The 43876-nt window shown below is 58.8% G+C and carries 36 protein-coding genes and 4 pseudogenes (1 of these 40 running past the window's edge); 22 read left to right on the forward strand and 18 right to left on the reverse strand.

The features are described 5' to 3' along the window. The 11 genes from ACN0TS_RS15200 to ACN0TS_RS15250 all read left to right on the forward strand — a co-directional run. Positions 1-1644: the 3' portion of a type IV secretion system protein B4 gene (locus ACN0TS_RS15200; RefSeq protein ID WP_417260211.1), read on the forward strand. The gene continues 750 nt to the left of window position 1, outside the view; the window shows 1644 of its 2394 coding nt (coding positions 751-2394); its start codon lies off the left edge, out of view; its stop codon occupies positions 1642-1644. Further along, entirely contained in the window at positions 1641-1850 is a 210-nt protein-coding gene (locus ACN0TS_RS15205) for a hypothetical protein (protein ID WP_417260212.1), read from the forward strand. The genes ACN0TS_RS15200 and ACN0TS_RS15205 overlap by 4 nt, the downstream gene beginning before the upstream one ends. Beyond that, on the forward strand, positions 1847-2959 hold the full coding sequence (locus ACN0TS_RS15210; protein WP_417260213.1) for a lytic transglycosylase domain-containing protein: 1113 nt from the start codon (positions 1847-1849) through the stop codon (positions 2957-2959). Before ACN0TS_RS15205 ends, ACN0TS_RS15210 begins: the two co-directional genes overlap by 4 nt. Beyond that, a complete protein-coding gene (locus tag ACN0TS_RS15215) occupies positions 2956-3723 on the forward strand; it encodes a type IV secretion system protein (protein WP_417260214.1) in 768 nt (255 codons plus the stop codon). The genes ACN0TS_RS15210 and ACN0TS_RS15215 overlap by 4 nt, the downstream gene beginning before the upstream one ends. An 8-nt stretch (positions 3724-3731) precedes the next feature. Beyond that, positions 3732-4157, forward strand: coding sequence for a hypothetical protein (locus ACN0TS_RS15220; protein WP_417260215.1), 426 nt, complete (start codon positions 3732-3734; stop codon positions 4155-4157). Beyond that, a complete protein-coding gene (locus ACN0TS_RS15225) occupies positions 4158-5171 on the forward strand; it encodes a type IV secretion system protein (RefSeq protein WP_417260216.1) in 1014 nt (337 codons plus the stop codon). A 17-nt stretch (positions 5172-5188) separates the two neighbouring features. Further along, complete coding sequence (locus ACN0TS_RS15230; protein WP_417260217.1) at positions 5189-5869, forward strand: virB8 family protein; 681 nt, start codon at positions 5189-5191, stop codon at positions 5867-5869. Between the two features lie 5 nt (positions 5870-5874). After that, on the forward strand, positions 5875-6609 hold the full coding sequence (locus tag ACN0TS_RS15235) for a TrbG/VirB9 family P-type conjugative transfer protein (RefSeq protein WP_417260218.1): 735 nt from the start codon (positions 5875-5877) through the stop codon (positions 6607-6609). A gap of 2 nt (positions 6610-6611) precedes the next feature. Further along, the gene (locus tag ACN0TS_RS15240) at positions 6612-8036 is read left to right on the forward strand and encodes a TrbI/VirB10 family protein (protein ID WP_417260219.1); all 1425 of its coding nucleotides are present in this window, start codon (positions 6612-6614) and stop codon (positions 8034-8036) included. Then, positions 8036-9016: an ATPase, T2SS/T4P/T4SS family gene (locus ACN0TS_RS15245; protein WP_417260220.1), complete on the forward strand. Its 981-nt coding sequence runs from the start codon at positions 8036-8038 to the stop codon at positions 9014-9016. The genes ACN0TS_RS15240 and ACN0TS_RS15245 overlap by 1 nt, the downstream gene beginning before the upstream one ends. A 145-nt stretch (positions 9017-9161) precedes the next feature. After that, entirely contained in the window at positions 9162-11171 is a 2010-nt protein-coding gene (locus ACN0TS_RS15250) for an ATP-binding protein (RefSeq protein ID WP_417260221.1), read from the forward strand. Positions 11172-11190: 19 nt separating this feature from the next. Here ACN0TS_RS15250 and ACN0TS_RS15255 read toward each other — a convergent pair whose 3' ends face one another. The 11 genes from ACN0TS_RS15255 to ACN0TS_RS15305 form a co-directional block, all read right to left on the reverse strand. Next, positions 11191-11985 (reverse strand): hypothetical protein, encoded by a 795-nt coding sequence (locus tag ACN0TS_RS15255; protein ID WP_417260222.1) that lies wholly within the window; start codon positions 11983-11985, stop codon positions 11191-11193. Between the two features lie 114 nt (positions 11986-12099). Then, positions 12100-12654, reverse strand: a complete 555-nt coding sequence (locus ACN0TS_RS15260; RefSeq protein WP_417260249.1) for a hypothetical protein — start codon at positions 12652-12654, stop codon at positions 12100-12102. A gap of 345 nt (positions 12655-12999) precedes the next feature. Continuing rightward, a complete protein-coding gene (locus tag ACN0TS_RS15265; protein WP_417260223.1) occupies positions 13000-14400 on the reverse strand; it encodes a hypothetical protein in 1401 nt (466 codons plus the stop codon). A 68-nt stretch (positions 14401-14468) separates the two neighbouring features. After that, positions 14469-16394 carry a type IV secretory system conjugative DNA transfer family protein gene (locus tag ACN0TS_RS15270; RefSeq protein ID WP_417260224.1) on the reverse strand — a complete coding sequence of 642 codons (1926 nt, stop codon included), beginning with the start codon at positions 16392-16394 and terminating at the stop codon, positions 14469-14471. A gap of 15 nt (positions 16395-16409) precedes the next feature. Further along, a complete protein-coding gene (locus ACN0TS_RS15275) occupies positions 16410-18350 on the reverse strand; it encodes a relaxase/mobilization nuclease domain-containing protein (protein ID WP_417260225.1) in 1941 nt (646 codons plus the stop codon). Beyond that, positions 18343-19065 carry a helix-turn-helix domain-containing protein gene (locus ACN0TS_RS15280; protein ID WP_417260226.1) on the reverse strand — a complete coding sequence of 241 codons (723 nt, stop codon included), beginning with the start codon at positions 19063-19065 and terminating at the stop codon, positions 18343-18345. The genes ACN0TS_RS15275 and ACN0TS_RS15280 overlap by 8 nt, the downstream gene beginning before the upstream one ends. 414 nt (positions 19066-19479) lie before the next feature. Continuing rightward, positions 19480-19713 carry a hypothetical protein gene (locus tag ACN0TS_RS15285; protein WP_417260227.1) on the reverse strand — a complete coding sequence of 78 codons (234 nt, stop codon included), beginning with the start codon at positions 19711-19713 and terminating at the stop codon, positions 19480-19482. A gap of 675 nt (positions 19714-20388) precedes the next feature. Then, the gene (locus tag ACN0TS_RS15290; RefSeq protein WP_065331505.1) at positions 20389-20727 is read right to left on the reverse strand and encodes a DUF736 domain-containing protein; all 339 of its coding nucleotides are present in this window, start codon (positions 20725-20727) and stop codon (positions 20389-20391) included. 1072 nt (positions 20728-21799) lie between these two features. Then, a complete protein-coding gene (locus ACN0TS_RS15295; RefSeq protein ID WP_417260228.1) occupies positions 21800-22120 on the reverse strand; it encodes a hypothetical protein in 321 nt (106 codons plus the stop codon). A gap of 34 nt (positions 22121-22154) precedes the next feature. Continuing rightward, positions 22155-23180: a nucleotidyl transferase AbiEii/AbiGii toxin family protein gene (locus ACN0TS_RS15300; protein ID WP_417260229.1), complete on the reverse strand. Its 1026-nt coding sequence runs from the start codon at positions 23178-23180 to the stop codon at positions 22155-22157. Further along, positions 23177-23773: a DUF6088 family protein gene (locus tag ACN0TS_RS15305; protein ID WP_417260230.1), complete on the reverse strand. Its 597-nt coding sequence runs from the start codon at positions 23771-23773 to the stop codon at positions 23177-23179. The genes ACN0TS_RS15300 and ACN0TS_RS15305 overlap by 4 nt, the downstream gene beginning before the upstream one ends. Before the next feature lie 131 nt (positions 23774-23904). Here ACN0TS_RS15305 and ACN0TS_RS15310 point away from each other — a divergent pair, with 131 nt between their 5' ends. The 7 genes from ACN0TS_RS15310 to ACN0TS_RS15340 all read left to right on the forward strand — a co-directional run bounded on the left by ACN0TS_RS15310 (position 23905) and on the right by ACN0TS_RS15340 (position 32100). Beyond that, entirely contained in the window at positions 23905-24711 is an 807-nt protein-coding gene (locus ACN0TS_RS15310; protein ID WP_417260231.1) for a hypothetical protein, read from the forward strand. Further along, positions 24701-25249, forward strand: coding sequence for a hypothetical protein (locus ACN0TS_RS15315; protein ID WP_417260232.1), 549 nt, complete (start codon positions 24701-24703; stop codon positions 25247-25249). The genes ACN0TS_RS15310 and ACN0TS_RS15315 overlap by 11 nt, the downstream gene beginning before the upstream one ends. Then, positions 25233-28640 carry a UvrD-helicase domain-containing protein gene (locus ACN0TS_RS15320; RefSeq protein WP_417260233.1) on the forward strand — a complete coding sequence of 1136 codons (3408 nt, stop codon included), beginning with the start codon at positions 25233-25235 and terminating at the stop codon, positions 28638-28640. The genes ACN0TS_RS15315 and ACN0TS_RS15320 overlap by 17 nt, the downstream gene beginning before the upstream one ends. A 69-nt stretch (positions 28641-28709) precedes the next feature. Next, positions 28710-29561, forward strand: coding sequence for a multiubiquitin domain-containing protein (locus tag ACN0TS_RS15325; protein WP_149687265.1), 852 nt, complete (start codon positions 28710-28712; stop codon positions 29559-29561). Next, positions 29558-30952, forward strand: a complete 1395-nt coding sequence (locus ACN0TS_RS15330) for a ThiF family adenylyltransferase (RefSeq protein WP_417260234.1) — start codon at positions 29558-29560, stop codon at positions 30950-30952. Before ACN0TS_RS15325 ends, ACN0TS_RS15330 begins: the two co-directional genes overlap by 4 nt. A gap of 1 nt (position 30953) precedes the next feature. Continuing rightward, entirely contained in the window at positions 30954-31337 is a 384-nt protein-coding gene (locus tag ACN0TS_RS15335; RefSeq protein WP_417260235.1) for a DUF6527 family protein, read from the forward strand. 61 nt (positions 31338-31398) lie between these two features. After that, a complete protein-coding gene (locus ACN0TS_RS15340; protein WP_417260236.1) occupies positions 31399-32100 on the forward strand; it encodes a competence protein CoiA in 702 nt (233 codons plus the stop codon). A 54-nt stretch (positions 32101-32154) separates the two neighbouring features. Here the strand turns inward: ACN0TS_RS15340 and scpB are convergent, their stop codons facing one another. Continuing rightward, complete coding sequence (gene scpB, locus ACN0TS_RS15345) at positions 32155-32751, reverse strand: SMC-Scp complex subunit ScpB (protein ID WP_417260237.1); 597 nt, start codon at positions 32749-32751, stop codon at positions 32155-32157. Between the two features lie 2 nt (positions 32752-32753). Continuing rightward, complete coding sequence (locus ACN0TS_RS15350; RefSeq protein WP_417260238.1) at positions 32754-33638, reverse strand: DUF1403 family protein; 885 nt, start codon at positions 33636-33638, stop codon at positions 32754-32756. 158 nt (positions 33639-33796) lie between these two features. Between ACN0TS_RS15350 and ACN0TS_RS15355 the strand changes: the two genes are divergently transcribed. Beyond that, positions 33797-34894, forward strand: a complete 1098-nt coding sequence (locus tag ACN0TS_RS15355; RefSeq protein ID WP_417260239.1) for a tyrosine-type recombinase/integrase — start codon at positions 33797-33799, stop codon at positions 34892-34894. 1960 nt (positions 34895-36854) lie between these two features. On the opposite strand, the gene repC is transcribed toward ACN0TS_RS15355, so the two are convergent. The 3 genes from repC to repA form a co-directional block, all read right to left on the reverse strand. Then, a complete protein-coding gene (gene repC, locus ACN0TS_RS15360; RefSeq protein ID WP_417260240.1) occupies positions 36855-38105 on the reverse strand; it encodes a plasmid replication protein RepC in 1251 nt (416 codons plus the stop codon). A 174-nt stretch (positions 38106-38279) separates the two neighbouring features. After that, complete coding sequence (gene repB / locus ACN0TS_RS15365; protein ID WP_417260241.1) at positions 38280-39281, reverse strand: plasmid partitioning protein RepB; 1002 nt, start codon at positions 39279-39281, stop codon at positions 38280-38282. Beyond that, entirely contained in the window at positions 39278-40465 is a 1188-nt protein-coding gene (gene repA / locus ACN0TS_RS15370; protein ID WP_417260242.1) for a plasmid partitioning protein RepA, read from the reverse strand. The genes repB and repA overlap by 4 nt, the downstream gene beginning before the upstream one ends. 285 nt (positions 40466-40750) lie before the next feature. Between repA and ACN0TS_RS15375 the strand changes: the two are divergent. Then, positions 40751-41430: pseudogene (locus ACN0TS_RS15375) on the forward strand (GSU2403 family nucleotidyltransferase fold protein); the annotation flags it as partial. 130 nt (positions 41431-41560) lie between these two features. Further along, positions 41561-41680 (forward strand): annotated as a pseudogene (locus ACN0TS_RS15380) (transposase); the annotation flags it as partial. A 588-nt stretch (positions 41681-42268) separates the two neighbouring features. On the opposite strand, the pseudogene ACN0TS_RS15385 reads toward ACN0TS_RS15380, so the two are convergent. After that, positions 42269-42740 (reverse strand): annotated as a pseudogene (locus ACN0TS_RS15385) (integrase core domain-containing protein); the annotation flags it as partial. 6 nt (positions 42741-42746) lie between these two features. On the opposite strand from ACN0TS_RS15385, the pseudogene ACN0TS_RS15390 reads away from it, so the two are divergent. Beyond that, positions 42747-43033, forward strand: a pseudogene (locus ACN0TS_RS15390) (transposase); the annotation flags it as partial. An 82-nt stretch (positions 43034-43115) separates the two neighbouring features. On the opposite strand, the gene ACN0TS_RS15395 reads toward ACN0TS_RS15390, so the two are convergent. Further along, positions 43116-43382, reverse strand: a complete 267-nt coding sequence (locus ACN0TS_RS15395; RefSeq protein WP_417260243.1) for a hypothetical protein — start codon at positions 43380-43382, stop codon at positions 43116-43118. Positions 43383-43876 lie beyond the last annotated feature (494 nt).

Here is a 43876-nt window from a genome sequence, read left to right on the forward strand (position 1 = left end):
AAGTACGGTGCGCTCTTCTCGATGAAAACCTATCCGGCACTGACAGATGTCACGCTCCTCGATGCGCTCGACCTGCCCCTCGACATCGTGCTGACGAATTCCTTCAGCCCGATCCCGAACAACATCATGGCCGAACGCATCCAGCGGATCATCCGCCAGATGCACGCGTCCGACGATGCCGCCGTCTCCCTGCGGGAACAACTCGGCCAAGCCGCCGACGATCAGGAAGCAGGCCGCATCGCCTTTGGCGACCATCACCTCTCCATCGCCGTCTATGCGCCTGATCGCGACACGCTCGAACGTGCCGCCGCCCAGATCAAGCGGGTCGGCCAGGAGATTATGTCTGTCATCGTGCGGGAGAACATGGCGCTGAAGGCGACTTATTTTGCGCAGTCGCCAGGTAATTTCGGGTACCGGGCGCGGAAGACGCCGATCTCCTCGATCAACTTCGCCGACTTCGCGGCCCTGCATGGCAGCGTCGAGGGACGTGGGCCGGATCAGTCGCCTTGGGGTCAGAACATCTCGGTCCTCCCCACGGTCGGCACGTCGGGTTACCGCTTCAATTTCCACGAGGCGGGAGCCCCAAGCAAGGAACCGACCGTTGGCCATACGCTGGTTCTAGGGCGCACCGGCACCGGCAAGACGCTGACCACCGCCTTTCTCGCAGCGCAGGCGCAGCGGGTTGGCGCGCGGCTCTTCTTTTTCGACAAGGATCGCGGTCTCGAAATGGCCGTCCGCGCCCTTGGCGGCCGCTACAACGAAATACGGGCAGGCGTCCCGACAGGACTGAACCCGCTCGCCACCGAGACCGACGAACGTGGCCGCGCCTGGCTCTCGGACTGGCTCGCGACGCTGCTCACCCGAAATGGTACCCTCACCGGAGAGCAGTCGCGCCATATCCAAAACGCGGTCGGCCAGAACGCCGATGCGGGGGTAGCCCTGCAGCGCTTCGCAAGCTTCGAGACCCTGTTCCAGTCGCTCGATGACGACGGCGAGCTGCAATCCCGCGTTGCCGAATGGGCGCCAGGCGGACGCTATGGCTGGGTCTTTGACGAACCCGAGCGTGGCGCGGGCCTGAAGCTTACGGGCGACATCGTGGGCTTCGACATGACCGAAATCCTCGACATGACCACCGAGCGGATGGCCGTACTCTCCTACATTTTCCGCCAGATCGAACGCGTGGTCGAAGACCACCGCCCCACCATCATCGTGCTCGACGAGGCCTGGAAGCTCTTGGACGATCCCTATTTCGGGGCGCGGCTGGAAAACTGGCTGGTGACGCTTCGCAAGATGAACTGCGTCGTGATCATGATGACACAGTACCCGAGCCAGTTGCGCGACAGCCGCGTCGGCAAGACCATCGTCGAAACGGTGCCGACGCAGATCCTCTTCCCGAACGACCGCGCCACGATCTCCGATTACGACTTCCTGCGCGTGAACGCCAAGGAGGCCGCGCTCCTCGTCCAGCCCACCATCGGCCAGCGCATCGCGCTTGTCCGCTCGGCGGGCGACAGCGTCTTCGTCGATGCGGAACTCTCCGCACTTGGCGACCTCCTCCCCATCCTTGGCGGCGGCGCCACCGGTGAGGCCCGCGTGCCTGCCGATTGGCGCGCCACCCCCGATTTCTGGAGACATGTGATATGAGTTCAAAACCCTTCCTCGCGCTTTGGGCCGCCGCAGGCCTTCTCTCGGCTTGCGAAAAGTACACCGAGAAAACCTCGCCCTGCTTCGGACGCAACGGCGAGCCGCAGGTAACGCGCGCCGCCCTGTCCTTCTCGACCATGGGCGCACCGGTTCAAGAGGCTGCGAAGCCCGACTGCACATTCGAGCCCCTGCCCCGTCCGGAATGAACCGTGCCGCAATCATATTCGCCGGGTTCTGCCTCGGCCTCGGCGCCCTGCCCGCGCATGCCCAGGGCGTGCCGACGCAGGACAATTCCGCGATTGGCCGTGCCATCGCGCGGGTGACGGCGCTTGCCGAAGATCTGGGCGTCCAACAGGACAAGGATCGGACCGAGTCCACGCTGGCCGATGTTCAGGCCGATCAACTCCGTGTCCTCGAGGAGATGACTGCCGCCATCACCGGGCCCGGCTTCGATATCCGCGCCCTCGAAGGGAATGCGGATTTTGGCGTGGCGGCGGTCTATCCCAATACTGATCCAAACCCCATGAACAGCCGCCTCTTCGGCGAGGGCCGCGAGACGGTCGAGATGATGATCGTCGAGGTGGCGGGCGAATTCGCAGGCGCCCCCGGTGTGGCCCGCGCCGGGCTTTCGGCCACCCAATGGCGCTGCCTTTTTCAGGCCCTGATCAAGCAGGAAAGCCGATTCAACGTCACAGCACAAAGCCCGGTCGGGGCCTATGGTCTGACCCAGCTCATGCCCGGCACGGCCTCCGATCTCGGTGTCGACCGCTATGATGTGAAGGACAACCTACGGGGCGGCGCGCGTTACATCACCACGCAGCTCAACCGCTTCGGCAATATCCCCCACGCACTTGCGGCCTATAATGCGGGGCCGGGCCGGGTGATCGAATATGGCGGCGTGCCGCCCTTTGCCGAGACCCAAGGCTATGTTCGCAACATCTCCAAGTTCTACAACGAATACCTGGCCGTGGTGGGCGGCGCCGACGCGCTCGGCACGCTCTCGCCCTCGGACTTTGCGCTCGCCGAATATGCCAGCATCTCCGAGGCGGGCGTCTATTACGCCGCCGACAGCTCGGCCACGACCGAACAGGTCATCAATCGTCTGCGCGCGATCATCCTGCAGATCGACGCGCAGCCCAATGCCAAGGCGGCCTGGGAGCTCAACACCTACGCCAAGGCCGAGATCGGCCGCATCCTCAATCTCCGCGTCCGGTTGATGGCGGCAAACCAGCAGCGCGAGGCGGCCTATGCGCAGCACCTCGTCGCGGACCGGCTGGCCGAGCGCGACTTCATGCAAATGGGAGTTCCCGAATGAGACAGCTTCTCCTGACCGCCGCGGCGGTCACAACACTCGGACTCGCCTCGCCCGCTGCTGCCCAAGGAGTGCCAACCTTCGATGGCTCGCAGCTTGGCCAGCTCGTGGCGCAGCTCGAGCACATGGCGGAAGATCTGAACGTCCAGATGCAGCAGCTCGCCACAATGCGGTTGGAGTTGGAAACCCAGCTGTCGCAATTGACGAACCTCGAGGCGCAACTGACCTCGCTCATTGAGGGCAGCGGGCTCGGCGAGCTCTTCGCAACAGTCGAGGAATTCCGCGCGCTTCGCGGCAAGCTGGTCGCCCCACTCAACACCGCGCAGTCGCTGGCAAGCGGCGATTTCCTGAACGGCTTCAATCCCGGCGCCGAGCTGTCGGCCTCGGTCGAGCGGGTTTTGTCGGGGAGCGGCTTTACCTCGGAACGCCTGAGCACGCTTTCAGGCTCCGATCAGCCTGCCGACAACCGTATCGCCGCCTCGGCCGGGGCCAGCGCAATGCTGTCGGTCGCCGCGCAGGAAAGCCATGAAGAGGCAGGGCAAAGCCTCGGGCGGCTCGAGACCATGGTCGGGCTCATAGACGATCAGGACGGTCTGAAGGCCGCCGTCGATCTCAACACCCGCGTCACTGCCGAGCTTGGCATCATCCTCACCCAGATCTGGCGGCTGGAAGCGGCGCAGGGCGTCAGCGCCGGCCAGCTCGGCGTCGTCGATGCCGCGACCCTCGCGGATGAGCGCAAGTTCCGCTCGATGGCGGTGGATCCATGAGGCAAACCATGACTGTCAGCTTGGCACCAATTCGGTCTCTTTGTCTCGCCGCGCTCGTCGTGAGTGCCCTGACCTGTACCGCGCTGGCCCAGACCCCGAATACGGATCCGTCCGGCGAAACGCCCTTCAGTTCGATGGCCATCGCGCGGGACGCAGCCGACGCATGCCGTGTCCCGAGGCCGCCTGCCGATCTCGCCGAGACCGCTTACTTGCGCAATGGCTACCGCGCGATCCTGCGCATCCTGATTGCCGAAGAAGCGCTCGCCTCGGAAAATTGCACCTGCCTGCTCGAACAGTTCACCTGGGATCAGGCGCTTGATGCCCTGCCCCGGTTCCAGACCTCGGACAATCCTCGCCTGCCGTTTAAGGTGCTCGACCTCTACGCCAAAGCCGACGCGCTCGAGGCGCAAGTTGTGGAGGCCTGTGAAGAGTAGATGGGCGTTATTCGCGACATCCTGAGCCAGGTCGACGCCGCGGTGGATACCGTGGCGCAGGACGGCTTTGTCTCCTCGGCAGGTGCTGTCGGTGACGTGATTTCTGCCGGGGCCGCGCTCCTCGTCGTGCTTCTCGGGATCAACGCGGTCATGCAGCTTCGCCCCCTGCCCTTCGGCACCGGCTTTGCCTTCGGGATGAAGGTGGCGCTCGTGGGGTTATTCGCGCAGAGCTGGGACAATTTCAGCGTCATCTATGACATCGTCACGCAGGTGCCCGACTCCGTCGGAGCCTCGATCCTCGCCCTCACCGGCTCGGGTGACGAGGCCGGGGTCTATGAGAGCCTCGACAACATGGTCGCCCGCATCACCGCCTATGGCGACACGATCGGGGATCGCGCGGGCTGGGTCTTTGGCGCTGTGCTGGGCGCCATCTTCTTCGTCCTTTCCGCGGTCTTTGCCGCCGTCACTGCCGGGATCATCGCCTTCGCTCGCATCGTCTTCGCATTGATGATCGTGATCGCCCCCTTCATGATCGTGACCTCGCTCTTCAAGCCGACCCAGTCGCTCTTCGAGGCCTGGACCCGCGCGACCATCGGCTATGCGCTCATGCCCGTCGCCGCCGCCGGGGCCGCGGGCATCATTGTCGCCATCGCCGAAGCGATCGGGGACGCCTCCGCCGATCCCGGTGACGTGGAGACCGTCAGCCTGATCCTGCCCTTTCTCGTGATTCTCATCCTCAGCGCCGGGATCATGGCCTCCGTGCCCTACATCGCCTCCAACCTCACCGGCGTCGTCGGCATTGCCTCGAATGCCGTGGGTCTCACAGGCCTTGCGCGCCAGGGGTTCGTGAACACGCGCCAGTACGGCACCGGCGCGACCTCGCGCCTCGTCACCGGCAAATCCCCGCAGGAACTGAACCAGATGGCCAATGCAGGTGTGGTGAGAACCGGCGAGATGATCCGGCAAAGCCCTGGTGCGCTCCTCTCCGCCGCCAAGGCCTTCCGCAAACCCTGATTTGAAAGAAGATTGACTTGAAGAAGCTTGCGACCAGTTCCCCCGCGCCTGACCGCGATGCGTTTGAGGCGGATTTCATTTATGGGCCAAGACGGCGCGAGCGCTTCGCATGGTTTGTCGCAGCCGCGGGCGTGCTGGTTGGTGTCGCTGGCATGGTCGCGGGCGCGAGCCTCTTTCCGCTCAAGACGACCGAGACCTTCGTGGTCGTCGTGGACAAGGAAACCGGCGAAATGGACCGCGTCGCCGCCGTCCAGGCGCTGACGCTTTCCGAGAGCGACGCCATCATCCAGGCCAATCTCGTGGCCTATGTCGATGATCGGGAAACCTACGACCTGACCGATGGCGAGCAACGCATCAACTCTGTGCTTGATCGTTCGGATGGCGATGCCGCCCGCACCCTGCGCGATCTCTGGTCCTCCACCAACGAGGACTATCCGATCACCGTCTACGGCCGCGACGCCAAGATCGAGGTGGTGATCAAGTCGGTGAACCAGATCGAGCGCGGCGTGGCCCAGGTCCGCTTCACCCGCACCCTGCGCCGTCCCCGCGACACGCGCACCGTCACCCGGTCTTACGTCGCCACCGTCGGCTACGACTTCCAACCCGAAACCCGCCAGCGCCTTCAGGACGTCTGGGCCAACCCCTTAGGCTTCGTGGTGACCTCCTACCGCGTCGACGCCGAGACCCTGGAGAACTGACCCCCATGAAATCCCTGCCCGCGCTCCTCACCACGCTTCTCCTGGCGCTTGCCATTCCTGTCGCCGCTTTCGCCGAGGCCACGCCCCAAGGCGGCCCGCTCGACATCCGCATCCGCACTGCTGTCTACAATGAGAACCAAGTCTACCGGATCGAAACTGACTTGCGGCATTCGACCACGATTCATTTCGGGGCGGGGGAACGCTTCGAGGCCGTGATTGTCGGCGACACAGAAAGCTTCCAGGTCGATCCGATCCCCGAGCTCGGCAACGTGCTCACGATCAAGCCGCATGTGGCCAATGCCTCGACCAACATGACGGTGATCACCAACCGCCGCACCTATTCCTTCCATTTGCGCGAAGGCTCGATCCCGAACCGCACCGGCATGTTCTTCGAGGTCCGCTTCCGCTACCCCGACGAGGAACGCCGCACGACAGGTGCTACCCAGCCCAAGGGCTATGAGGCGCCGCGCAACTACAACTACCGGGTCTCGGGGATCGGCGACTTCCGCCCAAGCCATATCTATGACGACGGGCGCTACACGTATTTCGTCTTCCCGGAGAATGGCCGCCAGCCCGCCCTCTTCAAGGCCGATGACCAGGGCCGTGAGCGCACCGTGAACTGGACCCAGCAAGGCAACACGGTCCGGGTGCTTGGGGTGAACACCTACTGGACGCTGCGCATCGGCGACGAGGGGATCTGCGCCTGGCGCGACGAGAGCGCCATCTACGTGAGCAACTGACCATGGCCGATCAGACCCCTCCCGACCTGCAGGACCGCCTCGATAAATTCAGCCAGCGCGGCAGATCCAAACGCCGGGGCAACAGCCTTGGGGTCGGCGCGCTCGCCGCTGCCCTCGCCCTTGGCGGGGCCGGGGTCGCGTATTTCCTGGCGACTGGCCTGCAGGAAGGCGATAGCGCGCTCGAGACCTCCGATGTCGAGACCTTCCAGGACCGCCGCCCCGGCACCGGTGGGCGGTTGGAGTTTCCGCCCGACGAGACCGAGCAAAGGGTCAACGACGCGCTGATCGCCGTCGAGGAAGCGCTTGATGTGCGAGCGGCCCCTGCCCCCGAGCCGAGCGCCGAGGTGCTGGCCGAGATCGCCAAGCTCCGCGAGGCCCTTGCCGCGAGCCAAGCCGCGCGCAACTCGGAAATCCAGTCCGCCGTCGCGGATCTGCGCGACGCCTTCGACGAACAGAAGGTGGCGCTTGAAGCCACATTGGCCGAAAAGGAGGCCGAGTTGGCCAACCTGCAGCGCCAGACCGAAACGCGCATCGCCGGATTGCAAGCCATGCTCGATGCCGAACGGGCGCAGCGGGAAGGGCTCGAGGCCGAGCTCGACCGTGAGGGGCTGATTGCTGACCAGCGCCTGCTCGAGGAACGCCGCAGGCAAGAAGAGGAGCAGCGCCAGCGCGAGGCCGAACGGGTCGCCGAGGAGCTTCTGACGGCGCAGATCAAGTCTCCAGCCGTGGTCTATGCCGACGGTCCACGCGGCGGCGCGAGTGGCGCGGCGGGGGCCGATCCGGCGGCCGCCGGCACCGGGGGGCCGGTGCTCTCCGGCAACGAGCAGTTCCTGCAGAGTGCGCGACCGCTCGAGGTGCAGGAGGCCGCCCGTCTCGCTTACCCTGAGCGCACACTGACCCAAGGCTCCGTAATCCAGGCTGCGCTCCAGACCGCGATCAACAGCGACCTGCCCGGATCCGTGGTCGCGGTGGTCTCCGAACCGGTCCCAGCGTTTTCCGGGGACCGGTTCCTGATCCCCCGAGGCTCCCGCCTTTTTGGCCAATACCGCTCCGGGATCGAGATGCACCAGAAGCGCATCCTGATCCTCTGGACCCGCGTTTTGACCCCAGACGGCACCTCGATGGAAATCGCTGCCGTGGGCGGCGATCAACTCGGTCGCTCGGGGCTCACCGGTCTTGTCGACACCAAGTTCGCCGAGCGCTTCGGCGGGGCGGCGCTGATCTCCGTGATCGGGGCGGCACCGGCCGTGGCGGCGGAGAGTACCAACAACGAAACCACAAGCATCGTCCTGGGCGATGTCGGCAGCGATCTGCAGGACGCGGTCGGGTCGGTCATTGCCGACCAGGTCTCGATCGCCCCGACCATCTATGTCGATCAGGGCGCGTCGGTCACCGTGCTCGTAGATAGAGACGTGGTGATTTACTGATGGAGCAGGCGTCACCAGCCTCCTACCTCGAACGCTATCTCGATCCGTTCCGCGACCTTCTGCGGCGCGACGACGTGGTCGAGATCGCGATCAATCCGGACGGCAAGGTCTGGCTCGAGGTCGCGGGCGACGCCACCATGCGCCACGAGGGCCAGACCGTGGATCGGACCACTGCCCTCAACATGGCCCAGACCATCGTTGGCGACGCCAAGGCCCGCGTCTCTGAAAAGAACCCCCTCGTCTCCGGCAAGGTGGAATATGCGGGCCGCCCTCTTCGGGTCCAGGTCGCCGTGCCGCCCGCCATCGATCGCGGCGCCTCGATCACCATCCGCCTCTTCGCGTCGGGCAGCGTCCGGGATTACGCCCCCGCCTATCTCTTCGGCAAGGCCGTCTCGCTCGATGCACTCCGCGCCGAGAAGATGAAGAACATTGCCAGTCTCGCCGATGAGAACCTCGAGGCGGCGCTGCGGACTCTGGTCGAGGCCCGGCTCAATGTCCTGATCAGTGGCGGCACCTCGACTGGCAAGACCACCTTCGCCCGACACCTTCTGACGCATGTAAACGAACACGAACGGCTGATCACCATCGAAGATGCTTTTGAGCTCTTCCCCGGCCAGCCGAACACCGTCGCCCTCCTGGGCGACCGCGGTGCCGGGTCGCAACGCAGCGCCAACGCCCTCCTGCAGGCCTCCCTCCGCATGCGCCCCGACCGGATCATCGTCGGCGAGCTGCGCGGCGCCGAGGCTCTGACCTATCTCGAAGCGATCAACACCGGCCATGGCGGGTCTGTCTCCACCATCCACGCGGAAACCGCAGAACTCGCCATCGACCGGCTGGCGATCATGGTGCTGCAAGCTGGCACACCGCTGACCTTCGCCGAGGTGCGGGAATACATCCGGAAATCCATCGATGTGATCGTTCAGCTGGGGCGGTTCGAAGGGAAGCGGGGGATTACCGAGTTCTATCTGCCGGGACGTTGACATCTCACGGCAAAGCGAGTCCCGAAAACAATCGCTTCGACCGGTCTCATGGTACAACTTGGTTTGGACGTTGGTCTTTCCGATTGAAAACTCAGTCGGCGCATGGGACTAGTTTGACTATTGAACGCTCCCCGAGGCTCGATCCGTGCAGAAAATTGAAATTAAAGTCGAAAATGATCATATCCAGCGGGTTACCACCGCGAAACCGCTGGCAGCCATCTCTGAACTCATTTGGAATGCCTATGATGCGGACGCGCGCGAAGTAAAGGTTGAGCTAGAAGAGGGTCAACTTACAAAGCTTGGTGTCATTCGAGTTGTCGACGATGGAACCGGAATTCCCGCAGACGAGGTCGAAGCTTTCTTCCAATCATTGGGTGGATCTTGGAAGAAGCGCGCAATCAAAACCGATGGCGGCAGGTCAATTCATGGGGAAAAGGGTCAGGGGCGTTTCAAGGCATTTGCACTCGGCGATCGTGTAACTTGGGTATCCCATCGTGCCGGAAAGAAGTTTTCGATCAGCGGTGAAAAGTCGGATCTGAAGCGCTTCACGATTTCAGATACAGTCCCATCAGGGAACACTGGCTGCACCGTAGAAATTGAGAATGTCGTTCGCGATTTCGAAATATGGTCGGCAGACGGGTTCGCCGGGCAGGTCCGGGATGTGTTCGCACTCCAGCTCTACGAAGACCCAGCTTTCCGTATCATCTATGATGGCGAAGAAATCGACGCGCGGGATGCAATTCGCGATGTGACGCCCTATGAAATTTCGGCGATCACCGAAGATGGTCATGAGTACAAAGCCACACTCGACATTATTGAGTGGAAAAAGAAGGTCGAACGGAAGTTGATGCTTTGCCTACCAGGCCGATTCAGCTTCCACGAAATGGCGCCGGGAATTCATGCCCGCGGGTTCGACTTCACTGCATATTTGACCGCAGACCATTTTCAGGACCTTGCAGACGACAACACAGAAGGACTCGTAGAGCTCGACCCGCCTTCCATGGCACTTGTCGAGGCGACAAAGGCAAAGTTGCGCGAGCACTTTCGCGAGCGCGAAGCAGAGCGTTCTCGTGGTAAAATCCAGGAATGGAAAGAGGCCAAGATCTATCCCTATGAGGGAAAAACTTCTGATCCTATCGAGATTAACGAAAGACAGGTCTTTGATGTCGTCGCATTGAATTTGGCCGACTATAGCCCTGACTTCGATAGGGCACCGTCGAAGCAGCAAAAGCTGATCCTTCAGCTCGTCAAAGCAGCAATTGAAACTGGGCCAGGTGCCCTGCCTGCAATTCTCGAGAGTGTCGTAGACCTTCCCAAGGCAAAGCAAGAGGAACTGGCAGACCTTCTTCGAAAGACCTCGCTTACTGCTGTTATCAATGCCGCAAAAGCTGTCACCGACCGTCTAGAGTTTTTGCGTGCCTTACAGATCCTGGTATATGACCCAAAATCCAAACGTCAGCTACTCGAACGGTCTCAACTTCACCGGATTATGGCCCAAGAGACATGGATTTTCGGAGAACAGTTCAACCTGATGAACGACGACGAGGATCTATCCGCCGTTTTGCGCAGCCATATCGAATTGCTGGGCAGTGACAGTGATGATGGCGTTGCTCGGGAAACACTCGCGCCAAGTGCACCAGTTCTCGACGCCGAGGGCAGAGCCGCTATTGTTGATCTGATGCTGTCATGCCGGATGCCTACCGCCACCGATGAAGAGCGCAAACACCTCGTCATAGAACTAAAGCGCCCAAGCCAAAATCTCAACGAAGACGTCATCAACCAGATCAAGAAGTACGCAAAGGCCGTGGCGCTCGAGGACCGTTTCAAGCACTCGAACGTGGAATGGGACTTCGTCGCAGTGGCCAACCGCTTCACAAAAGACGCTGAGTTCGAGGCACGGCAAAAAGACAAACCTCGTGGGCTGGTCCTCGAAATCGATGACCCGATCAAAATCCGTGTCTGGGCCAAGACCTGGGGAGAGATCATTCAGGAGGCAGAAGGGCGGCTAACCTTCTACAAACGTCGCCTAGAATATCAGGCCAACGACAAAGAAGCTTTGCGGTATCTACGTACGATCAACGCAGACTATCTAAGTGAGGAGGTCAAGGAACGGATCTCGGCCCTTGATGCAGAAGAAGGCGTGGCCGCAGAGTAAGATCCGAACAAAGCTTTGTTCAGCTGTACCAGGACCTATCGTCGAAATGATGCGCAACCAAGGTTAGCTCGGTAGGCTTTTCAACTGGCGCTTCGAACCTCAACCAAAATGGAAAGTCGTGTTGGATTTCCGCCGCGTCGTGCTTGGAGCCATAGTGCAAGGTGACATTTGCAACACCTGAAAAGCGCACAACGATCACCTTTGAACGCAATGCTTCAACTTCGATTTCCGCATCGTCGATCCAAGGGTCGATTTCGTATCCTTTACCTGCCAGAATATCGATGTCATCGAAAGTCTGCTCGATCAACGCGTCCGACATTGCGCGATAGACATCATCCACCAACGCCTCTTTGACTGCGCTTCGTCCTTCAGAAAACGATACAAGTAGTCCCTCAAGCGCCGCCAAGGCTTCATCAACAAATGAACTGATGGTCGCCGCGTCGTTGACCAGCGTGTCCGGCCGAACATGTGTTGCCTTATTCAGGGCTTCTATCGATCGGATCGCCGCGCGGTGCAAGTCGTCAACGTCCAATCCCAACTGTTCGACGAATGCGTCTTCCAGGCCTCCCTGAGTGGAATAGATGGCCTTCTGGCGCCGTGTGACCGTCCTCGTGTTTGGCTCTTGTTTGAACCAACCGCATGCGCGCACTTCATCATCCGGCGCGTCCGCATGCAGGATGTGCCCGAACAATTCTCGCATTCCGGCCGCTGCAAGGTGCAATCGAACAGGATTGTTCTGATCGTTTGCAACCATGAGACTGCCTGCAAGCAAGTCCCGGGAAAACTGATCTGGAAGACGATCCTCGACGGCCAAGAGTTTACCTTTCTAGAGCAGACGCAGGAGCATGCGGCCAATGCCTCGATTTTAGAACTTCCCTGATGGGATCTGAAAGTACTGTTACGAAAAAAGTTCGAGCGATCGCAATCGCTACCCTATGACTTGACCGTTTTCAGCTTCATACCACTCGGCAACACGCTGACATAGCTGGCCAAGGAAGACATCAAAGATGAGGGGCTCGGCCGCGCCCTCAGGAAAGAAGGAGGGATGGGCGTTTTCATCCATCGTCCAAGTGCCAATGACTTCCCCATCCTTGGTAATCACCGACCCATCCTCACAGAGGTTGATCTTAAATCGCAACGGTTCGCTCAGCGAAACGCCATAGGCCTGCACCAACCCAGCCGCTTCCTCCTCGGTCCACTCGACCGGCTCAAGTGCGATTTCCGGTTGCCTTGGCGACTTGCGTTCGGTCTTCCGGCGGGTCTTTTTGACCGCCCATGGCGGCTCGGAGTTTTGCACAGCGGCATCGAGTTGGCGTTGCAGGTTCTCGGGGTGAAATGCCCCGCAGTCGCTCATTTGATCTTGGAATACTGCGGCGCTGCCGACCACCTGCGTTTCGTAGGAGCCTTGATGCTCAAACACCATTCGGACCGCACGTGCGCGGACCTCAGGCGAGTAGCGATTTGCCATTTTGCTTTTTGTCATAACCATCATCCTTACTTAAGTTGATGGTCTCCGGCAAACTCGGGGCAATTCAGTTTCGTGTCCGCTACCCTGTGGTAGTGGTTGCCCAGGCTTTCGATTGAGCGCCTGACCAAGTCCCAGGATTGCCCAACATAGACGATCTCACCCGCGCAGCCGATCAGGTATATCCCGGACGAAAAGCGCCTCGTGGCAAGTAGTCGATCGAAATCTTGATGCCGATTTCTCAAGAACACCTGACGTTTCCATAGATGGTAGATAGCGCTGCTTTTCATTTGGATTGAGAGATGATGGCCATTACTGAAAAATAGGAATGCGGTGTTTGTTTCGCAATCTATAGCGCGCCATCTATCTCAACTCCGCCCTCACAAGCCCGGCAAATCCACCCTCCTTGAAATTATCAGTTCTGACCAGACTCGGAAAATCTGGTAGCCGTTCCAGTTCAACCGAAGGCAGGAATATTGTCGCGGAACAGGCTGGCAACTTCGCGCATCGCGCCTCCAAGTACATCTTGGATAGTGCGCGAGCCACAGCATAGGCACCAGCCAGGTCGATTTTGGAAACGCGAGTTCGGTTAATCGGCATCAAACTACCCTTTTGAACAGTAGGCCCGACTTCGAAATAGATCAGTTGGCCGACCACCCCGAGACGGATAACGTTGCACCTATTCCCTCGTGAAATCGAGACCATCGGTACGAGATCACGCAGCCAAACCTTGTTCTGATCGCACCACTCCAGGGCTCGTTTCAGCATCAGTACACCGCCAATCTGCTCCTTCCAGATTGGGCAAAGGTGCTGAAACCCCGCGAATCGAACACATGGATCGTCTCTCGCATCGTTCGGAACTAGGTCTCCTTCGTATGTCACCCGAGGAGACCACAACGCCTCTTCGAGCCGAGGGGCATCCTCCATGCCGATGTGGAGGCCTTCCACGGAGACCTTCGTCGTCGGGGAAATCTCCCGATAGCGCGCCTTCATCAGGCTAACCGGCGGAAGCTCCCGTGTGGTCTGCGCGAAGAGGGATGGCGTGTTGGGCCTGAAGGTGGTCTCAGCGACGCCGCGCGGTGCGTCCGCGTTGATATCGTGATCAACCAGCCAACGGAACGGAGTCCCAAGCTCCATAGGATCATCGCGCATTAGCGAAAGGTGCGGCAAACCTTTCTTCAGCGCGGCCCGGATCTCGCGAGTGTCCTGCTGCTCAGCACCCATCACCTGTCCCATCACCGTCTGGCGATCGTGGTCGCTTTGGCGTGTCCGCAACGCAGCTTCTAAGCGCTCACGTTCTTCCACTGGCAATTGGCGTCGGTGATAGGTGATGGAAACATCAACATCACCGTAGTCGTCCCGCTCCTGCAAGGCGCTGCCAAATAGCTTCAAGGTGATACGTTGCAGACGATCAGGGTCCGAATTGATGATCTTCGCACGGTTGATCAGCTCTAAGACAGTAGCATTGACCTTTTCAGGATCGATGCGTTTTCGCTTCTTTTCCAAGGCCAGCCGATTGCCATTTGGCGTAAGTGTCCAGAATAGGAGCTGTCCTCGGACATCCGAGGGTTCGATGTAGCCAGCCACGGCCAACGCCCGTAGAATCTCATCAGCACGAAGCGCGTCGCAGTCAAACGTGCGAATGACTTCTTCCAGACCAATTCCACCACCAGGCGTCGCGGACCGAAGAACCGAGCGAGCTTCGTCCAAAGAGACACCTTCGATCGGATCGTGCTTTGGATTTTCCGCGGCCTCAACTCTCAAAATAAACTACCTTCCAGACCAAAACGATTTTCTCGGAACCACTGTAGGTTAGAGGGACCGTCACGTCATCACCCACCCAACAACTCCTCAATGAAGTCCTCCTGCCGGTCGAGGGCAGCCTCCCATTCTTCCGGCACGGCAGCTTCCCGCTCCAGTGTCTCGGGCTCAGGCTGCCCGCGCCCGGCCTCCAACGCCATCACACTCATCGCCCGTGCCTCGCGCCGCTGTGATCGGTCCCGGACAGGCGCGCGTTCGACTGGTTTCACCGGGTCATCAGCTTTTGCCTCGTCACCACCGTCGCCACCCACTATTCCATTCCAGGGCCCCACGCCCTGCACACTCGGCGGATAAGGGAACGGCTTGCCCTCCTGCCGAGCCAGCATGTCCTTGAAGAAGGGATCGTCGTAATACTTGATCCGGCTCGCCTTGATCGGATGCTGGGGCGAGGCGAGGATGATCACCTCGTCGGGGTCCATCAAGCGCGCTTCGGTCTCGGAAAGTAGCGGCCGCTCTTCCAGCCGCGCTGATGTCGAGGTCGCCCCTAGGAAGCCCTTGTTGCGGCCATACATCCGGGTCACAGCCTCGCGCGTGGTGCTGCCGACGGCGGCGGAGACTTCCTTCACGGTGCGCTGGTCCCGAGGGGTGATGTAGAGCTTCAGCCCTGCCCCGTTCTCGAGGCTTTCGCGGCCCTCGGGCCCATAGATGCGATCAAGCGAAGCCAGCGATTGCGCAATCATCGCGACGCGGCCGCCATAGCTCGCCAGCGAGTGGATCGCGCGTTCGAGATAGGGCATGGCCCCCATCTGCTGGAATTCGTCGATCATCATCATCACCGGCCAGGGCTCGTCCGGACCCGGCTCGTTCAGCCGGATCGAGGCGATGAGATCGGCGAACATCAGGCGCAGGAGCGGCGCCAACGTCGCGATGTGATCTTCGGAGACTGCGATGTAGAGCGACTGCGGGGTCTGCCTAAAGGTCGAGAAATCGAAGTCGCTCGCCTCGGTTGCCGAGCGCACCGCCGGGTTGTCCCACTGTTTGAGACCGGCAGTCATCAGCGCCTGGATGTTCGAGGTCAGAAGCCGCGAGGAGGCAGAGGCCGCGTTGGTCCAGAGCTCGCGCAGGATGTCTTCTTCGGCCTCGTCGGCATAGGTCTTGTACTGCGCGTTCTTGTATTCGCCCCCGGCGACGATCTTGTTCACCTCGCCAAGATTCGGCGTGCCACGCTGGATCGCCAGCAGGCAGGCCGCGACAAAGATCGACTTGCCGGCCTCGGAGAAGGTGTCGAGTTGCTTATTGTCCTTGTCGAGGAAGAGGTCGGCGAGGATCGAGACTTCGGTGAAGCGCTGCGCGAATCTCGGTGCCTTGGCGATCCGGGCGAGCGGGTTGTAGCGATGCGTGGCATTGGCCCAATCAAAGGGGCTGAAGCGATAAACCTCATCGCCGTTGAGCGCCCGAAGTCGCGCGGTCTTCTCGAAGTTCTCGCCCTTCACGTCGAGCACCACGACCGAGCCCCCGAAGCCCAGGAGATTCGGGATCACGAAGCCAACACCCTTACCGGCACGGGTCGGCGCCACCATCATCACATGCGGGATGGTCGTCGAGGAGATGAACTCCGCCTTCGAGGTCGGAGCGCCGAGTTTGCCGCAGACAAAGCCCTTACCGGGGGCCTGCAGCATGTCGTTCTTCTTCAGCTCCGCCTTGGTCTGCCAATGGGCCGAGCCATAGTCGTCCCGTTCCTTCTTCCAGGTCCAAGCGAGCGCCAGCGCGCCGAGGCCGATAGCCCCGAAGCCGACAGCGCCAAACCCCACCTTGAAGGCGTCGGGATGCGCCGCGCGGGTACCGGCGCCAGCCTTCCAGAGCGCCAGCATGTCGAAACTGCCAAAGCCGGTTTTCAGGGCCAGTATCAGGTAGAAGGCGGCGATGATGGTGCCGATGACGGCGCCGCAGATCACACCGAAGAGGAGCGCGGCCAAAAGGGGAAGTGTCTTGGTCATGGTGGTCATCCCCCTTTAGAATTCCATCTCGTCATCGAGACCACGATCCAGTTCTCTGGCACGGCCAAGGTCGCGCCCCATTTCCTGCGCCTCCTGCTGGCCGCGCAGCCGCGCCACTTCGGTCGCCTTGTCTTGCTGCAACCCGGCGGCGCGGTCGGTGAAGACCTGGTCGCCGGTCTCCTCAAAGGTCATCTCGAGGAACTCCTGCGTGACAGTGATCTGGTCAAGCTTGCTCGGAAGGGCTGCGTCCAGCACCTCGTAGTTGCCGCGCCGAAGTTCGGCCAGGCCCTCTTCGCCCAATTCCTTAAAGAGCTCGGATTGCAGGGTCCGCTCGACCGTCTTTTCCTGTTCCTCGGTAAGCTTGCCGTCCCGCAACATGTCGGCGAGGTCCTGCAGGTAGGGATTAGGCGTCCGGTCGTCCTCGTCGATGAGCGGCAACGTCGCCTCTTCCTCGTCCGCGAGGGTTCGACCGATCTCGACGCCCAGTTCCTTGGCGCGTTCCATCAACGCGTCCATCACGCCGTCGACCTTTTCCAGAGCGGCATCCAGTTGGTCATCATTGGCCGTCTCGACGCTGAAACCGTCCTTGGCCAGCACCGCGTTCATGTCCCGCTCGACCCAGTCCTGCGCCATGCCGTAGTTGCGCGTGCCGCCCGCTGCGATCCGGGCCACCAGCTCCTCGCTGTCCATGCCCGCGCCCTCGGCACGCTCGAGCACGTCGCGGAGCCCTTCGTCATTGCCGGATTGAAGCGCGGCGATCAGCACGTCGCTACCTGCCCCCGGGGGATACGGTTCCTCGAGCTGCTTGCCAAAGCGCGTGCGCAGCTCCGGGTCCGGCACCATCTGCGAAAGGTCCGCGATAATCGGCGCAGCCTTCGCCTCGAAGACGGCACGCTCGGCTGGGTCCAGTTCTTCGGCCTTGAGCCTGAGCGCCTCTATCGTGCGCTCGGAATAGTCGATCGCATCACCGACGGTCTTGATGTCCTTCATGTCTATCTCTCCTTCGGTGAAATTCCACGGCGTTCCCGAACCAAGCCCGTCCGCCATCCCACGCACGGCGCGGGCCATGTGGTGCCGATCCATCCGGTCCAGCAGGTCGGCGAGGTTCTTGTAGTCCTTGGCGAAGCCCACCACCTGCGCTTGCGCGATGGCGGATTCCTGGGCCGTCATGACGATCTCGCGCGGCAGGCGGGCCTCTTCCTTCGCGCGGTAGATCTCTTCGATCCCGGCGGGCTTCTCGAAAATGCCGCGCTCGAGCCGGGTGGTGGCGTCGAGCATCACGCCGTAGCCTTCAGCGATCTCGGCCTGCTTCTCGCGCATCAGCTGCGGCGACATCACGCCCTCGGCCCAGCAAGAGAACCAGGTGCCGTTTTCGACGCCGCGATTGTTCAGGATGATGTGGGCATGCTTGTGCGCCCGGTCGTCATGGACCGCGAGGACATAGTCCCACTGATCGCCATATTCCCCGCTCTCGAAGAAATGCTCCGTCCAGTCCATTGCGATGTCGCGCACCTGATCGACGGTCACGTCGGTCGGGAAGGACAGGAGCAAGTGCGAGGTGAAACCGAGCTTGGTCGAGCCGCGCCAGGTCCCTGCCCAGTCCTCGATAATGTCCTCTTTCTGCTCCTCAGAAAGCACCGTGGCATCGGTCAGGGCATTGGTCATCGTCGAGTAGGTGTAGACAGCCTTGTCGTTGATGTAGGAAATCTGCGCCCCGAGCGAAGCACGCGTCTTGCAGCCTCCGGCCCGGATCCGTTTGAAGACCGCCGCCCGGCTCTGACCCGACGCTGCCTTCAGCGCGTTGCGCGCCGACATGGATCCGACATGCGCGAAGCTCCGCCCCTGCCGACGCCCCGCCAGCCGCGCGTCGATCCGCGCCGCGGCCTGACCCCGGATGCGCTCATCTTCCCAGAGCCGCCCCATGACCGAGGTATAGAGGGCGAGCGGATCAGCCATTTCGAGAGTTCCGGTTCTTCAGAAAATCATCGGGTATCGCCGTTCGCGGTCGAGGCTTTCCGAGAGGCAGCGAAGGGCAATCCAATTCTGAACCGGAACTCTCACGCACCAGCCTCAGACCGCCGCCGGTCGCGGGCAAGCTGTCCTCCAGAACCGCGCCCTCCTCCCCCTGCCCTTCTTCCTTTCGCGACCACTCCCGATGACGCAGCGCCTGCGCCGCATCCTTCATCCGGCCCATCTCACGGCTCATCGACTGCGCCAGATCGAGCAACTCGATCAGCACCGCCCGGTCCGCCTCCGAGACCTCCAGCCGACCGCGATGGACCGCCTTGGCGAGCACCAGTCCGGTGTCGCTCACGTCCCTCGCCTGACGCCATGCGGCGCAGAATTCGGCGACCAGATCGCGGGGGACATCAAGGAATCCGCAGCGACCGCGCAGCACCGCATTGAGTGCCTGAGACCGGTTGGCATAGCCCCGCGCGCGCCACTCCGCATCGAAGGCGTCCAGCTCGGATCGGCTGGCCCTGAACGCCACTGTCTCGCTCGGATCGCGCACCGTGATCCCCTCGCCCGCCCCCTCTTTCGCGAGCCGGTTCACATGACGCGGAGAGATGCCAAATGCCGCCGCCAGGTCCCGCGCGCTTTCGCCCGCTGCAAAGCGCCGCGCGACTTCGATGCGCTCTTCAAGCTTCAGGTTTTCCGCTGGCCTCGGCACAGGTCAGACCCCTCGGACAAAATGTGCAAACATTGGCCATATCCTGCCAACGTCTTCCTTCTCTCCTTCGCTTATACTTCAATACATCACATTGCGCAATATTACGTTTTGCGTGTCGTGTATTTTTGCAGTCATTGGACGCCATCAAGACCCCGCGTCGCGGCGCGATATTGAACCGGTCCCGCCCTCATCGATGCAGGACAACCAGGTCGAAAAAGCTTCCGAAATTTACGCTCAAACAGCACGCGACGACGAGCAACCCAAGCGCCCGGGCCGGTCACGGATCGGGCGCCAGGAACACGAAGGTGGCCCGCGCGGGATGGCGCGGGGCAAACACTCAGAGGGCTTCACGATGCTTCAAAGAAACAGTTTCAGACCCCTGCGGATTCGAAGACCCGCAAGGGGGTGTCTGGGTCAGTGACCCAGTCCCGGAGAGCGCAGGTCGTCGTAGCGGATGCGGGCGATCAGCGCCTCGGTCTCGAGGCTGTCGAGGGTCTCGGGATGGGCGTCTTCATCGAAGGCGGCGAGGTAGGCCTCGAAGGCCATGTCGGCTTGCAGCTCGGCGAGGTCGATGGATTGTTCGAGTGTCATGGTGTGATCCTTTCCGTTGATCGTCGTTGGACGGATCGTGGAAAAGGCCGGGGGCATGAGAGCGGGCTGCACCCGGCACGGGGCGGAATAAAATGGAGCACGCCAGGAGCAGGTTTGTTGTGAGCGATGCCCCGCAGCGCTCAAGGCGTCACGGTGCTTTACGTTTTCAAAAGACCAAAGATGTTCGAAACACGCGTTCGAGCCGCAGGCGAGAGGCAGCGTGTTTCGAGGCTATTCAGCGTAAAGAACCAGCCGTCCAGAAACCTGCCCCTGGCGTTGCCGACCGCTCGACCCCGGGCTAGCGATCTGACAGGCCAACAGGTCGACGGAAAGGCGCGCGGCGGTGACCCTGACGTGAGACGTTGCCCCGGGATGCATGACGTTGATTTGCGATTTCGTTGCCTGCGGCAAAGGGCGAGTTCGCCGCCCCAGGGAGCTTCGCCAAGACGGCCCAGGCACGGGTTGCTCGACTGAGAGAAGGAGTGCGCTTGCCTCGCTAACTGGGCTCCCAGTTTTCCCTGCTGACTTTCGGTTCAGCCTCGGGTTCCCGCGATCCGCGTTGTCACAGAGCAGAAAGATCAAAGCCGCAACTGCGACATCTCCAGTCTGACTATCCGCCTCTGCGTCCGCTTCCAAAATATTCGGCATCCTTCGGAAACCGATATTTCGCTGGCCGTGGGCTAGTTCCCCGAAGCGAAAAAGCCAGACCGCCGGAGCGGTCTGGCTGTTGGCTTAGGCGGCGTCTTTGGGACCCCAGGGGATGACGGCCTGCAGGGACAGATCGTCCTGGTTCGCGGCCTTGCCAAGGTTGGCGTTGAAGCCATGGTCGCGGATGGTCAGCGTGTAGTAGTCGGCGCCGGTCTCCTTGTTCTGCTTCTTCCAGATGCCGCCGCACTCGACCAGTTTGCCGCGCGGGGAGCGGCCGAGGACGCGGTGCGTGGGGGCCATCGGGTTCGTGCTCGCGACAGGTTCGACCGTGATGTCGAGGTCGAAGGTCAGGGTCGAGATGGAGCCGACGCCCTTGGCTGTTTCGATGTCGGTGCTGGTGAATTTGATGCAGTTCGTGGTCATTGCTCTTCTCCTTGTTTGCGTTGCAATGATGGTCACCTTGCAGCTGGCCAAGGCTTGGCCACACCGAAGGCGAAGCGCAGCGGAGAGGGGCAGGCGACGGTCTTTTTGATCCGCGAGGAATGGCCCGCAGGGTCAGGGGAAAAAGATCGGTGACAACCTTTGTGGACGGGACGACAGCTGCGACCAACATGTCATGCAACTCAGACAAAAGGAGAAGTGCGGGGGCCGCGAAGGAAGCAGGGGAACAGCCGAAGGAGATGCTGCGGGGGGCAGTGTCTTCTCTTTCGTCTTGCCCCGATCCGCACCCGGACGGGTCAGAGCTTTGCCGAGCACTGCCCAACGTATCGCGACGGCTAGCATCCCTAGGCAAACTGGTTGAGCGCAGGGCTATCTGGCTGAGCGATTTCAAGCGGACCGTCAAGGCAGCTGCAATTGGTGCATTTTACCCAGGCTTTGAACGGACCCTCTACGGCAGCCCGATAAATTGCGATTTGCGCATCACAACCATCACCGGCCTTATGCCAGCTGCGGCCAATGCAATCCGGCCGTCGTCGGACATCGTTTGCTACACATGATCGCGGCGCGGAGCTGCGTGTCCGGCAAAGCGAGGACCAACACCGGTCGAGACGCGAGATACGTGATCACTGATGTCACACGCCCGCCCCAGTGACCGAAACCGGAACGGCCGAGATTAAGCGTTATCACGACCATGCGACGGCTGGCCGGGTTGGCTCCGGAGGAGACTGCCCGGACAGCGGCACGTCGCAGGGAGAGGCGACGTTTCAGCTCGGGGAGGGCGGCTGCGTGCAGCCGACCGAGTAGGGCGCGGTCCTGACCAAAAAGCAGGAGGGGCCAAATTCATCAAGACCTAACCATCACACGAAGGACTCGGTTGGCCGCGAAGGAAACTGGGTGAACCGCCGGTGGAGTTCCTGCGGATCGACGGTAGTGCTTCGAGCTAGGCCTTTGCCGCTGTATGTCCGACATGTTGCAAAGAACTGAGCCGACCCTGTCCGCAATTGCACAGCCTTCAGATCAGAGGACTACACGTGCATGAGGCATCGGCAGTGGATCAGTAAGGGCAGTCCGGCCCCGGCCGCAAAACGCCCTCCCCAGTGGCGCGGCCCAACGCAACATCTTGACCGCGCTCAGTCAGCTCGAGCACCCGATTATCGTCGTATTGGCCCAGCCGCACCAAGCCGAAGGTCTCCAGTGAGCAGGCGGTCGAAGTGAGTTCGTCTCGTGTGGCTGCAAGCGCAATTACTCGGAGCCAATCCAAAAGGACGAGTTCATGCGTTCGGTAGCACGGAGCCCGCTCGAGCGCCCGCAAAACAGCCAAAGCTCGATGCGTTTCTTTGATGTCTTCAATCGGCGCGACAATGTTAGACGTCATAAAGGATTCACGCCCATCACCAAATCCGTCTCCTTCATTCAGCTCGGTTATTGGCCTGATCTTGAAGAACCATCAGACGAGCCATTAGGTCATCGAAAGCGATGGCGCCTGACTGAAGTAGCCCTGCTTCCTGCATTTTCTGGTAGTCTTGGGCCAGCGCCTCAAGGGCCACCCCTTCTGGGATCAGGCAAAGCGACCCTGAGACGGCATCGGCATAGTTAATCGTCGCGCCCGCACGATCGGTTTCGCGAAAAAAGTGCTGTTTGTGCTTCGCAACATCTTGAGCAAGCGTCTTATCCTCCAGCGCCCGTGCAGCGATACCCACAGCCTGCAGACGATCAAGATCGTACCAGTGACGCGCATAGCGGTCGCCGCCTCGAAACGTGCCTCGCAGGCAATAGGCATGGATAGCTGTCGCCTTCTCCCAAAACGTCCGTTCGGCCATCATCACACGAGGCATGGCAACGGGCGTAAACAATTCAGGTAGCGCCCCAGAGAGGTCGCAAACCACTTCGTGACGCTGCGCCGGTTCACCTGTGGACCTGGCGCCAAATTCCAACAAGACCGAGGATCGAACATATCCGCTGCCGCTGCGCACCGCGTCGTAGTTCAGATAGATCTTGTCACCTTCTACCCGGATTTCTGCCGGGAGCGCCGCTGCCTTGACCTCGTCCGACAAAATGGGGGCCACTTTTGACGCCACCCACTCGCCCAAGCGATCCCGAACGGCTTCGGTCCATTTCTGAGCTTGCGAGCGGCTTGGCGGATATGGATCGTCTGGGTCCTTGATAAGATCGGGAATGATCTGCCGGATATCATATGTCAGATCGACATCTTCTGAAAACCGGTCGATCGCCTTGTAGACCTTCGAAAGCGACGTTCCGCCCTTGAACACCAAGTGTTCGCCAAGATCACTATCGAACAAGGCGTTTAGGACCCAAACGACCCAGATGTCCTTTTCCAAAAGGTCCGCGGGCCGCCCCAGTTTCGAGGCGGCCACTTCCAGCGCGTCGATCTTGTCTTCGCGCGACAGCGAAAAATAGGTTTGGCTTTCGGTCATTGCAATGACGCAAGCGCGCTAAGTTCCTTTGCCATCCAGGTCGGCGCAGAGGCGCGAAGGCTCAGAAGCTCTCGCTGCTCCTCTTCGTTCAACGTCGCCTTTATACGCCTCAAAGCCTGGGCAGCTTCAGACTTACCGAAATAGGCGAGCGCCCGAAAGGCGTGTCCGGCACGGCTGTTGGGCGCACGAAGCTGCCAGCTCGGCACATGTTTAAGCTCGACGCTTTGCGCTCCGAGCTTTAGATGACGGCTCGGCCCGGAGGTCCAAAAAACTTGACGGGATGGATTCTGCGTCGAAATGCCGAGTAGGTTCGCTGCCGACGCTCCGCTTTGCGACACGCGCTCACCTGTTGATTTCGCAATGTGCTCAACCACGGCCTCAACCGAGGGTGCCCGGTTCCCGAAGCGGGTTTTCATGGGCAAGGCGAACAATCCTCTCCTCACACGCAGAAGCTCCCCACGCCGCACCAACCGAGACAGCGCCTGATCGACCGCCGCACGCTCTCCGAGGTGCAACAACTCCCGCGCCGACAGGGTCGCACCCTCCGGCAGCGCTTCAGCATAGGCCTTGATCGCTTGAGATGTGGTTTGCATGTTCGCCTCCAAGTGTCGGATATATAGCTTGGTTTCTGACAGCTTTCAAGGTAAAAGCACCTAAAACAACGAAGGGAGCGTGCTGGAGAAGCCAGCTTAACGAATTGATTTAAGACAGTTATGAACTTGATATGTGCATTGAACCCCTCAGAAAACGAACAGTAAGCGGAAAGCTCTATACCCGACGGGATGAGATTAGTGCGTTTATCCGCTTGAGCCTTGATTGGCCCTTTGATGAACTCCTGGACAAAGCTGCGATGCGAGATCGGCGGCACGCCGACTACGTGCCTTCCGAAGTGCTGCTCTATCACCTGAGACAAACCAAGACCGACAATGCAGATGGCCTGTTTGTGGCACTTTACAACATTTTGTTGGATCGGATTGAAGCCGCCTGTCCCCGGCCCAACAGCCGACGCGGCGATAAGGATGTCGAGGATTTTCGCGTAGCCGAGATCCGCGACAAAATAATAGAACGTGTGACAGAGCTCATGTTTGAGGACCGGCGGGACTACGTCGAACAGCTTGACGCATATGAGGTGTTTTTTGACCGGGCCGTTCGCTCCGTCCGCATAGACAAATTCCGGCAGGTAAGTGGTCGGGAAAATGCCACCGAATCCGTTGTGCACCACGATGGCAGTGAGGACATCCGCGAGGAAGTCGAAGAGGCGCTTGAGCGATACAAAAAGCCAAGCCTGACAAAAGAAGAAGATTTTGATTACCGGTTTCGCATACGTCGCGCGATTGACGCCTTATCCGAGGAAGAACGAAAGGTGATCGATTTGATGCTCGCAGAATTTCCCATTGAGACAAACAAAGACGGTGAGCCTTCAATGACCCAGCTGCTCGGCTGCGTCGAAAAAACCATACGAAACAGGCGTGATCGTGCGTTTGAAAAGATCAGACGTGCACTCAAACTGGAGGACAATGATGACCAATAGAGAAGATGTCCTCAGCGACTTCACGATTGAGCCTGAAATGTCGCCTGCCGTGCTGAAAACCTATTTGAAAAAGTACCCTGAATTTGCAGACGAACTTCTGGATCTGTTCCACGAGCTGACAATGAGCGACATGGAAGCGGTCGAGGCAAGTCTTCCGCTTGAGACCAAGGCTATGACGACCAGCGTCTTGCGGGTTCAGAAGGTCGAGCAAGCACTGTACGGTGCCGACGTTCGTGAACTCTCAAAGTCGTTGGGTTTGCCGCGGAGTTTCCTCATGGGGTTGCAAGCAAGTGTAGTCCATATCGGTTCGATGCCGATTTCTCTCCTAAATAAGCTTGCGAAACTGTTGGATGTGAGACTGCAGGATGTCATTAGCGGTATGCAAATTGGCGATCAACAGGCCGTTGCGATGAAATCTGATGTGAAACCTGAAGGGCAACCGGCCATCGAATTCGAAGATTATGTAAACCAGGCTGGATTGACCGAGGAGGAGCAACGCGCATTGCAAGAGTTGCTTGCAGATGATGGATCGGATTGAAGCCGTTCGTCGATGCGCCTCGCGTCTTCATACTGAGCGTAGGAGCAAGGGAGGCGATCCAACCCAGCCCTATTCGTTTGCTCTTCAAGAGGCAGAAGCTCGGGATTACGAAGTCCGCAAGCTCGCTCCTGACCATCCGCAGCTCAAAGGTGGACGGGCGCTCTTGCAGCCGAGAGCCAAAGTCATCCTGCATGAGGATACGGGCATTGAGTTCTTAAATGCGTTTCTTGTTGCCCATGAGATAGGTCATGATGAATTTGGCGGGGGCATTGATGTCCAGCCAACCATGAACATCGATCCCGCACGATCGTCTGATCCGGCCTCAGTTGGGGCGGATCGCGTTGTCGATTACAGCAACCGTGCTCGCCAAGAAGTCCAGATGGACATGTTTGCGCGAGAGTTCCTCTTTCCGCGCAGTTTGGCCTGGTCATGGCATGTCGAAGACAACATTGGTGCAGAGGAGATTTCGGAGCGCCTTGGCGCCCCCTACGACATGGTTGCGGTCCAGCTATTTGATGCGCTTTTGTTACCGGTGTTGGAGGAAGCGCCGGATATCGCAAGCCCGCCCAAACCATTGAACCGCGAGCAACAGATTGCCGCGGATCATGACGGAAAGGCGCTTCTTCTGAAGGCGGGACCCGGGACAGGCAAAACCCAGACTCTCGTTGGCCGCCTGTCTGTGCTTCGAGACCGTGATGTGCAGCCAGAATCCATTCTGCTCCTGACATTTTCCAACAAGGCCGCAGGAGAGATGACCGATCGGGCCCTGCGGGTTTGGCCGGAAGCGGCTGGTGCCGCTTGGATTGGGACCTTTCATTCATTTGGGCTTGATATCCTGCGCAGGTTTCATGACCGCGTGGGTCTTCCCGCAGATCCACGTATGATTGATACGACTGAAGCCATTGCCCTGTTGGAGGATGAATTCCCACGGCTGCGTTTGAAGCATTTCAACGAACTTTGGGATCCGACAGATACCCTGCGCTCTCTCCTTTCAGCCATTTCACGGGCCAAGGATGAGGTAGTCGACAACATCCACTACCGTAAACTCGCCGAGCAAATGATGGAGGCCGCAGACACAGAGGAGGATATCGAGGCAGCAGAAAAGTGTCTGGAGATCTCAGCCGTCTATGATCTGTATGAAGGCCTGAAGTCGGAACGCGGCGTAGTAGATTTTGGTGATCTGGTCGCTCGACCGACAATGCTCGTCGAAAGTGACGCGGATGTTCGCGAGAAACTTCAACGACTCTATGACCATGTTCTGGTGGACGAATATCAGGATGTAAACAGGGCCAGTGTGCGATTGTTGAAAGCGCTGAAGCCCAACGGCACCAACCTGTGGGTGGTGGGAGATGCCAAACAATCAATTTACCGGTTTCGAGGCGCATCCTCGTACAACATTGATCGATTTGAGACCGAGGATTTCTTAGGAGGCGAAAGTCTCCCACTCAATATCAATTACAGGTCATCACAAGAAATATGCGACACATTCAAGGGTTTCGCTCAAACGCGCATGGCAGCTGCCGGGGTAGGCTTTGAGGCCACGGCGTTTAAAGGTGCTAATGGGGTTAGCCCTGTGTTTGTGGGTGTTGATGCCAAGGATCGTGAAATAGACGAAATCGCCTTCCGAATAAAACAGGCCTGCAACGAGACCACGTCTTTCAGTGATCAGGCCGTAATATGTAAGGGCAATGCGAGACTGGCAGAAATCGCCGCTGGTTTAGAGGCGCGGGGGATTCCGGTCTTGTTTCTTGGGCCCCTCTTTGACCGACCAGAAATCAAGCAAGCGCTTTCCGTCCTTTCCCTAGTGGTTGATCCGCGCGCCATGGGACTTGCCTGCGTCGCGTCTCTCCGCCCATTTCAACTGGCAATTGAGGATGTCTCAACCTGTGTTGATGCGATTCGTGCCGCTAGAAACACACTGCCCTTGGACTGGAGGCAAACGCTTTCGGGCCTAGACGACATCAGCGAGGAGGGTGAGAAGTCCCTCTCAAGGCTGATTGAGGTGTTCGGGGAGTTTGAACCCACTTCATCGGCCTGGCGCGTGATTACAACTCTCTATCTCGACAAGACGCGCTTGGCCGCCGAATTTGCGAAGGGAGCAAGATCAGGCAACGCAAATCCTGCGATTGCACTGTGGCAGTTTCAGAACTTTCTGAGATCAACATTACCGAAAAAATCCGGGTACCCCATTCGCGATCTTCTCGATCACATCCGACGCCTTGTCATAGTGTCAGATGAACGTGACTTACGCGACCTGCCTGAAGCTGCACAAAGCCTCGACGCTGTCCGAATCATGACCATTCACGGCAGCAAGGGCCTTGAGTTCAAAGTCCTTCATTTGCCGGCATTGACCAGCCGATCCATTCCGCTGTCAGCTAAGCAAAATCGCGGACTTGCACCTCCTGACGGCATGATCGAGGGTGCGCCCTTTAAGGGCTGTGACGCGCTCACGTCCGGGCATGACGAGGAGCAGCAATGTTTGTTTTTCGTCGCTTTATCCAGAGCGGAGGAGCGACTGATACTTTATGCCTACAGCAAGAGATCGAAGTTCGTGGATGACATATCTGGTCATGTTCTGAACGAATCTCCGCAATCGGCATCGGCTGAAGGTGCGGTATCAGCGAACGGAATAAAGTTGGAAGTTGATGGCATCGCTCGCATATCGCCTTCTCAGCTTGCGGCCTATGAAAAGTGCCCACGGCGGTTTTTCTTTGCGCATGTGTTGCAAGTTGGCGGTCGTCGCGCAGAGTCGCCCCTTATGCGTATGCACAACGCAGTCCAAGGCGTTGTCGATGAGCTGACGTCTCGTTTGAACGATGAACCAAGCGAAGCCGAACTCGCAGCCATCATGGATAAGGCGTGGATGGAAAATGGTCCGGTGGATCATGGATACGCTGCCGAGTACCGTCAAATCTCAGACGAGCTGCTGAGTTTTTTCCGATTGCTCCGCACAGGCGAAAAACGGCGCGCACCAACCCCAATTCCCTTGAAATTCGGTAAGGCAGAGATTGTCGTATCTGCACATGAGGAAGTCGATGCTGGATCTGCTGGATCTGGCAGGGTACTGCGGCGCATCAAAACAGGACGCAAGACCACGAACGCTGTCGAGTCCTTAGATGCGGCAGCGTTTCAACTAGCCGCTGAAGGCCACGGCGAGGCTGAGTTCGTATTCCTGACCGGCGCGACGCAGGACCGATTGACCATGAGCAGTACGAAGTTGGGGAACCGGAAAACAAAGATCGCTCAAGCTGCAATTGCGATCCTCGAAGGGCATTTCCCCCCAAAACGCAGCGATCGCTGCGCCCGCTGCGCATATTTCTTCATCTGCAGCGAACCGCCCTCAGGCACGCTCCGAAAAAAAATCGGATCAGGCTTACCGGATTCCTCCTGACGCCGCGATTGTCCTTGTGAAGGCGCAGACATGAGGTTTGCGTCCGCCAACTTCTTAAGGACGAACACAATGAAATCGCAAGGAAATGATCCTCGCTTCCCGGTCTTCATCGCCGATGAGGGCCTCAACTTCAAGAAACACGTTTTCGATGACCCAAAGGTTCTCGGTCGCCAGTTGATCGAAGCTGCCGATGGGCATCCTGTTGATGAGCATGTGGCAATCGCCATTTTGCCAAATGGGGACTTCGAAGACATTCGCCTCGACGAAAGCTATGATCTGCGCGGTCGCGGTGCTGAGAAAGTGCTGGTCGCGCGGACGGACCGTGTCTTCAAGTTTAAGATTGACGACAAGGATCTTGAATGGCCGCGCGCGTGCATCAGCGGATTTGTACTGCGTAAGCTTGCTGACCTGCCGGAAAACTACAATCTCTGGCAGGAAATCCCGGGCCAGCAGGACCGCAAGATTGCTGACAGCGATGTCATCAATCTCGATGCCAAGGGTGTGGAGCGGTTCATCTCGCTCATCGATCAGACGACGGAGGGGGACACCCTTCCTTCGTTTGATCAGACGTTTCTGGTGGACCACGGCTATCAGTTCGAAGTCGTTCAGGAAGGCCGTGAGACCGGCATCATCCTGAAGTCGCTCGAGCTGCCTGAAGGCAAATTCAATGTCGAAGCCGCGGATATCCTTGTACTCCTGCCAGCCGGGTATCCCGATTGCGCGCCTGACATGTTTTATGCCTCTCCGCATTTGACGCTGGCGAACGGTCAGGTCCCGAAAGCCTGCACAGTGCAGCACACTTTTGCAGGTCGTGTTTGGCAGCGCTGGTCGCGCCACAACAACGCCTGGCGGCCCGGCATTGATGGTTTGCGCACGATGGTGGCACGGATCAAAACAGCTCTCGCCGAGGCGCGGCCATGAAGGGCCCGTTGGATGTTATTCTGGCTGGTCCGCACGAAGCCGGTATCCGGTCCCTGCTCGCGCAGGGTGCCGGTGCTGAGCGTTCCGCCTACATGCTTTTTGGGACGGCGGCGATCGAGAAAGACCCCTGGACGGACACTGCTCGCACACGGCTAATTTCGCATGCGTTCATCGATCTCGATGATGACGACGTGGTCTCAGCCTCCGAGCGCCACGTGACGTGGCAAACCGACAGCTTCATGCGATTGCTTGGTCGCGCCAAGTCCGATGGTCTGGTTCCCGCCATCATTCATACCCATCCAAAGGGCCGGGCCCGTTTTTCCAAACAAGATGATCGGAACGAGGCGGAACTCGCGCGGACCGCCCTGATCAAGGGTGCACCCGGACTGATCAGCGTTTTGATTGCGAGCGACGGCGAGATTGCTGTGAGGATTTGGCGCTCGGCCGAAAAGCCAACGGCTATCGCACGTATTCTTCACACAGGACCGCGCCTGACCCTCACCGCGGAGAACGGCAGCAATCTGGGCTTCCTTGACCGTCAAACCCGGCTCTTCGGCGATCAGGCCAATGTAATGATCACGCAGTTTCGGTGCGGCATTTCCGGAGGGGGTGCTACGGGAAGCGCAGTGTTGCCCTTGCTGATGCGTCTTGGCGTGCGCGAAGCGGTCCTCTTCGAAAAGGACCATGCTGAAGATACAAACCTCAACAGACTCCATGGCGCACGACAGGAGGATGTTGATGCTCATCGAGCCAAGGCCGACATTCACGCGCGGACAGTTGCGGAGGCCAATCTTGGCATGTCGTTGGCAACCATCGATGCCTGGGCCGGAGAGCCATGCACATGGGACGCGTTGAAATCTTGTGATGTGATTTTCTGCTGCACGGATGACCACGCCGGTCGGCTCTTTCTGAACCGCTTCGCCCGTTTCTATGGCATTGCGGTCATCGATGTCGGTCTCGCAATGCAGCGTCGCGATGCTCAGTCGTTCGATCTGTTTGCCCGGGTTACCACCCTTGTGCCCGGACACCCCTGTCTGCTTTGCGGCGGGTTCATCAACCCGCGACGCGCTCGCGAGGAGGCCTTGCAGCGAACTGATCCAGAGGCTTATGAAAAACTTAAAGAGGAAGCCTATCTGCTCGGTGAGGGTGACCCCTCCCCTGCCGTTGTGACCTTCACGACAGAGGCGGGTGCCATGGCGGTAAATGAATGGCTGACCGGTATCACCGGGTTCGCCGGAGCGAACGGAATGGCACCGACGCGGATGCGCCGGTTTCACGCGCGCGATGAGCGTTTTCCTGAGATTTCGCCGCGCCCGGGCTGCCCGTGTTGTGATGCAACTGAAACTCCGGGCCGGGGGGACATGACGCCCTTTCTGGACATGGTGACGTGAGATGAAAAAGATATTGGCAAACCTGCTTCGGCAGCTTGGAGTACTTAAGTATGACTATCTGGTGAGCAGGCAGGACGCCTTCCCGCAAACGCCTGAAACAGAACCGGACGAGTTAGTCCTGGTCGAGAGCGGCGCGATCCAAAAATGGGCCTGTCTCTCCTGCCCTGGCGGCTGTGGTGAGAGGATCGCTTTGTCTCTCAACCCAGATCGTCGACCTCGCTGGAGCATTAGCACAGATTTCTGGCAAAGACCCACACTCCACCCGTCGGTGCACCAGCAAAACGACTGTGGGTGCCACTTCTGGGTAAAGAAGGGTAAGGTTCACTGGTGCAAAGGTGGACGGCCGCAAACGCCAAAAGAGAAAGCGGGACGACACAAATGCTAAGCGAGCGAACAAAGCGACCTGTGCGCCTCGAACTGCAACCCGAGCAATCGGGGGCATAATCATGCGGTTCGCATTAGACGACGACAAACGAGTTGAAGCCAGCCCAGGCGCCAAAGGCAGATGCCCTGGTTGCGGCGATGACCTCATTGCCCGATGCGGGACCAAGATGGTCTGGCACTGGGCGCACAAAGGACAACGCCACTGCGACCATTGGTGGGAAAACGAAACGCAGTGGCATCGGGATTGGAAGAACCAATTCCCGACAGATTGGCAGGAGATCGCTGCGCGCGACGATCATGGCGAGCTTCACATCTCAGATGTTAAGACATCCAAGGACTTGGTGGTTGAGTTTCAGCACTCATACATCAAGCCCTTAGAATCGCGAACGCGGACAAGGTTCCACAACCCTATGCTTTGGGTTGTTGACGGAACGCGTCGTAAGACCGACCGCAAGCAGTTTGCAGCCGCGCAAGCAGATGGCGTGAAGCATCCGACAAAGGACGGGCTGGTTGAGCAGCTCTGGGTTTACGATTCAAGGCTGCTAAAGGAATGGGTCCATGTCGGCGTGATCGTCGCCTTTGATTTTGGGGAGGACACGGTGTGGCTTCTTCGGAGAGTCAAAGGTGACTGGGCCTATGGTTTCGCCTATCCGAAACGATCACTTGTCGAGAACATTTCAAAGGGAACTCCGATACCGGACGTGTTGTTTGGCAAACCTGTTCGGCAAACGGTGCGGTACCGTCGGCTTCGTGCCAGGTTCTAGCGTTTGGTTTCCATCAGGTTCAACTGACACAGATCTTTATGGGACCGCAGACCCTCAGGCCTTTGCGGACAAACCTGCATCCTCCATCTGCTCGCGGTCCGGCAGGTCCTGCAGGGAAGGCAGGTCGAAGGCAATCAGGAACTGTTCTGTCGTCACGAAGGTGTAGGGCGCCCCTCGCCGAGGAGACCGCGGACCGGTCCCGATCAAGTTGCGCGCATGTAGCCGCCCGATCAGGTCTCGGCTGATCTCCTTACCGAAGATGTCCTTCAGCCCGTCGCGTGTAATCGGTTGATGGTAGGCGATGGCCGCCAGCACCGCGACGTCGAATTCGCTCAGGTCCAGCAATTGGTCCCCGATATCTGCCGCCGCGCGGATCGCGGGGGCGTAGATAGCCCGCGTCCGGAATATCCAGCCACCAGCGACCTGGGCGATCTCGAAGGCCCGCCCTTCCAGATCTGCGGCGAGGTCCTCGACCAGAAGGTCGACCGAAGCCCCCTGCCCCACCACGCGTGCCAAGTCGTCGCGCGGCACCGGCGAAGCTGAGGCAAAGAGCACCGCCTCGATCCGGCGCATCCACTCCCGCCAGCGCAGCTCTGGCGGCAGGTCGTTCAGTTCGCGATCCAGCTCGGGGTCAGAGCGATCCTTCGCCATCGCTACACCCCGTAAAGCCGGAAGGTGTCGCGCCCGGTCAGCTCGCGCACCGCGCCTAGGTCAACCAGCCGGTCGCAGAGCCGCCGCGCGGCGCGATCCGGCAAGGGCAAAGCCGAAGGCGCCACGGCATCACGGGTGAGGAACATCTCGATCGCCTCGCCGGCCCCCTTCGCCCGAAGCTTCGGGGCGACCGCTTTGAGGTGCGCGGCCCGCTGCGCGAGATCTGCGGCGAGGCGCACGGCTTCGACCACCGACGAGACGAGTGCGCGGTGACAAGCGAGCCTCACGTCGTCCCCCTGCTTGCGCAAGTCAGCGCGTTTCAGGCATAGGGCCAGCAGCGGCACGACATGATCCCGGCCGAGCGCCTGCGCGAGAGCCGCATCAGCGAGGATCAACGCAGCCACATCGGCGCGCGGTGCCACGCGCAATACTGCCTCCAACACCATCGCAGCCCGGGTCACAGGCGCCCCTTTCCCCACATCAAGCCACGCTGCAATCTGGCCCGGCTCAACGCTCGGCAAGGCGCGCCCCAAAGCCTTGATCGACAGCGGCCGTTCCACCGCGCGCCGCCAGGCCAGGCAGGTTTCGCCTGCCGGTCCGGGAAGATCGCCCGGGCGCAAAAGGTATACGGCGTCGCGAAGCTCCCCTGCCCGCTCCGGGCGTCCCGAAAACGCGACGCAAGCCTCAGCGGCGCGCAGCGCGAGCCGGTCCCGCAACAAGGCTTGGGGGACCTCGTCGTGTCCCAACACAAGATGCAGGTGGTTCAGCGCCGCACCCGACAAAAACGCAACATCTTCAAGGGTTTCAGGCCGCGCGGAGGTGACCCAGGCGGGCATCCGGGGTAACGTGTCCAAGTCGTTGATCTGATCCAGTCGGGCAAATGTCATGCCCAGAGCCTACACTTGCGCGGCGCTTTATTCCAGAAAATAGCGATCTAACCGCCCCACTCTGCCGCTCTCCATTATGTCCAATAAGTTTGCCTTATCGGACATATATGTATAGGCTGGAGAATAATCGCAAAATTTAAGAGTTTTTCAGGGAAAAGATGGCCACAGAGACCGACAAATCGACGTCAGCGCCCTCTGATAGGCTTGATGACGCTCGCAACGTCGAGCGAGATCAAGCGAAAAACGGTGAAATCACCCTACCCGCTCATGTCGCTGGCTCCGGCACGCTCGATCGACTTGTGAACACCGCCCAAGACTATGCGCGCGCCGCGGCCTCAGACAACACGCTGAAAGCCTACGCAAAAGATTGGGCACATTTCGCGCGCTGGTGCCGAATGAAAGGCACAGACCCCCTGCCGCCCTCGCCCGAGATAATCGGCCTCTATCTTGCCGATCTGGCAGCAGGGTCGAGCCCCTCCCCTGCCCTCTCGGTCTCGACCATCGAACGTCGTCTCTCCGGGCTCGGGTGGAACTACACGCAACGCGGGTTCACCCTTGATCGCAAGAACCGCCACATCACGACAGTGCTCGCCGGAATCAAACGTAAACACGCCCGTCCGCCAGTGCAGAAAGAAGCAATCCTCGCCGAGAACATCCTCGCGATGGTCACCACCCTGCCCTATGACCTGCGCGGGCTGCGAGATCGCGCCATCCTGCTTCTTGGCTATGCTGGCGGGTTGCGGAGATCTGAGATTGTGAGCCTAGACGTCCACAAAGACGACACGATAGAGTCTGGTGGTTGGATCGAGATCATGGAAAAAGGCGTCCTGCTCACACTCAATGCCAAGACCGGCTGGCGGGAGGTCGAAATTGGCCGAGGCTCGTCTGAACAAACCTGCCCGGTCCACGCCCTCGAACAATGGCTGCATTTTGCAAAGATCGACTTCGGGCCGGCTTTTGTGCGCACATCGCGCGATGGAAAGAAGGCGCTTGACACGCGCCTCAATGACAAACACGTCGCCCGTCTAATCAAGCAGACAGTTCTGGCCGCGGGCATCCGTTCGGAGCTTCCGGAAAAGGATCGGCTCGCCCTGTTTTCGGGCCATAGCTTGCGCGCTGGCCTCGCCAGCTCAGCCGAAGTTGATGAGCGCTACATCCAAAAACAACTTGGCCACGCCTCAGCCGAGATGACCCGTCGCTATCAACGCAGGCGAGATCGGTTCCTGGTGAACCTAACCAAGGCGGCGGGGCTATGAGTGTCAGCCACCAGGTAAGTCGGCTGTTCTTTGTAGCATTGCCAAGTTGTTTACCGGGGCTTCAAGGGGCAACCCTCTCAGTATCACGCTCAGGTAGAAGGTTTTCAACATCTGCGGAGCTCGAAACGAACCAATAATAAGCCAAGATGGCGAATGCCTTTCAGCCGTGGCAGACTCGTTGGGTTATTCATACGTTCGACGAGACTGGATTACTCAACCTTAACAAATTGGCGAAATCGATGCGGCAAGTCGTTTTAATTGTTTCCCCCTTAAGGTCAAAGATTGTTAGGTATCGACCCTGACCCGCCCGATTGTGGGGTCTATGCGCCGCCCTACACCTTCGATTTGCTGCATCAGAGGGGACTGGCGCGTTAGTTGACCCAGCCGCGAGATGCCTGAATCAGCGACAGGTTTATGCATCGGCGTGGCCCAACAGTTCGTCGGTGAACGCGGCATCGCCCGTATCTCCTAGATTTTTATGATGGATGTGACCGCGTTCGATGAGATTGGGTCGCCTCTTACTGTCGATAGGTCGGAGCTTTATCAGTGACGATGGAGACCAGGGGATGAAGCTTTACTGCTCAATCGTTTTTTATAGGAAGTCCCTAGCTGCCCCGGTATCTAAGGGCAAACTTCTGGACCCCGCGACACACGGTCGATCGATCAACTCTTTCGCAGCGCCCTTCCCGAAGATCGACAACACCTTGGTAAAACAGTTGACATCGAGAATACCAGCACACGGCATACAGGACAATCTAACGTGGAAAGCGGTGATGCTTAAACGGCGATTCACTCGCCATTGCAAACCCAAAAATTACATCCAACACAACAGCTCCCTTCAAAGCACAAGCCCTTCGCGCGTGTGCAAATGGTGGCGCGACCCGAAAGCAAACCAAAAGTTCACAGCTGTGAACATAACACAATAGAAATTACTTCGCGAAATTCGAGATGAAAAAGCACACTGGCCTCAGTTGGTGCGAAGAGAAGACAGATTAGCGAGCACACGGAAGATGATGCACAGGTAAAAGGTGATGTGACATAGAAGGGGCGGGACCAAGTCATACCTAATCGTGCAAGACAGAATCGAGACCCACCCACTGCCCGAAGACCGTATGAAAGAAAACAACTTCGAACAAACTTTGCTTGACCCGTTCACCCACAAATCCGCCGGCCAAACCTTTTCTTCACGGAGTGGCGTAATGACGGGAGCTATGAGACAATGCAAAAAAATCAAAGAAAGACACAGACCAAAAGCCACCTAAAGTACAGGAGTGGGCGTGACGCAATCACGACAGAAGCGCGTCTGAATACATCAAGGCCCAAACACCGAAAGGGTAGGGGTGGTGACCAACCGGCCAAGGGCAGACCTCCACATCAACGAAACAAGGAAGGGGAACTTCCTACGCAATTAGAAAGTGGTAGAAAACCTAGCCCACGCCAAAAATCCCTATCTCCAACAGCACTCCACGTTCACGACAAATACATTCGTAAACAGTTCCCTCGAAGAAACAATGCGGAAAGGTTTTGTCCGGCCTAGTGGCCGAAGGCATAAAAATTTTGTATAGGAATTCATCAATTCTCCCCAAAACAAACCGTCACGCTGCAAAAAACAAACGGTACTTACAAGACCCAAAACTGAAGGTTATACTAGGCAAACGGATAGGTCTCTCGATGAGCAAGAACGGCAGGGTAGGGCGGACACATCTCCTTCACGCGGGAAACCATCACAGAACGAAAATCAGATTCTCCATCTCCTAAAGGCAACCGCAAGAAGGCCTCTAACGAAGCTTCCCATGACAATGCGCGGGCCACTGGCGCTCTGGGGTACGCTCTTTTTGAAACCGTGAGAAAGAAGTGATTTCCCTCATGTAATCAAGCGGGGTCTCGGTTAGGCATTCGAGGCCTCCGTAGAGAGGAGGGCTAACAAAGAGGCCAGTTCACAGTTGTGAACCCACCCACCTCACGCCGCATCACGCCGCATCAGCGCCATGACCATAGGCCCCGACGAAAACTCACCAGTCGCTGCTTTGTCAGTCAAACTCCGCAAGTAGCCACCTGGTGAACGGATATCAACGACGCGTTCGAGCATCGCCGCCAGAACAACCGCAGCTTCGGCGGCACCCATATACCGCTTCGCGTCATCCCACGCAGACGGAGAAATACCCATCATTGGGCGGACAATCTCGGCAGTGCGGGTGAACTCGTGCCAATGACGGATCGGCCCATCGGAATAGCTGTGGATCTCGCGACAGGTTTGCAGGATCAAACCTAACGGCAGGTTCGGCAGGCGCTCGGTGGGGTTCTCTTCTGCTGCGCTTTCCGTTTCTTCCTCCGACCTCTCAACCATCTCCACGTCAGGGTTTTCAGGCGCAACGCCGCCGCCTTTGCCCAATTCTTGGGTAAGTTCAAAATCATAAGAGTCTTTATTTGAATTCTGATAGTGCTGCTCACTTTGAGCGTCATTGGTGCTCATATTCTCTGTATTTCGACCCGAGACACTGGGTTCGAGTATATCGCGGGCGCGGTCGAGCGCGGCACGCAATTCCCCCTCCAGAGCCTCTAGATCGGAAAGTTCAAACTTGCGGCGTAGCGCTCGGGCTGTGAGGGCCGCCTGATCGGCGAATTGGGTCCAGATGGGCAGGTCAGGGCGCATTTCCTCGCCATAGACGCTCAAAGCCGCCAGATCGCGCCGCATGAGGCTCACAGCCTCGCGTAGACGCTTGAACCGCTCGGCAGCAGCACGGACCTCCTCAGCGGCCTCACAGAACTCGGTGAAGCGCGCGACGAGGGGTGTAAGGTCAAAACCGTAAACAACCTTCTCATCCCCGAAACGGCGGGCATAGCGCTTGCCATTGGGGCTGTCGCGGCGGATCACCACGCCCGCATGAACAAGGCGCCCCAGATGCCGCCGCATGGTCGAGGCGGGCATACCATTCAGTCGCTCGCAAATCGACACGTTGGAGGGATGCACAATGAGGGCAGAGGGGTCATTCCCGCCCAGAATGGTCGCGGGGTAGAAACTCACAAGCGCCTGAAGCACGGTCATATCCCGATCAGTGAGGCCGAAATGCTCACGCGCCGCCGAAAGCTCGCGCAGAACTTCCCACTTGTTCACCCCACTGGGGGGCAAGTCGGTGGCCGCGCGGGCCTGATGTTTCAAGATGACAGCATCTATCGTTCGCCGAAACGGCGTTACAGGGATATAGTCCATTTTTCATCACGCAGACAAAACTTTCCCGCTCCGCGAATCACTTTGGACTTGCGGAAAATGGCGCCGGACACTACCTTGAAGGTGCTAGAAACAAACTAGGGTCTCGTGAAGCGCTGTCTTTGCGGGGCCTTTTCTTTGTCCTTTCGTGCCTCCTTTTTGTTTCTCTGCTCGGTCTTAATCTTCGCACTGTTGGGTGGACCAACGGCGGTGAAGTTCGGTGATCAGATCCTGCGCCTCGCGCTCGACCCAATCGGCAAATCCACTGTTCTCAAGTGTGATAGACACACCCTTGGCCGACCGTTTCACGATGCCGCCGCGCTTGCCATCAAGCGTCAGCGGACGCGGCTTACTGCGTGACGGGGCAGGGGGGCGCGACGCGCGGCCAGCGGCCTTTGCCACGGCTTCGAAGGCTGCAACGGACACATCTGTCGCATCGGACGACAGCCCCTCGATCACGGCGGCCACATCGGCCTGCGAATGGACGTCTTCGGCGACCTGAATAAGCCGCTCACGATCCACGCCGGTCTCCTCAATCGCACGGGCCAGCGCGTCCCAACGGGGCCGCCCGATCCCATGCGCCGCACCGATGGACCGCACGAGGTCGGGGCCAACGGCCACAACGATGGCAAGCGCCATGGAGATGGAGGATTTGGTGACGGTCAGCACCTCGGCTACTTGCGCCTGCGTGCCGAAGTCGTTTTCGATAAGCTCTTGTGCGAAGAGAGCTTTTTCGATGTAGGAGAGATCACGGCGGGCCATGTTTTCGGAAATCTGCGCCTTCACCGCGGCCTTGTCATCAAGGGTCGCGACAAGCGCACGGACCTTCGAGACACTGGCCGATGAGCGGATCGCTTCCAGCCGCCTGCGCCCGTATACGAGGAGGTAACGCTCGGCCTCGCTCGGATGGCGACGCACGAGGATCGGCACGGTCTGGCCATTGGTCTCAATCGCATCGCGCAAGTCGGCCACGTCCTCGGGATCGAGACGGTCGGCAAGGCGGTCGTCGATGATATGGTCGGGGTCCAGCTCCCACACGCGGTGCCCGTCCACGGCGTCCCGCGCCGAACGCAGGGCGCGGTTGTTAGACATCATTGATGGCGCAGAGGCGGGGGAAGCGGCGCCCGAAGCCGCAAGGCTATCGAGCATGGACATGCGTCTTTTCTTACTGTTCGTCATTCTCGCCCCCATGTTTTCTGAATCAAGGCTGCGATCTCGTCATTGACCGCATTGAGGCTTTCGATAGCGCGGTCATAGGTAGAACGAGTAAACGCAGAGCGCTCGACCTCGTACAGCGTCTGTTTCGTCAGGCCCGCGTCCGAAATCGCGGTGGATTTGAGCATGGGCGCATTCAGCACCGTTTCGCCATACATGGTGCGCAGGAAGGCCACGATCCTGTTTTGCGGCGCGTCCGACGGCTCGTAGCGGGTCAGCACATAGCGCATCCAGTCATGGGACATATCCGCGCCGCTTTCGGCAATCACATCCATCAGGTCAGCGGTCATGCGCAGGAATTGCGACATGGACATCACGTCGAGCATTTCGGGGTGGATGGTGACAAGCACCCCCGTCGAGGCCGAGAGCGCCGACATGGTGAGAAAGCCCAATTGCGGCGGGCAGTCGATCACCACAACGTCGTAGTCGTCATCCACCTGTGCCAGTGCCTCGCGGACACGGAAGAAGAACAGCCCCGCATTCCCCTGCGCCAACGCGCGCGGCGTGTCGTGTTCGAACTCCATCAGTTCGAGGTTGCCAGGGATCAGGTCGAGATTGGGGATATAGGTCGGGCGGATCACCGAACGCAGCGGCTCGGGGTCGTCGTAACGGATCGCATCATAGAGCGTCCCGCCGTCCACGAGGTCGAATTCGGGTTGCACACCATGCAGCGCGGTCATGGAGGCCTGCGGATCGAGGTCGATGGCGAGCACGCGATAGCCAAGCAAGGCGAGCCGTTGCGCGAGGTGGGCGGAGGTCGTGGTTTTGCCCGACCCACCCTTGAAATTCATCACGCCGATGATCTGCATATGGTCGCCCTCTCGGCGGCCAGGCAGGTAGTCTCCAGGCTTGCGGGCGGTTTTCTCCAGCAACTCGCGCAGGGCCTGAATGTCGTAGGCCGAATAGAGGCGCCGATTGCCGGGCGTGAGTTCGGGGGAGGGGCCTTTGCCGTCAAGATGCAGCTTGCGCAGGTAGCTGTCGTTCACTCCAAGCAGGGCCGCGGCCTCGCCCGACATGAATTTGCGCATCTGTTTGCTGGCGTCAGGCGGGAAGAGGCTCTCGCGCTGCGCGTGCAACTGTTGCGCCAACCGCTCGGAGTGGTGACGGATGACCGCGTTAAGGTCTTCGTGGATCGGGGTCTTGCTCATCTGCCCTCACAGCGCCGTTTTGGCATCTCATTGCCGTGGCCCCGCCGCCTGTCTTCTGCTAGAGACTTCACAGCGTGTTCACGGAATTTGACGTTTATCGCCTCTTTTCCGTGACTATTGCCCAAAGAATCGGATTCGTGCAAGGGAAATCTACATTTGGTAGGGTAGGAAACTATAGACACTAAACCCAAGGTCGCGCGCGGAGAAGGGAATACATTGACTGTCTGGTCCGGTCTGTTGCGCATGGCTGTGACGGGGGCGCAGGCGTTGCAGGGAGGATTTCGCAGCAGGGCAGGGGTGTTCCGTCTTGGCGGCACGTTGATCGGAACTGCGGCCTACGCGCTCTATCAGGGAGAATTGGGGGTGCGGTTCGACAGCGACGAGCTGGCGCAAACAGGAGACATTGACTTCGCCAGCTTTGAGCGGCTTTCCGTGGCGCTGAAAGATCAAGTCGAGGAGTCGCCCAACGACATCCTCAAGGCGCTGAAGTTCGACCCGGTTCCATCGATAAATGACCGACAGGTATGGCGCTGGCGGCAAAGCCACGGGGAAGCGTTGGTCGAGTTTCTCACGCCTGCATTCGGGGACGAGACGATCAAGCCGCTGCCCGCGCTCGGCGTCTCGGCGCAGGGGCTCAATTACCTGAACTACCTGATTGCCGAGCCGATCCCCGCGCTGGCGCTATACCGCTCTGGCGTGCTGCTTCAAGTGCCGCGCCCCGAACGTTTCGCGATCCACAAGCTGATCGTGGCGGATCGTCGGCGGGGTGGCGCGGATCACGCCAAATCGCGCAAGGATCGGGCGCAGGCGGCCCTCCTGATCAACGTGCTGTCACAGGATCGTCCTGACGATCTGCCGAGGCTCTGGACCACGCCCGCGCACAGGAACCGAAATGGCGCACGCGGATCGAGACGACACTCGCGCTCATGCCCGAAACGGCAGCGCGACTGGCGACAGTGGACTGACACGTAGGGAAGGGTAGGGGGCTTGGACGCTCTACTCGGTGTAGTGCTGGCTGTGATCCCTAAAAACGTCCTCGCTTTTGAATTAGAGTTTCCGACTGCCACTTTCCTGGCTGGAAAAGGAGTGGACGCGATGAAAGCACCTAAATTCACAGACGCGCAAAAGGCGTTTATCGTTAAGCAAAGCAATGTTGGCACGACGGTTGCGGAGATTTGCCGCAAGTCCGGGATCAGTCCTGCGACACATTCCAACTGAAAGCCAAGTTACGCGATGCAGAAAAGACGCTGTACAGACGAATGATGTCTCCTTCTCGGGGTCGTTTGCGGGAGGGACAAAGGCTTCCAAAGCCGGGGCACTAGCCAGATAACCGCTATATTCACGAATGACATGTAACAGGTCTTCCTGCCTCCATACGCCAGGCACTGTACCTCGCATTCTGGAGAGGGCCTCGTCTCTCAGTTTGGTGCGACAACTATCGTGTTGGCTGCTGGGAACACGGAGCAAGGCGCCCAAAATGTCTTTGATCTCAAGATCCAATGTCCGCTCGTTTAGAGCACCCCATATTGCAACGCGGCCTTCCGGCGTGTGGGGTAATACCTTTGAAAGACTCTTTGGAAAGGTTTCAGCCTCTGGCCACTCCTCTAACCCGCGGACGGCAAGGTTGCGTGCTTCGCCTTTCGTATCGGCGCTTGTAATAAGAAGATATCGCGTCTTCGCATGATCCAAATGATGTTTGGCTGGTCTTCGTTTAGTGCCATGATTAAGCAAGGCTTTAAAGGTCGACAACGACCATGGCTCAGTGGTAATCCCCCCATTTTTAATGGGGTCCAGCCGTAGAATTCAGGCGGCTGTTTTCAGTTTCATGGCGGGTGTGATGCCGCCGATGCCCATGTTGGGTCGCTCGTTGTTGTAAGTCCAGAGCCATTCAGTTGCCTGGTCTTGTGCCTCCTCAATGGTTTCAAAGATGTATTGGCTTAGCCATTCGCCGCGAACAGTGCGATTATACCGCTCAATATAGGCGTTCTGCTGAGGTTTGCCTGGTTGGATATGTTCAAGCCGAACACCTTGTTTCTCTGCCCATTCCATCAACTTTCCACTGATGTATTCGGGACCATTATCAACTCGAATGATGTTTGGCTTCCCGCGCCACTCAATGATTTGGCTCCGGACGACGCGTTCAGCGGGCAATGCAAAGGCCTTCTCGGTTGAAGTCGTCCAAGACGTTCAGAGTTCGGATCGACCTGCCGTCTGCAAGCTGATCCGCCATGACGTCCATCGACCACGTCTCATTCGGCCTGCCTGGCACCGCCAAATGACTGAATTGCCCGACAGGCTAAAGCAGAGCCTCGCGTGGGATCGGGGCACCGAATTGGCCTCACACCAGAAGTTTACTGTCTCCACAGACATTGATGTCTACTTTTGTGATCCAAGCAGTCCCCTCTCGGCAGATTGCTATGCAATCGCCTGCCGGGCAATGCATGGCAGCGCGGAACAAATGAAAACACCAATGGCTTGCTGCGCCAATACTTCCCTAAAGGTTCCTGCCTTTCCGGCTACTCTCAGGAACAGTTGGACGAGATCGCAAACCATCTTAATAACCGGCCTTGGGATTCCTGACGCCAGCGCATAGGCTAGAGCAGGTGTTGCAGTGACCGCCTGAATCCATCACCACTAATTTTAGGGGGGATTACCCAGTGTTGCGGAGCTTGACCTGTATCATCAGCTTATACCCACCAACGGTGTTTGCGTCGACCTGAACAAATCCAGGTTCAGAAGAGTCCAGATCGACTTCCAGATCCTCATCATTTACGGGTTCTAGTGTAATTTGGGTCGCAGATTTACTGATAAGCAGTAATTTAAGCGCGACAAAAACTGAAACATCGACTTGGTAATCAAAACCATCCAATGCAGCTTTGGCTCCAAGTGCTGACGAGGTATTTGTACACTCGCTCAAGACGGGTCACCCCAATAGCGGGGTTGATTAGAATGCTTTTCGTAAAAAACCTTCATTTTTTGAAGCGGAACCGTGAACTAAAAGAGGAAAGCGTTACCTGTAATCACATTCATAGTCTATTGATGGTGTGATGATCTACCCGTGGATTCTTTAGACGGCTATCTAAAAACCTATTTCAAATGATACGCTGGTGATGAGACAGCGGTGGGGAAGTATTCTAAAGGTCGGCAGAGTTCTTACCACTCGAACAAAGTTGCGTAAAATTCAATATCTGGGCTGCAGTTTGTAAAGCGCAGATATCCACAGGCATACAATTATAACATAATAAAACTTATGCGCACAAAGGATGTAGACTGGTGCGCGCTACTTTGAAGTGCGACTCCTATTAGAAAACAATGAGTTATCTAATGAGGAGTTTATCGCATGGGAACGGTTTACACGCAACTTTCACTTCAAGAACGCCGTAGGATCGAAGATTGGTGGCTGGCAAAGGT

The sequence above is a fragment of the Celeribacter sp. genome (assembly GCF_048266405.1).
Classification (GTDB): domain Bacteria; phylum Pseudomonadota; class Alphaproteobacteria; order Rhodobacterales; family Rhodobacteraceae; genus Celeribacter.

Excerpts from the sequence above, each read along its gene's own strand:
- ACN0TS_RS15220 (WP_417260215.1), top strand. The coding sequence starts at position 3,732 with ATGACTGTCAGCTTGGCACCAATTCGGTCTCTTTGTCTCGCCGCGCTC.
- ACN0TS_RS15275 (WP_417260225.1), bottom strand. The coding sequence starts at position 18,350 with ATGGCTGATCCGCTCGCCCTCTATACCTCGGTCATGGGGCGGCTCTGG.
- ACN0TS_RS15205 (WP_417260212.1), top strand. The coding sequence starts at position 1,641 with ATGAGTTCAAAACCCTTCCTCGCGCTTTGGGCCGCCGCAGGCCTTCTC.
- ACN0TS_RS15295 (WP_417260228.1), bottom strand. The coding sequence starts at position 22,120 with ATGACGTCTAACATTGTCGCGCCGATTGAAGACATCAAAGAAACGCAT.
- repA (WP_417260242.1), bottom strand. The coding sequence starts at position 40,465 with ATGAGCAAGACCCCGATCCACGAAGACCTTAACGCGGTCATCCGTCAC.
- ACN0TS_RS15310 (WP_417260231.1), top strand. The coding sequence starts at position 23,905 with ATGTGCATTGAACCCCTCAGAAAACGAACAGTAAGCGGAAAGCTCTAT.
- ACN0TS_RS15210 (WP_417260213.1), top strand. The coding sequence starts at position 1,847 with ATGAACCGTGCCGCAATCATATTCGCCGGGTTCTGCCTCGGCCTCGGC.
- ACN0TS_RS15300 (WP_417260229.1), bottom strand. The coding sequence starts at position 23,180 with ATGACCGAAAGCCAAACCTATTTTTCGCTGTCGCGCGAAGACAAGATC.
- ACN0TS_RS15340 (WP_417260236.1), top strand. The coding sequence starts at position 31,399 with ATGCGGTTCGCATTAGACGACGACAAACGAGTTGAAGCCAGCCCAGGC.
- ACN0TS_RS15320 (WP_417260233.1), top strand. The coding sequence starts at position 25,233 with ATGATGGATCGGATTGAAGCCGTTCGTCGATGCGCCTCGCGTCTTCAT.
- ACN0TS_RS15215 (WP_417260214.1), top strand. The coding sequence starts at position 2,956 with ATGAGACAGCTTCTCCTGACCGCCGCGGCGGTCACAACACTCGGACTC.
- ACN0TS_RS15290 (WP_065331505.1), bottom strand. The coding sequence starts at position 20,727 with ATGACCACGAACTGCATCAAATTCACCAGCACCGACATCGAAACAGCC.
- ACN0TS_RS15240 (WP_417260219.1), top strand. The coding sequence starts at position 6,612 with ATGGCCGATCAGACCCCTCCCGACCTGCAGGACCGCCTCGATAAATTC.
- ACN0TS_RS15260 (WP_417260249.1), bottom strand. The coding sequence starts at position 12,654 with ATGACAAAAAGCAAAATGGCAAATCGCTACTCGCCTGAGGTCCGCGCA.
- ACN0TS_RS15245 (WP_417260220.1), top strand. The coding sequence starts at position 8,036 with ATGGAGCAGGCGTCACCAGCCTCCTACCTCGAACGCTATCTCGATCCG.
- ACN0TS_RS15270 (WP_417260224.1), bottom strand. The coding sequence starts at position 16,394 with ATGACCAAGACACTTCCCCTTTTGGCCGCGCTCCTCTTCGGTGTGATC.
- ACN0TS_RS15225 (WP_417260216.1), top strand. The coding sequence starts at position 4,158 with ATGGGCGTTATTCGCGACATCCTGAGCCAGGTCGACGCCGCGGTGGAT.
- scpB (WP_417260237.1), bottom strand. The coding sequence starts at position 32,751 with ATGGCGAAGGATCGCTCTGACCCCGAGCTGGATCGCGAACTGAACGAC.
- ACN0TS_RS15235 (WP_417260218.1), top strand. The coding sequence starts at position 5,875 with ATGAAATCCCTGCCCGCGCTCCTCACCACGCTTCTCCTGGCGCTTGCC.
- ACN0TS_RS15330 (WP_417260234.1), top strand. The coding sequence starts at position 29,558 with ATGAAGGGCCCGTTGGATGTTATTCTGGCTGGTCCGCACGAAGCCGGT.
- ACN0TS_RS15350 (WP_417260238.1), bottom strand. The coding sequence starts at position 33,638 with ATGACATTTGCCCGACTGGATCAGATCAACGACTTGGACACGTTACCC.
- ACN0TS_RS15285 (WP_417260227.1), bottom strand. The coding sequence starts at position 19,713 with ATGCCCCCGGCCTTTTCCACGATCCGTCCAACGACGATCAACGGAAAG.
- repB (WP_417260241.1), bottom strand. The coding sequence starts at position 39,281 with ATGACGAACAGTAAGAAAAGACGCATGTCCATGCTCGATAGCCTTGCG.
- repC (WP_417260240.1), bottom strand. The coding sequence starts at position 38,105 with ATGGACTATATCCCTGTAACGCCGTTTCGGCGAACGATAGATGCTGTC.
- ACN0TS_RS15315 (WP_417260232.1), top strand. The coding sequence starts at position 24,701 with ATGACCAATAGAGAAGATGTCCTCAGCGACTTCACGATTGAGCCTGAA.
- ACN0TS_RS15335 (WP_417260235.1), top strand. The coding sequence starts at position 30,954 with ATGAAAAAGATATTGGCAAACCTGCTTCGGCAGCTTGGAGTACTTAAG.
- ACN0TS_RS15325 (WP_149687265.1), top strand. The coding sequence starts at position 28,710 with ATGAAATCGCAAGGAAATGATCCTCGCTTCCCGGTCTTCATCGCCGAT.
- ACN0TS_RS15355 (WP_417260239.1), top strand. The coding sequence starts at position 33,797 with ATGGCCACAGAGACCGACAAATCGACGTCAGCGCCCTCTGATAGGCTT.
- ACN0TS_RS15305 (WP_417260230.1), bottom strand. The coding sequence starts at position 23,773 with ATGCAAACCACATCTCAAGCGATCAAGGCCTATGCTGAAGCGCTGCCG.